Here is a 57,671-nt window from a genome sequence, read left to right as displayed (position 1 = left end):
TAATGCTTCCCGCATTACACCGCCTGTAGTCCCAGAAGGAACGCGTTCGCGCGCGTCACAATATTAATGTCACAGTCGAAATTGATGCGGGTTTGCCAATTTCTGAAGTGCGTTCTCCTTCACATCAGTTAAAACTTGAACATTCAGGTCAAATTGTGCGGATTCAATTAGCCCCAGAAGATACAATCCCCAACAAAGATTTAATTCTCCGCTATCAAGTTTCTGGTAAAGAAACTCAATCTACAGTATTAACCCAAGCCGACGATCGCGGCGGACATTTTGCAATTTATTTGATTCCAGCTTTAGAATATTCCACTGATGAAATTATCCCTAAAGATGTTGTATTTTTGGTAGATACTTCCGGTTCCCAATCTGGCGATCCTTTATGGAAGTGTCAGGAATTGATGCGACGATTTATTAATGGGTTGAATCCCAACGATACTTTCACAATTATCGATTTTTCCTATAGAGTCAGACAGTTATCACCAAAACCTCTGCCGAATACACCAGAAAATCGTACCCAAGCGCTCGCTTATATTAACAATTTATAATCTGCTGGCAGTACAGAAATGCTCAGTGGCATTCGTACAGCTATAAATTTCCCTACACCCGTTGGAAGATTGCGGAGTCTTGTACTTCTAACCGATGGCTACATCGGCAACGAAAATGAGATTTTGGCGGAGGTACAACAGCACCTACAACCAGGAAATCGCCTTTACAGTTTTGGTGTTGGTAGTTCAGTTAACCGTTTTTTACTGAATCGCATCGCCGAAATTGGCCGGGGAATATCCAGAATTATTCGTCATGATGAATCCATAGAAGAAGTTGCCGAAAAATTTTACAGACAAATTAACAATCCTGTACTCACAAATATTCAAATCTCTTGGCAAGGTGACACACAATCGCCCGTCATTTACCCAGCAATAGCGCCTGATTTATTCAGCGAACAACCATTAGTTTTGTTTGGTCGAAAACACGATGGAGTTAGCGGTAATCTGCAAATCTCCGGCATCGCTGCGGGTGGTAAGCACTACGAAAAAACGTATAACCTCAAATTTGAGGAAACAGAAAATCTTGCTGTAGCGCAGTTATGGGGACGCGCCTACATCAAAGATTTGATGAATCAAATGGTAAGTTTTGAAACCAAAGCTGGTGTCGAGGCAGTTACACAAACAGCCTTAACTTATCAACTGCTTTCTCAATACACCGCTTTTGTTGCTGTCAGCGATGACGTGCGGGTTGAACCAGGAAGCGAATATATATCTATGCAAGTGCCAGTGCAAATGCCTGAAGCGGTTAGTTACCAAGGAGTGTTTGGCAGTCTTCCTGGTGGTTTTGCGCGTAAAAGTCCAAGGCGAGCGGCATTAGCATCAGATTTTCTCCGGCAAAGGCGATCGCCACCCTCAGCAGAAGCTCCAGATTTTCTCCGGCAAAGGCGATCGCCACAATCCCCAGTAGCGAAAGAAGCCGATATCCCTTTTAAGAGCTTTGATTCCCAGAGGATGGAACAAGGTGAAATATCAGATGCAGCCATCAACCATCAGTTAGAAGTAATCAGCGTCACTGGCTTAGATGAAACAGGAATTGCTGACCTAACCCAACACCTTCAAAAACTAAGCTTTCCTTCAGGCTTCAGTGGTGAAATTGTCTTTGAGTTCACCGTCAACAAAGGTCGCGTAGGACAGGTAGTGTTGGATGAAAAAGCGTCAACCCTAAAAAATGCAGTTGTAGTGGAGAAAATTAAGCGATCGCTCCTACTTTGGAGAGTTTCCCCATCTACAACTGGCAAAGTTATCTTAACCTTGCATATTCACGTTTAATCTATAGATATCGTAAATTTACGTTCTCTATCAATTATTAGGTGTTTTAACCTGACGTGCCATTTCTAGGTAAGCACTCATATTGGCTCCTGGACGCCGACGACTATTAGAGCTAGTCGTCGAAGGAGCGAGATATTTAGGCGCAAAGGTAGTTTCTTTTGGCTCCTCTTTCAGGACTTTGGCTGCTGCGGCTTTTGCCTTTTTGCCCGGTTCAACTTTAAGACCCTCAGCAGTCTGGACAAGCGTAACATCGGCTGGTTTGGAATTTTTAGCTGATTTTTCCTTAGTTTTAGCTGCGGCGGTTTTTGTTCCGTTCAATGAATCTGGCTTGGATGCTTCTGGTGCATCAGAGGCACCTGTTGCCGTTACTTTCTTAGCATTCGATACAGTTGTCTCTGCTACTTTCTTCGCGTTCGATGCTACCTCTTTAGCAGCATCTTTGGCTTCGTCTAATTCCAAGAAGTAGCCGTTGCTTTTGTTTTTCCCTCGTAACAGTCCAGTAATGAAACCCAGAATACCCGAAATTAAATTTTTGATAAAATCCATTACAATTACTCCTGCCTTTTACCTTTTATATTTGGAACTCAACCGTAATTATTAATAATTACGACTAAATGTTACATTTTCTGCTTTGCGTCACCCCGTTCTGGTGACAACCCTTATAGGTTTGTGCTTAATTAACATTGTAGTAAAACTACAGGGCAAATGTTCTGTTGCAAGCATTTGCAACCTGGATACACCAAGAACTAATTATTAAATTTTACCGTAACGAAGAGCAAGATTCTGAAAGCAAGCTTTACAATAATTAACATTTCTTTGTTTGTTAAATATTTAATTGAAGTTAAGCAAGCATTTTACTCTCAACCAGTGGGAGGAGTGTCATAGCCTATTGGCAGATGTCAAGATTAATTTGTTAAATTTTATACAACCTGTAGTCAGAAGGATTTCAGTTTAGCAAAAATATCTCTAAAAGAATCCGAAAAGCAATAGCTTAATTTTGTAGAGCAGTATGTACCTACAAAAGTAAAATACACCCCTTAATCCAGCCAATTTTGTAAATGAACATTGAAAATCAACAATTCAATCCCGTTTTGTTAATACACGGGATTGACGATACAGAGGCAGTTTTCCATAAAATGAGGGCAAACTTAATACAACAAGGCTTGCCTGTACATACACTGAATTTAGTACCAAATAATGGTGATGTGGGTCTTGATGAATTGGCAAAGCAGATAGCCGATTATGTTACGGCTACCTTTGCATCAGAACAACGCCTAGATTTAGTAGGCTTCAGCATGGGAGGAATTGTCAGCCGTTACTACGTCCAACGACTAGGAGGAATTAACCGCGTGCAGCGGTTTATCACAATCTCTTCACCCCATCATGGAACTGTAGTTGCTTATGGTTCTCGGCGTCCTGGTTGCTTACAAATGCGCCCCGACAGCATTTTTCTCAAAGATTTAAATTCTGATGCTGTAACATTGGGGCAGCTAGATTTTACGTCGATTTGGACACCTTATGATTTGATGATTGTTCCAGCCAATAGTTCACAAATGTCTGTAGGACGTGAAGTAATAGTCCCTGTCCCTCTACACCCCTGGATGCTGACAGACTCCAGGAGTTTAACAGTAGTCACAGCAGCTTTAAAAGAGCCTATTAAGCTACCCTTGCTGAAGAAAAAATCCAGTCAGTAGCTAGGATGCTTACCACGCTGAATTTATTTATCTTTAATTACGAATTACGTTAGCGTAGCGGTAGCGATGTAGGAGCGTCATTACGAATTACAAATTACTTAAGTCCTATCCCCAATTTGTGTATGTTCGTAACTTCCAAAAATCGCCTCTGGGTGACGATAATACTTAAATTCCATGAGGTTATAAAAGGGATCTTCTAAAAAGAAAGTCCGATGTTCAAGAGGAGAACCAACAAAGCGATTTTTGCTTTCCTCACGAAAAAGTAACTGTTGTTGTTGTGCCCTTTCTAGTAAATCTTGCCAATCACGTTCTTGGGTAAAAATTAGCCCAAAGTGTCGGGTATAGATGGTAGCTTGCGCTATCAAGGCTTCTCTGGTAACGTGAGCCACTAGTTGATGACCGTAGAGATTGAGAATCAAAGCGTGACGGTTTTCACGACCAGGAATGCAGCCCAAGCCATCCACGTAATATGCTTTTGTTTGGGCAATGTCAGCCACAGGGAAAGCCAGATGGAATAAAGTTTGACTCATAGGTTGTGTCAAAAAGATTAGTAGTTGCTCGATCTACAATTTATGCTGTTAGGTTTTGATTGTGGTCAAGTTGAATACAGTTTTAATTAACATTAACTTATATCCTTTATGCTTATAACTCAGATCGGGGACTAAGTAATACTTTCTTTAGCCATATATCTATAGCTATGACTTCGCCCTGTCTTTATTATATAATTTATACTTAATTATTGAGAGAGCTGCTTTGTCTTGTGCAGCTATAGTAATTTAGGTTTATGTTGGCACACATTTAATAACCTAGATTTAATCACTTACAACTTATGGTGTTTTAGTAACTGAACACACTCAATAAAAGTTCTTTGGGTGTTTACGTACTCAAAGAGTCTACCCGACTAAACAGAAGTTTTGCATTTTGTTTGATCCGCGTTATTTAGTCAATATTGCAGTGTATATCTAAGATATTGTTTCAAGTTATATACGCTTGGCTTTGTGAAAAATAGTAGGTTGGGTTAAGCATAGCGAAACCGAACAAATAGTTGATAATGTAGGGTTTCGTTCCTCAAGTCAACCTAAACCACTTTTAGTTTTTACCTTTAACCCAAGCGTATTGGTTTATAGTTTTACACTCTGCTTTCAAAGCGATAGCTATGCTATTTAGTTAATATACAAACATATTACTTTAGCAGCAGAGGTTTTAGAAATTAAGCATTAAGCATGACAATTCGCTATTCTGTTGATATTCAAACAAAATTACTCATGACTTTAATTAATTCTGTAAATCCCTGGCTAATAGCAGTAGTATTAAATACAATCTTATTGGGTTTAGCTTGGATTGCCCCGAAAAAACTACTTACCCCTGCTGGATTATTCCATGCGTGGTTTTTGGCCATCTTAATTTGGGTAACTCTTGATTGGAAAGGATATGCAGTAGTAATGTTCTATTTTCTGGTTGGTTCTGGCGTTACTCGTATCGGTATGGCGCAGAAGGAGGCAGAAGGAATTGCCGAAAAACGCTCTGGCGCGAGAGGCCCAGAAAATGTTTGGGGTTCCGCTTTGACTGGGGCGCTGTGTGCCTTGGGAGTAGGGATGATTAATTCGGGATTTTTCGTACCTAGTCCCCAATCCCTAGTTCCCAATCCTCAGTCTCTATTATTGTTAGGCTATGTAGCGAGTTTCAGTACCAAGCTGGCTGACACCACCGCCAGCGAAGTCGGTAAAGCTTATGGTAAAAACACCTTTCTCATTACCACACTCCAACCAGTGCCACGGGGTACAGAAGGGGCGGTAAGCTTGGAGGGGACTTTAGCTGGTATTGTGGCTTCTGTAGCGATCGCATTTGTTGGTTGGGGAGTTGGTTTAATTGATCTATTGGGAGTCGCTTGGTGTGTGCTGGCAGCATTTATTGCTACCAACTTAGAAAGTGTGATTGGCGCGACACTGCAATCTAAGTATACTTGGCTGACCAATGAAGTAGTAAATATTTTTAATACATTAATCGGTGCGATCGCAGCTGTGCTAATTGCTTGGGCATGGATAAGTTTCATTAAGTAAATCGCTGAAAATAAACAATTACTCGTTTATGTGGGGCATTGGTAGAAAATAAATAATTTGCCTTACTATTGCGCTAAAGCTAATATTTTAAATCCTGTTTTGTCCCCGCGAGACTGTAAAAGAGATTATGGAAAATTAGATGATTTCTTAGCCATATAATTTTTTGGCGATCTAGGCATAATTAGTTCATGGAATCTTTATCATTTTTGACAGTTAATCACTAGATGATTTCTATATGATTTAATTTAAAAGTCCTATAATTGTTTCACAATTTTCACATAATTAGTTCATGGAATCTTTATCATTTTTGACAATTGATGACCAAATAATTTCTATTGAGGAAGCAGTAAAGTACCTGCAAGCCTCGGGGAAATTGGGACAGTTCATCGGGGATATCCTCCGCCAGTACGTAATTGAGGAAGAAATCCGAACCCGAGACGATATTGAAATTGGCACAGCAATAACTGAACAGGCAATTATTGACTTTAGGCTGAAAAATCAACTGACTGACCCCCAAAGTTTTCAAGAATGGTTAAAGGCTAATAATACAGATTACGCTACCTTTCACACATCGGTTACTTTCGGTTACAAGTTAGAAAAACTGAAAGCTGTAGTCACGGAATCAAAACTCCAAGAATATTTTATTGAACGCAAAATTTTTTTGGATCGGATAGTGCTTTCTCGGATCGTTGTTGATAATCGAGAATTGGCAGACGAACTACACACCCAAATTGAAGAAGGAGGTAGTTTTGAACAACTAGCTAAAGAGTATTCACTTTCAGATGACCGAATTATGAACGGCATGATGGGAATTATCAGCCGAGGCAGTATGCCGGATATATTACGGGCAGCTATTGATGTGGCCAGTCCTGGACAATTGGTAGGACCAATAGAAATCGTTGGCAAAGACTCTCCGCAAGGAGAAGGACCTTATGGTTTGTTTCGAGTAGAACAATTTCTGCCAGCGTCTTTAGAAGATACTCAACTACAGCAAGCACTACAAAATGAGTTGTTTGAGAAATGGCTAGCAGAGAAAATTCAAAAACTGACAGTCAAGTTACAAGTGAGTTAAAAATTCTGGATAATGAATCTTTACGATTAAAAGTGCTAGCTTCTTTGCCTTGGAATCAGCCACCACTATACTGGCTGACTCCCGAACAACAATCCCAATTAGAAAATGAGTCCCAAACCCGCCAGTATCGTCTGGGAGAAAAAATCTGGTCAAACGATGTCGGCGGTTATCAATTCTTAATTGTGGCTGGGAAAGTCCGCTTGCGAGAAGAGGGAGTTAGCAAACCAATAGCCGCTCTAGATGCGGGGGATTGGTTTGGCGACTTGCAAAAGTTGTCTGCGGATTTCAAAGCTGTAGCCGCTAGTAAAGAAGTAGTAGTAGTTTGTTGGCATACTGCGCTGTGGAATGAATTTTCTAACCCACAAATTCAGGAGTTCTGGCAAGTGTTGCCAGTGGAAATGGACGGAGAAAGAGAAACATTTTCCTTCTCTTCCAATCCTTCACTAATATCAGCCTCGGATGGAACTTCCAGCCCCCATAGTCTCCAACCTCAAAGAGGACTTCCAGCCGCCAATCTAATTATCTCAAATTACCCCTTTGTTGCTAGCTGGAACACTGCTGCTGCTTGTTTAACAATGGTGGCGCAACAGTTAGAAAATTCTGTGCAACTGGAATGGGTACAACGCCAACTCAGAGGACAACGCCCAAAACAAGTTGTAGAAGCAGGGGAAAAGTTAGGGTTAGTGTTGCGGCGGTTACAAGTGAATTGGGGTGAGTTGCGACAGCTGTCATTTCCAGCTTTACTACTGTGGAATTCTGACTCACCCCAGAGTCCATCCTGGGTGGTAGCTTATGGAGTTAAAGGCGATCGCTTAATTATCGCTAACCCTCTAAATCCCGAACGAACTTGTGAAAGTTTGCCGCAGTCAATAGTTGAAGCGTCTTGGGATGGACGATTTTGGCAAGTAGAACTCATATCCCAGCAAGAAAAATTTAACCTTAGTTGGTTCACCCCAGCGGTTTGGAAGTATAAGGGATTGCTAATAGAAGTATTGTTAGCATCTTTTACCTTGCAGCTTTTAGGGTTAACAACACCGCTAATTACGCAAGTTGTCATTGATAAAGTGATGGTGCAAGGGAGTTTGCCGACTCTCGATGTGATGGCGATCGCACTTTTGTCCGTAGCCATATTTGAGTCCATACTAGGCATTCTGCGCTTATTCATCTTTACCCATACAGCTCGTCGTCTGGATTTGAGTTTATCAGCACAGCTATTTCGGCATCTGATGCGTCTGCCATTAGCTTATTTTGAGTCGCGGCGCGTCGGAGACACAGTAGCACGAGTCCAGGAACTCGAACAAATTCGTCAGTTTCTCACAGGTACAGCATTAACTGTCATTTTAGATAGCATCTTTGCTGTGGTGTACCTGGCATTGATGTTTTACTATAACGTCCCACTTACCTTTGTCGCCTTAGCAGTACTGCCACTGTTTGCCACATTAACGATAGTTGCAACACCAATTCTGCGTAACTGGCTCAACGAAACTTTTAACCGGAGTGCCGATAGTCAATCGTTTCTAGTAGAGACAATCACCGGAATTCACTCCGTTAAAGCCCATGCAGCCGAACCAGTAGCCCGCGATCGCTGGGAAGGCTTATTTGCTCGCTTCATTCGCACAGGTTTTAAAGCCTCTACTACCTCCAATATCAGCAGCAACATTGGTGACTTTCTCACCAATTTTTCCACCATGCTGATTCTCTGGTTTGGTGCCAAGTTAGTCATCGAACAAAAGCTCACAGTCGGACAGCTAGTTGCATTTCAAATGCTGTCTGGTAGAGTCACAGGCCCACTTTTGCGTTTAGTACAGTTGTGGCAAAACCTTCAACAAGTGCTACTTTCTGTAGATCGTATTGGTGATATTCTTAACGTCTCCCCAGAAGCAGAACTGGGAACTGGTCTAGTTTTACCACCCTTAAAAGGACAAGTCACCTTCGAGCAAGTATTTTTCCGCTACCGGCCGAACTTTGAAGCAATTCTGCGGGGAATCTCTTTCAATGCTGAACCAGGGCAATTTGTTGGTATTGTCGGACGCAGCGGTTCTGGTAAAAGTACCCTGTCTAAGCTATTGCAACGCCTCTATCAAATTGAATCAGGACGCATCCTGATTGATGGTTTTGATATTAAAAGTGCCGATTTAGCATCACTGCGGCAACAAGTTAGTGTAGTTCTCCAAGAAGACTTTTTATTCAACGGTTCCATTTTGGAAAATATCACTCTCGGTACTCCTGACATTACCGCAGAGCAAGTAGTAGAAGCGGCAAGATTAGCAGTAGCTCATGACTTCATCAGTCAATTACCCTACGGTTACGAAACCAATGTGGGTGAACGTGGTACCGCCTTGTCTGGTGGACAGAGACAACGTATTGCCCTAGCAAGGTTATTTCTTTCCCAAGCGCCAATTTTAGTTTTGGATGAAGCTACCAGCGCTTTGGATAGTGAAACTGAACAGCAAGTACTGCAAAACCTACAAAAAGTTTCTGCAAACCGTACCGTGTTCTTGATTGCTCACCGCTTTGCCCCCCTCAAACGTGCTGATTTGATTTTGGTATTGGAGCAAGGCATGATTGCCGAACGTGGTACTCATTCACAGTTGTTGCAACAAAAGGGTTTGTATTGGTCATTATATCAACGGCAGCAAGCAAACATTTAGTAGATTTAACCAGTAGTATTTCAAGCTAGTTTTGAGAGTTTGTAGTCAGGACTTTATTTAAAGCTTAGAAAATAAGGGCTAAAGTCCTGACTGCGAACTTGCTTACTCATCAATTTAAATTTGACAGACTGCTAGCTCAAAGCTTGTGGCTATATAAAAAAAGCTCAAAGCTTGTCAAGCGGCTAGAGGAGACTTTTTGGTAAATGGAGCATAACTTCATTCGCCATTTAAATTTGCTTCTAAACTTGTCATGTAACAGGATGAGAAATATTGCGATCGCAAATATCAGTCATACAAGTCAAGGATTGACATACTCCTCGGCGTAAACGCACGAGGATTTTAATTCATGGGTAATTTTACTTAAGTATTAATTAAATTAGGGGTACAACAATTGTTGTACCCCTAAAGATTAACTATATTCAATCCGATCAAAAACCAATACAGAATAATAATCAACCTCGGAACTACCGGATTATAAGCAATTCTTCACATTTAATACATCTAGATTAGTGGTTTGCCAATGCAAATACTTTTTTGCTTGCCTGCGTGGGATAAGTGACGCTAGTGTTAAAAGAAATCGTGCAAAGCAAAACCCTCATCCCAGAAGTCCAATAGGAAGCTATAATAGCAATTCCAAATAAAGAAGTAAAATCTAATACTGATATTTTAAATAAGAGACGCACCCAAACTCGTATCCAGGTTCGCATTCCTAAAGACTTGCATGAGGAACCAGTCATTTCACGACTGGTTTCTCACTATGGCATTACAGTCATTATTGCTGATGCTCAGGTAAGCGCAAACGTGCCACAACATAGCTGCTTCGATTTGGAACTGCAAGGTACTGTTTCCCAAATTGAAAGCGCCCTAACTTACCTGGATGAGCTGGATTTAGAAGTTTTGCACCAATCCAGCCCTGAAAAAGATGGGTGGTAAATCTTAGTTAGGAGTTAGGAGTTAGAAGTTAAAAAATTCATAATTCATAACTCCTAACTTTTAACTCTTAACTTTGTTTAAGCCATTTGATTTTCAATCGCCCACCGCGCTAGTTCAGTGCGGTTGTGGAGATTGGTTTTGCCCAACATATTGGACACATGGCTTTCAACCGTGCGCTGACTAACATTTAGTTCTTCAGCAATTTCCCGGTTAGCTAGACCCCTGGCGACGAACTGGACTACTTTCAGTTCGGTTGGGGTTAATTGCACATCGAAGGGAACCTGGATACGGGAACCGTTTTCGCCTCCTTTAGCTTGGTGTTCTTTCCAACGGATAGTTTGTTTCAGCGAGGATTCAACTTGCGCTACGAGTTCTTCTGGTTCAAAGGGTTTGACCATATAAACATCAGCACCTTTATTCAGACCCTTAACTCGGTCTGCACTTTGTCCTTTAGCTGAAAGGAAAAGAACCGGAATCCAACTGGTGCGTTCGTTTTGCCGGACTTGCTCTACAAAAGTATATCCGTCCATTTCCGGCATCATCACATCGCAGATGATCATGTCTGGAACATCTTGCTCTAAAATTTCCAGAGCTTCACGTCCATTTTCGGCGGTGATGACTTCATATCCCCGGAATTCTAAGTAATCCTTCACCAGCAAGATGAGGTTAGGGTCATCATCAATCAATAGAAGTCGTTTGTGATCTTTCATGCTGGGCTCTTTCATAGCAGTGGCACTTGTCGCGCTTCGGTCCATCAAAGTCTTGAATATTTATCCTCTATGGTGGGTTATTCGAGATGTTGTCCTTTTTCCTACTTAACTTGCCTTTGCTGTCTCGAAGTCTCAAAAATGCCGAGCACTTTCAATAGACTAGTAGCTCGATAGCAAAAGTCCAGCAAGGATACGTATAGCAGTAGTATCTATAATGCGCTATTATATATCGCATTGAAAGGGGCGGGGTAAAAAACACTGATAAAACAATAATCCTTCTGACTCACAAGTAAGTATTGGCTTAAAGATGACCCTACCTCAAAACCAACCCGCACTTTCTTTAAGCTTACTGCTATACCATATCCTTTGGTTGTTAAGCCTCTATAAGGTGTTCACAAGAAACTAGGGAAGTTTCTGGCAAAGGATGGGTTAAAAACGCATATTTTTCTACCACCTTATTGCCTATTAAGTGTTCTCGGTCAGTCCGCAGGGTAACTTCCGGGTTTTCTTGGCGACACCAGACACCATCAGGGTAAACCACCATTATGGGTCTAGAACAAGAAACACGCAAGCAGTTGGCTTCAGTTCTAAAAACGCAAATGGGATGACTCTGTTGCGGTTCATCAAGTTTTAACTCTTTAAATCGCTTTTTTAAGTATTCCCAGGATTCCAGACTAGCTCGTTTTGAGCCACAATTGGCAATTGCCTGGTCAGCGCCAATAAAAATGTGGCGCTGAATTTTTGCAAGTCCTAAACTTTCTACACAATTGCTCAGGGCTTTATGTTTTAGAGACTTAGTGGTTTTGGGGATTTGATGGCTGGCCTGGATCACGCTATTGTTACTCATTGAGCGGCTTCCTGATTACAGTTCTATAACAATTTCCCACCTTTGAAAATAGAAAAGGAATGGGGACGAATTCTCATAACTCCTAACTTTCTAGTACAGAGACGATTAATCGCATCTCTCCCTACTCTCTTCGTAGCTTACGGAACAGAACCCGCAAGGTAGAAATAATTAAGCATTTGTACTTAAGTACATCTATTACCCTGTAGTTCGGGAACCCGTACTAAAGGAATTCTTGCCATTGGATGCAATTTTTCGGTAGATTAGCACTCAGGAGTTGAGAGTGCTAATCTCTAAAGGAAAGAAATAATATGGCAGCTTTATCTCTAAGCGTTTCTACAGTTAAACCTTTAGGCGATCGCGTTTTCGTAAAAGTGAACGCCTCTGAGGAAAAGACCGCAGGTGGTCTATATTTGCCCGATACCGCCAAGGAAAAGCCCCAGGTAGGGGAAGTAGTGGCTCTTGGCCCTGGCAAGCGTAATGACGACGGAAACCGTCAGGAATTGGAAATCAAAGTCGGCGATAAGGTGCTGTACTCGAAGTACGCTGGCACTGACATCAAACTCGGCACCGAAGAATATGTACTGCTTTCTGAAAAAGATATTTTAGCAGTCGTTATCTAGTGGGGAGTGGGGAATGGGGAATAGGAAAGAGTTTTCCCGATGCCCAATGCCCAATACCCAATGCCTAATTCAACAAAAAATAGACTTACTCCCGGAATTTAGACACCTATGGCAAAGCGCATTATCTACAACGAAAACGCCCGTCGCGCCTTGGAACGAGGCATTGACATCCTGGCTGAGGCTGTAGCTGTTACCCTTGGCCCCAAAGGTCGTAACGTAGTCCTAGAAAAGAAATTTGGCGCACCGCAAATTGTTAATGACGGTGTAACGATCGCCAAAGAAATCGAATTAGAAGACCACATTGAAAACACTGGTGTAGCTCTGATTCGTCAAGCTGCTTCTAAGACCAATGATGCTGCGGGCGATGGCACCACCACTGCTACCGTTTTAGCTCATGCGATCGTCAAAGAAGGCTTGCGGAACGTTGCAGCTGGTGCTAACGCAATTTCGCTGAAGCGCGGTATTGACAAAGCTACTGGCTTCCTCGTAGAGAAAATTGCTGAACACGCCCGTCCAGTGGAAGATTCCAAAGCCATTGCCCAAGTTGGTGCGATCTCGGCTGGTAATGACGAAGAAGTTGGTCAGATGATTGCCCAAGCAATGGACAAGGTGGGCAAGGAAGGCGTAATTTCCCTAGAAGAAGGGAAATCTATGTTCACCGAGTTGGAAATCACTGAAGGGATGCGCTTTGACAAAGGCTACATCTCTCCTTATTTCGCTACCGACCCTGAGCGGATGGAAGCGGTTTTTGATGAGCCTTTCATACTGCTGACCGATAAGAAAATCGCTTTGGTACAAGACCTTGTACCAGTGTTAGAGCAAGTAGCTCGTGCTGGTCGTCCTTTGGTGATTATCGCCGAAGATATTGAAAAAGAAGCTTTGGCAACTTTGGTTGTAAACCGTTTGCGTGGTGTACTCAACGTAGCTGCTGTTAAGGCTCCTGGCTTTGGCGATCGCCGCAAAGCACTACTAGAAGACATTGCTGTTTTAACTGGTGGTCAACTAATTACCGAAGATGCTGGTTTGAAGCTGGATAACACCAAGCTGGATAGCCTGGGTAAAGCTCGCCGGATCACCATCACTAAGGACAGCACCACAATTGTTGCCGAAGGTAACGAAGCTGCTGTTAAGGCTCGTGTAGAACAGATTCGTCGTCAAATCGATGAAACCGAATCTTCTTACGATAAAGAGAAATTACAAGAGCGTCTTGCTAAACTCTCTGGTGGTGTCGCTGTCGTGAAAGTGGGTGCAGCGACCGAAACCGAAATGAAAGACAAGAAGTTGCGCCTAGAAGACGCTATCAACGCCACCAAAGCTGCTGTGGAAGAAGGTATTGTTCCTGGCGGTGGTACAACTCTGGCTCACCTTGCTCCTGAATTGGAAGTTTGGGCAAAGAGCAATCTTAAGGATGAAGAGTTGATTGGTGCTTTGATTGTCGTTCGCGCCTTACCTGCACCTCTGAAGCGGATTGCTGAAAACGCTGGTCAGAATGGTGCTGTGATCGCTGAACGCGTGAAAGAGAAAGACTTCAACGTTGGCTACAACGCTGCGACAAACGAATTCGTCGATTTGTTAGCTGCTGGTATTGTTGACCCTGCTAAAGTGACTCGTTCTGCTCTGCAAAACGCTGCTTCCATCGCTGGTATGGTGTTGACAACCGAATGTATTATAGTTGACAAGCCTGAGCCTAAAGATAGCGCTCCTGCTGGCGCTGGCGCTGGTGGCGGCGACTTCGATTACTAATACTTTGTAGTTACATAATTTGTAAAACAGCTGCTTCCTTTATGGAGGTGGCTGTTTTTTTGTTTGAACTGTCTTTGATGAAGCTGTTGCGGAGGCTAGGATACAAAGGGCGCAAAAATAGTAGTACAAATATTCTGCTAATGAATGAACACTATAAAAATAACAGTAATTCTTATCGTATTGCTTTTCTAAACTACAGTGCTCGCACGATTTTCTACTTTTCCCTAAAAACCCATGAGCCAAATTAATCCTGAAAGAACTCCGTTACATACCTTAAACCCACTCAACCGATTTTCTGACAGAGCAGAAGATTATGTAAAATATCGACCAAGTTATCCCGCAGATGCAATTAATATTATCTTGGAAGGATTAGGTGAAAATTCACAACTCGTAGCAGCAGATATTGGTGCAGGTACAGGAATTGCCTCAAGATTGTTAGCTGAACGGGGGGTTAATGTCATAGCCATAGAACCAAACGCGGCGATGCGAGAAGCTGCTCAAGCACATCCTTTGATAGAGTTTCGTGATGGAACAGCAGAATTTACCCAACTACCTGATAATTCAGTTGATTTAGTTACTTGTTTTCAAGCTTTCCACTGGTTCAATCCCGAACCAAGTTTATTGGAATTTCACCGCATTTTAAAACCATCGGCACGCTTGGGTGTGGTGTGGAATAACCGCGATCAAGAAGATACGTTAACTACAGAATATAGCCGAATAGTCCGCGAAGCATCTGATAATCATCCAGCAGAATCTCGAATGCAGTCGGTAGAGCCACTGTTAGTTACTCCCTATTTTATTAACATCCGTGAATATACTTTTACTTATAGGCAACAGTTAGATTTAACTGGACTTATTGGCCGAGCAATGAGCGTTTCTTATCTCCCGCGTGAAGGCTTGGGATATAAACAGCTTATTGATAGGTTTCAAGAATTATATCAGCGCTTTTGTGATAAAAGTGGTTTTGTCTATATGGTCTATCGCACTAGCGTATACCTTTGCGATAAACAATAATAAATTGCAAGTAAAGTAGCAGAAAATGCATTAAATAAATATAAGGTATCTGAACTTTAATCTTGAATTTATAAATGACCTGCAATCCCCAAATAGCAGAAGGTTGGCATGGCAAACTTAATTTAGTCTATGCCGATCGCAAAGGCACAACCCAATTAATTTACAATCACCAACAAGCGCCCCTGAAGGTACAACGTCCATTTTATCCAGAAGGGGAAAAAGTTTGTCATAGCGTAATTTTACACACGGCTGGGGGAATGGTAGGAGGCGATCGCTTATCCTCTAACATCCACCTCCAACCCCAAACCCAAGCCTTAATCACTACAGCTGCTGCAAGCAAAATATACCGCAGCAATGGCTTACAAGCTAGACAAACCATCCAGATGCAAGTTGATGCTGGTGCTTGTTTGGAGTGGTTGCCGCAAGAAACAATTTTATTTAATGACGCAATTTATCGGCAAGATTTACGGGTAGAATTAGCAACCGGGGCTAGTTGGTTAGGCTGGGAAATTACCCGATTTGGTCGCAGTGCTAGGGGAGAAAAATTCTTACAAGGGGAATGGCGATCGCACACCGAAATTTGGCAACAAGATGTTCCATTGTGGATTGATCGGCAATGGGTACGGGGTAGCGAAGAAACTTTTCACAGTCTCCACGCATTGGCTGGAAAACCAATTGTAGGTAGTCTAGTTTGGGTTGGTGGTGCAGTTTCAGGAGAAATTGTTGAAAAAACACGAAATTTATGGGATGGGGAAGGAGAAGCGGGTGTTAGTCGCTTACAACATGGATTATTGTGTCGATATCGCGGTGCTTCTACATCTGAGGTGAGAAACTGGTTTATTGATGTTTGGCAAATGCTGCGAGTTTCTTTTTTAAATCGTGGTAATTGTATACCAAGAGTGTGGCAGGTTTAAACGAACCGCAGAGGCGCAGAGAACACAGAGGAGGTAAGAATGCAACTTACGCCGCAGGAAAAAGATAAGCTACTAATTTTTACTGCTGCTTTATTAGCAGAAAGACGGAAAGGAAGGGGTTTAAAACTGAATTATCCCGAAGCGATCGCTTATATTTCTGCTGCCATTTTAGAAGGTGCAAGGGATGGGCAAACTGTAGCTGAATTGATGAGTTACGGTACAACTCTATTGACGCGAGATGATGTCATGGAAGGAATAGCAGAAATGGTGCATGAAGTGCAGGTAGAAGCTACTTTTCCTGATGGTACAAAGTTAGTAACAGTACATAATCCAATTCGTTAATTTTTGAATTTATTATGATTCCTGGGGAAATTATCACACCAGCAGGTGAAATTGAACTAAATGTTGGTCGTCCAACTATAAAATTGCAAGTGTCAAATACAGGCGATCGCCCCATACAAGTCGGTTCCCATTATCACTTTTATGAAGTCAACACCGCCTTAAACTTTGACAGAGAACAAGGGCGAGGAATGCGCCTCGATATCCCAGCAGGAACCGCAGTCCGCTTTGAACCAGGGGATGAAAAAGAAATAACTCTAATCCCCCTCGTTGGTACTCGCCAAGTCTACGGCTTCAACGCCAAAATTAACGGAAACCTCTAAAAACCCTCTGCGTACCTCTGCGCTTCCCTCCGCGTCCCTTTGCGTTAAAAAGAAGGATTTTATATGCCTTACAGAATGGATCGCCGCGCCTACGCCGAAACTTATGGCCCCACAGTAGGCGATCGCATCCGACTTGCAGACACTGAATTATTTATTGAAGTTGAACAAGATTTCACCACTTACGGCGACGAAGTGAAATTTGGCGGTGGTAAAGTCATCCGCGATGGGATGGGACAATCCCCCATTTCTAACGCCGATGGTGCTGTTGATTTAGTAATTACTAATGCCTTAATTCTCGATTGGTGGGGTATTGTCAAAGCGGATATTGGCATTAAAGATGGCAAGATTTTCAAAATTGGTAAAGCCGGAAATCCTTATATTCAAAATAATGTAGGTATTATTATTGGCCCCGGTACTGAAGCCTTAGCTGGTGAAGGAATGATTCTCACTGCTGGCGGTATTGATGCCCATATTCATTTTATTTGTCCCCAACAAATTGAAGTTGCGATCGCTTCCGGTATTACCACCATGATCGGCGGTGGTACTGGCCCAGCTACAGGTACAAATGCCACTACCTGTACCCCCGGCCCTTGGAATATTTACCGAATGTTGCAAGCTGCTGATGCTTTTCCCGTCAACTTAGGATTTTTGGGCAAAGGTAACGCCAGTCAACCTCAAGGACTTGTAGAACAAGTAGCTGCCGGTGCAATGGGGTTAAAACTTCATGAAGACTGGGGAACCACACCCGCAGCAATTGATACCTGCCTCAGCGTTGCTGATGAATATGATGTGCAAGTAGCGATTCATACTGATACCCTAAACGAAGCCGGATTTGTCGAAGATACGATCACCGCTTTCAAGAATCGTACCATCCACACCTACCACACCGAAGGCGCAGGTGGAGGACACGCACCAGATATCATCAAAGTTTGCAGCCAAGCCAATGTTTTACCATCTTCTACCAATCCCACACGTCCTTACACCCTCAACACCTTAGACGAACACCTGGATATGTTGATGGTATGCCATCACCTCGACCCAGCGATCGCTGAAGATGTCGCTTTTGCCGAATCTCGCATCCGTCGGGAAACCATTGCTGCTGAAGACATTTTGCACGACTTAGGCGCATTTAGCATGATTTCTTCCGATTCTCAGGCTATGGGAAGAGTAGGCGAAGTGATAATTCGCACCTGGCAGACATCCCACAAAATGAAAGTGCAACGGGGAACTCTTAACCCACAAGGGACAGAGCAAAAAGCAGACAACTTTAGGGCAAAAAGATATGTTGCTAAGTATACTATTAACCCAGCGATCGCTCACGGAATTGCTGAATATGTGGGTTCAGTGGAAGAAGGAAAATTAGCAGATTTATGTTTATGGCGTCCGGCATTTTTTGGCGTGAAACCAGAGATAGTGATTAAAGGTGGAATGATTGCATGGTCGCAAATGGGCGATGCTAACGCCAGTATTCCCACACCGCAACCAGTGTATATGCGGCCGATGTTTGGCAGTTTTGCAGGGGCGCGTCATGCCACATCATTAACTTTTGTTTCCCAAGCAGCTTTAGAGAACGAAATTCCCAGCCAGCTAGGTTTACAAAAAGCAGCAGTTGCAGTTTCTGGGACACGCCAATTAAGTAAGCAGGATATGAAGCTGAATGATGTACTACCCCACATAGAAGTAGATCCAGAAACATATCAAGTCAGGGCGGATGGCGAGTCGCTGATTTGTGAACCTGCGACAGTTTTACCAATGGCACAGAGGTACTTTTTGTTTTAGAGTTACGATCAAATAGTTAAACGTTGCATCTGATGTAGAAAATCATGCTACCTTTTAAGAAAAAAATAGTGACTGATGAAGCGATGCGTCCGGTAGCGGTGTTGATTGATTATCAGGACTGGCAGCAAATTGAGAAGATATTAGAAGCTCATCAATCACAAAAAAAACAAGAGTTTAATTTAAACCAGTATGCTGGTGTAATTCAACTAACTCAAGACCCATTAGAATATCAGCAGCAAATTAGGGATGAGTGGTGTTGACACAACCTTTAATTTTGTTAGATACAAACATAGTCTTGTATTTTTTTGGTGGTCGCTTGCTAAATCCACTACCATCAGGACAATATTTTATTTCAGTGATTACTGAGATTGAATTGCTCTCTTATCCAAGTCTCAGTTTAGAAGAAGAAACACAAATTATTGATTTTTTAAATAAAATTACAATTATTGGTATTGATAGTAATATTAAAAATTTAACAATTACATTTCGTAAACAATACAAACTCAAGCTTCCTGACGCAATAATTGCAGCAACTGCAAAATCTATAAATGCAATATTGTTTACGAATGATGTAAGATTAGCTAATTTAACAGAAATTAACACTCAGGCAGTGCAAATTGTGTAATGTGAGCGATCGCTTGTTCTGTGGCGAGGTGCGATCGCTATTCCTTCCACGGCAGAATTCCAGCAAGTTCTGGATAACCTCACCTCTGGGAAATGAGCGATCGCTTGTTTTGAGGTGAGAATTCAAAGCTTGCCGGCAGTGATTTTATCCTTGGTAATTTCTTCATTGCTTGATATCTTTATCCTTAACCTGTTTAAACATAAATCCGCTTTCAAAAGGTGCGCCGGGATTTCTTTCTACTTTGACAAGAACAGGTTCTTGTTGGCGATCGCCTTTATTATCAAAATAGAGTGGATAACCTGAAGTTTCCTTCGATGAAAGATTAACAGATTTGAGGTTTTTCAACACAGTCTGACGAGTGGGATTGTTAGACATAGAAATAGCTTTAATAAAAGCCTGAGTCGCATCATAAGTAGTAGCCGTGCGCCAGCTAATCTGCCCTCCCCATCTTTTTTTAGCTTCATCTGCAAATGGTCTTGAGGTGTCTTCCTCTGCAAACCAGGGTACAACTAGAACCAAACCTTCAACGGCTTCTCCACCTGACCTCAAAATTTCTGGATTGTATAAAGCATCTGCTCCTAGCATAGGTAGTTTTTTGCTTCCTTTATTTACCAAAATTTTTTGAGCGCGGGTAATTTCAATCACTACAGAAATTAACTCTGTGTTCGGAAACAAAATAACTGCATCCGCTTGATCTTGAAAAACGCTAAGTAAAAGTTCGGCAGGGGCATTCAGTGTAGGAAGAGCTAAATTAATACTTCGTAGAACTTTTCCCTTTTTAAATGATTTTTGAAACTCTGTATATAGGCTCTGACTATAAATATTATCAGGATTATAGAAGATAACAATTTTTTTGTAACCCTGACTTGCAGCATATTCCGCTAATTTTTTAGCACTTTCTATGTCAGAAGGTACTGTTCTAAAGAAGACTTTATTTTTTAATTGTTCTGGATCATCCTGAGATTGCCAGTTTTCGATAATATGTGATCGCACCAATTCCTCTACTCCCGTGACCTCCGTACCATTTGCAACGAGATTACAAAGCTTTTGGGTGAGAAATGGTTGCCCACCAGTCCAATTTAAAATCTCTTGCAGTATTGCTTGGGGATTACTAACTTTCCCTTCTAAACCTTTAGCTAATAGCTTCGCTTCTTGGAATTGAAACCCATTTAATTCAATCGCTCGACCAATATTAAATGGTGTGCGCCTTTTATCTTGAATCAAATATGATGGAGTCGCCACACCCAATAGACAAAATGTCAGGCGTTTATATACTGGTTTATCAACTCGCTGATTATAGCAGAACCGGATCAAAGCAAAAAAATCGTCTGTGGAAAAATTCTTCAGGCTCAGAACACTATCGATTTCATCGACAAAAATCACAATCTTACCGGAAATATGCTTGAGTAAAATTTCCTCAAGAAATTTGCTCAAACGCTGCACTCGTGACAATAATTGCGGGCGATTCCACCAACTAGCTAAATCAAAATGTTCATATAAGTTCAGACTGCTAATTAGACTATTTATTACCCCTCTGTACCATTGCCCTTGGGTAATATCTGTACCAATCTCGTTCAAGTCGATGGCTGCACAAATAATTCCGTCTGCCTGCAACCGTTCCATAATTCTTACACGCAGGCTCGATTTGCCCATTTGTCGTGAATTTAGGACATAACAAAATTCCCCCGCTATCAACCCTTTGTACAAGTCTTCATCTGCCTGTCGCTTCACATAGGTGGGGGCATCAGGTGGTAGACTACCCCCGACTTTGTATTCGTAGTTTGGCAGAGGTGCTGGATTCATTAGTGATATCTAATACAGTTGCAGGAGTTAAAGTTTTGCGAATTTTACCTGATCACTGCACCCGTAGGCGATCGCGAAAATACAGGCGATACAAATCACACAAGGGCAGAACATCATTGCCTGTGTACTTCACCAGTCCCATATTTCGTAATCTAGATGCTTTTCCTGCGTCTATTCTAACTGGGTCATTGACAGTAACTACTTGCCTCATGACTTTCAGTAGTTCTGGATTATCCTGCAAAATTGACCAATGGCGCAGCAGGTGGTCGCCATATAAACCTTCTTCGGTAGGTGCAATTTTCAATAATTCTGTCAACGTCAGATTGGGCTTGTGTTATTTTATACAATGCTTTTTTCACCAGCCAAGGATGCCCACCCACCATCGCCATCAGTTGGGCGACTTGCTCTCTATTCCAATAAAGTTTGAGGTGTTGCGCCAATTTCAGTATCTGCACCTCATTTAATTCTCGTATTTCAATGAGCTTCCCCACATTAAACGGCGATTTATTGGTATCTATGGGAATGAAATCTTCTTTAGAATAGGCAATCACCAATCGTAGTTTTTGCCAAATAAGTTTAGTCTTAGCCTTCTCATACCAAGCTCGCAGCAAGGGAAGAAAGTCACAAGCAATTTTTTGATGGGAGAAAATCACATCAACGTTATCCAATCCCAAAATTAAGGGACTGCTGATTACTGGTAGGAGATATCTTTCAAAATAGTTTGTACAATTGCTATTGGCACCTAGTGCATCTCGCCAGTTTTCAGCTAGGTTATTCGGTAGATGCAATTCCTCAGTTATACTGCCACAAAACCACTGCAAGAAGCGTTCTAAAGTCTTGAAAACTTCTTTTTCTGGCTCCTGAAAGTCCACTCGCACTGTTTGATAGCTTTCTTGAGTTCCATAATCGAGAATCTGGTTCATTAAGTAGGTTTTGCCCCATTGCAAAGGAGCCTTTATCCGAATTAATGCTCCTGACTTATTATTAATCTCTTTAAAACAATCAAAATAAAAAGCTTGATCAAAAAACAGAAGTTCGTGTTCTGAAAATGTTTCTGGATGCAGCAAACTTTCCAAGCCAGCCCAATTTTCTTGAACTGTGGTTAATGGTACAGCTAATCCTCCTTGGGTATTGTCATAAGCGGCAATCATCCCAACTACCGCTTGCAATTGAATATCAAACACAGGGGAACCACTATAGCCACCGATGATCTGTTGTGCATCTGCCATTACCCGCAACCGTAACATTGATAAGTTACTAAAATCGGAATGGCGGTTAGCATCAGTTATACTGCCTTCAATCGTCCCACCTTCAGGGAAGTCAGAACGCCCATAGCCAATAGAGCGAAATTGATTTCCTGGCGCAAAAGTTAGCGATAAGAGTACAGCTTGACCTTGATAACCAGATAATTGCAATATTGCGAAATCATCACGGGTGCGATCGCCTAGATAAACCAACTCAACCCCTTGCCCATTTACTCGGACATTTTCCCAACCTCCTGCTGAATCAACTACATGGGCGCAGGTGAGTAAATGTCCATTGGGTGAGATAAAAAAGCCCGTGCCTTGGATGTAACCTTCTGGGGTAGCGATCGCTACGGTACAAGCTTTAACTAATTCCCAGTTCATGAAAATTTATTACTTGTTTTCTTCGGATGCCAGTTTCCAAGTTATTTTCACCTTCAGTGATGCCTGCCCAGTGGATTCGACTACATAGACTGAGCCTTTGGCGGTAAAATTCACGCCAAACTCAACTTCTCCGCTTACGGGTTGTGATTCTTGCTGCAAGGTACGAAACGCCTTTGTAATTGGGCGACACCCGCGAACAATCAATTCCTTAACTGCATCGAAGTTAGCCTCTACTTTTTCTATAGGTAATTCACCAGTAGGCGATACACGACCTACTGATGCATCTGGTAGCTCAACTGCTACCAAAATCGTGCCCCCATCCTCTGTATTCAGTTCTAGAAGCTTACGAGCCATAATTTAATTAGCTTGTGGCTATATCTAAAAAAGGTAAGTAAAGTTGTTTTGAAAGCCAATTTATATAAATTTTTAGATAAACAATTTTTTTTGGAGAAAGTATATCTAAGGATAATATCTAGTAAAACTATACCAATAAACCAGTTTCCCTAAAAATTTACTTTTACCTCGTACCTTGCATCTATATGACTTCACAATCTTCTCGCTCTGACAAAATTCTGGTTGTTGATGACTCTCCTGATAACGTGTTTTTGATCAAAACTATTTTGGAGGAAGAAGGTTACACCATTAGCACCGCAGAAAATGGAATTTCGGCCTTGGCAGAATTGAAAGCTTCTCCTTGTGACTTGGTTCTGCTGGATCTGATGATGCCAGATATGGACGGGTACGAAGTTACCAAGCACATTCGCGGAGATATGAAATTGCCACAATATATCCCCATACTGCTGATAACTGCCCACGATGCGCCCAACGTCGCCCACGGACTAGACTTAGGTGCTGATGATTTTATCCGCAAACCTGTAACAGTAGATGAATTGCTGGCACGAGTGCGATCGCTCCTGCGTTTGAAGCATAGTATGGATGAACGTGATGAAATTGCCCGTCAGCGAGAAGATTTTGTCTCCCGCCTTACCCACGATTTACGCACTCCCTTAGTAGCCGCCGATCGCATGTTGATGCTATTTCAACAAGGGGCGTTGGGGACATTATCACCGCAAATGCAGGAAGTAATCGCCATCATGGCGCGTAGCAATGTAAACTTGCTTTCTATGGTCAATACCTTATTAGAAGTTTATCGCTTTGAAGCAGGCCGCAAAAGTTTGGCGTTTCAACCAGTTAATCTGGGCCAACTGCTAGATGAAGTGACTGGAGAATTGTCACCCTTAGCTCAAGATAAAACACTGTCCCTAAATTTGGACATTACTGGAGAGTCAAACACAAACACAGTCATGGGCGATCGCTTGGAGTTGCATCGTCTATTTACCAATCTCATAGGGAATGCCATCAAATTTACCGAAGCTGGATCTATTACTATTCGTTTTACTTCTCAACGCCAGTTCGATAAAAGCAATCAATCTCAGTTCTCTGAAAAATCCAATTCCGTTGACTACATTAGAATTGAAATAGCGGATACTGGCCCAGGTATTCCCCCTGAAGAACAAGCCACCATCTTTGAACGATTTCGCCAAGGCAGCCATAAGAGTTCTGGTAGTGGTTTAGGATTGTACCTTGCTCGTCGAATTGTCGAGGCACATCAAGGTATTATTCTGCTTAATTCTGAGTTGGGCAAAGGTAGTGTATTTATTGTGCTTCTACCCACCAAGGCATGAAAAAAGTAGTAATCATAAATTATGAATTGTAGAGTTTTTTATCCTGGCAATTCATGATTTATAACTTTACTACTATCTACCAATAATTTAAATTAAAAATCTAAATTAGATAATTAAACGCTAAATATTTACGAACCAAATATGCTGAGATCATAGTATTGGTATTAAACAGTTTTTGATAGGACAAAACAATGATTACCACTGAATTATCTAACATTGGCAATATTATCCAGACTCAGCGATATTTTTTTCAAACGGGCAAAACTAAAGATGTAAACTTTCGCATTGAACAACTGAAAAATCTTAAGCAAGCAATTATCGAGCATGAACAGTCAATAGTCGAGGCATTAAAAGCGGATTTACATAAACCAGAAGTAGAAACTTACCTTACAGAAATTAGCGTAATTAAGGATATTGATTACGCCATCAAACATCTTCAAAACTGGAGTAAGCCAAAAAAAGCAGCAGTTTCCTGGGATTTTTTTTCGTACTCAGCAAAAATTTATCCAGAACCATTAGGAGTTGTCTTAATTATCGGCCCTTGGAACTATCCATTTCAATTAATTATCTCACCGTTAGTAGGTGCGATCGCAGCTGGGAATTGTGCAATTATCAAACCTTCAGAAATTGCTTCTCATACCTCTGATGTCATTGCTAAGATTATTGCCAAACATTTTGACCCTGCTTATCTTGCGGTGGTTGAAGGAGGCGTGGAAGCAAGTCAAAAACTACTGGCAGAAAAGTTTGACCATATCTTTTTTACTGGTGGCACAGCTGTCGGTAAAATTATCATGGCAGCAGCAGCAAAATATCTCACACCAGTTACTTTAGAATTGGGTGGTAAAAGTCCTTGTATCGTAGATACTGACATTAATCTTGAACACACTGTTAAACGAATTACTTGGGGCAAATTTATTAATGCTGGACAAACTTGTATCGCCCCCGACTATCTTTTAGTTAATAAAACAATCAAAAAAGATTTAATAGATGGTCTGGAAAAATCTTTAAAAGAATTTTATGGTGATAATCCTGCAAACAGTCCTGATTATGCCCGAATTATCAGTGAAAAACACTTTGAGAGATTAGTTACTTTTCTCAAAGACGGTGAAGTTGTCATCGGTGGAGAAAATCAACCTTCAGAGCGTTATATTGCCCCAACACTGATTGATAATGTCTCCCTAGAAGATTCTGTAATGCAGGAAGAAATCTTTGGGCCCATTTTACCGATCATTGAATATACTGACATTGCAGAAGCGATCGCCTTGATTAACTCTAGACCTAAACCCTTGGCGTTATACTTATTTTCCCAAAACAAAAGCCTACAAAATCGAGTTTTGCAGGAAACTTCATCTGGTGGAGTTTGTATTAACGACACAGTGATGCAGGTTGGTGTATCGTCTTTGCCATTTGGTGGGGTGGGAGATAGTGGTATTGGCAATTATCACGGCAAAGCTAGTTTTGACACCTTTTCCCATCACAAAAGTGTGTTGCAAAACTCTTTCTGGCTCGATTTAAAATGGCGATACGCTCCATATCAGGGCAAATTGCCGCTAATCAAGAAACTTCTGGGATAAAAAGATGAAAGGGTACAGGTGATAGAGTATAGTTTTTCTTTACTGTAACCTGTTCCCTTCTTCACTATTAAAATCCAAAAGCGTTGCTGTAACGCTCCTCAGCCCAAGGTTCACCACGGCGATGGTAGCCATTGCGCTCCCAAAAACCAAGTTCTTCAGCAGCTAAAAATTCCAAACCATTAATCCACTTTGCACTTTTCCAAGCGTACAGATGGGGTACAACTAGGCGCATCGGCCCACCATGTTCAGATGGAAGGTCTTCACCAAAGACTTTAAAAGCAAAGAAGTTTTCTTCGCGCAGAAAATCTTCTACAGAAATATTGGTAGTGTAGCCCCCATAGCAGTGTTCCATAACGTGGGCTACTTTGGGGTCTAGTTCAATCAGACCCATGAAATCTGTGACTTTAATGCCAGTCCATTTGACATCAAGCTTAGACCAGCGCGTTACACAGTGGAAGTCTGCTGTAAATTCGTGTTGAGGTAGCGCCATAAAGTCTGACCAGCTAAAAGTAGCAGGTTTTGCCAAACCCCAAACTCGAAACTCCCATTCCTCAATGTTGACTTGGGGAGTTTCACCGTAAGTTAATACGGGGAAACCTTTAGCTAAGTGTTGCCCAGGAGGGACGCGATCGCTCTCTTCCTTCCCTGGTTTTTGAAAAAATTTTCCTAGCATAGTTAGAGAAAAATAAGTTTTCTCAAGATGTTTACAAGCTTTTTTACTGAGTTGCCAACAGCACTAAATGTTTGACTCTTTATTATGATTACGCGATCATTACTTATGAATGATAGGTAATGGGTAATGGATATTCCCAATTACTCACTACCAATTTTATCGATCTAATGAGCTTGTGTAGAGTCTCTATGATTCATAATGCAATCAGGAAAGCTAAGAAAAAGCATTTATCCAGTGTTAAGAAGTTTGATTGGTGAATTATAGCAATCATATCTATCGGTGCTGTTCACGCTTTTCCTGACTGGGAAATTATGATTCTTCTTCCTCTTCTTCAGCAGCTGGATATACAAATGTAGAACGTCCAGTCAAAATTGATTTGCCCAGAGACAGGGCTTTCTGAGCTTCGACGACGGCTTTGTGCCTCCAGGTAGCTCGACGTTTATCTCGTTTTGATTTTGAAGTTTTCTTCTTAGGAACAGCCATGTCAGCAGATATCGCAATTCTTGACAACCTTACTATTCTAGGCCATCCACTGACGCGAAGAGCAACAGTAAAGGCAATTAATGAATTGCCCCTACTGAAAATCAGAGTTCGGCTATGGTTTACCTAAGTTTTGGTTATTGTCAAAGAAAAGTAGTGATCGCGCAGTTTTGAAGTAAGTTGCCCAATTTTGAGCATCGGGACGCGATCGCCATTGGGGACGACTGACATCTAATGTCAAGACTGGTGCGATCGCCCCATAATTTTGTACGGATACAATTATTGAAACATCTGTCACCAAGATATCTTGGTCGAAGCTCCTTTGAGCAGCTGCCCTAGCCGCCGCTTCCGCTCTTGTGAGAACGGTTTCATAGTTTTCTTCCGGCAGACGGTCAATAGCTAGATCGACTCTAGCGGTGTAAGCTCGCACAACCTGCGGTGCGATCGCTTCCATCAAAAACCACGCAGGAACAGTAGATATGAGCAAAACTACTAAAGGAATTATCCGGATTCTTCTGGCAATTTGGCTAATAACTGAAAAGGGAGTGATCGATGATGGTAGGTGAGCAGAAATCTTGCTCATGACCTTCTATCTCCTTAGTGATAATCTTTATATTGAAATTAGGTAAAAGGTATTTTCCGGTCTACAAGCGTAATAAAAATTACATCCTAGCTTAAGATTCGAATAGAATCACCTAGACTATAAGACATAGGTTAGCTTTGTTTTTTTAGCAAAGCCAACCGCAATTTTAAGACCAGCAAACAATAACTGACAAATAGCGGGATGGCAAATTACTGGGCGATTGCGATTGGCATCAATCAATATCAGTTATTTCAACCTTTAAGTTTTGCCCAAGCAGATGCTGAGGCACTAGAAGATTTTTTGGTGACAGAGGCAGGTTTTATTCCCAACCACTGTCTAGTCATGACAGATACTTCGCCGCCGATTGGGAATAGGTCAACTTACCCGACAAAGGAGAATATTTTGCTGCTACTTGAGGATTTAGCAGCAACAAGTTGGCAACCGGAAGACTATCTGTGGTTATTCTTTAGCGGTTATGGAGTCAACTACAAGGGCAAAGATTACTTAATGCCAGTAGAGGGCAACCCCGAACTAGTACAAGAGACTGGCATAAAATTGCGATCGCTAATGCAAAGTCTGCAACTTGCTGACTTAAATGTATTGTTACTACTCGATATCAACCGCGCTTTTGGCACTCAAGCGGATGCTCCGGTTGGTGAAGAAACAATAGAATTAGCCCAAGAACTACAACTTGCGACAATTCTTTCTTGTCAACCAGAGCAATTTTCCCATGAAAGTAGCGAATTAGGTCACGGATTCTTTACAGCAGCTTTGTTAGAAGCTTTACGCTCTGGTAATGGCAGCAACTTGGCAGATTTAGAAAGCTACCTAAGCCTGATCGTGCCAAAATTATGTCACCATCACTGGCGTCCTGTCCAAAACCCTGCCACGATCATCCCATCAAGGCAGCAAGTAATTTTGCCAAAATTGGCAATCGAAAGTGATTTTCAATCAGAAGCGGTGATTTATCCCGAAGAATCTTTTGCTGTTGCCCTTGCAGCTCCTCCCCTCGACGATTACCCTAAAACTTCAGCAGAACGGGGTAAATGGGGAGAGGCTAGTGTAAACTCCTCCCAACAGGTGAAAGGCAAAAAAGTCCAGGAGTCAGGAGGCGGCTTAATCTCGCAGCCAATGGCGGAAACTTCTTTGGGAGCGAATACCAGAGGAAGATTTATCCCCAATTCCTCCAAAGGTTACGTCTCTCGATTGCCATCGAATCAGCCAAGCCTCCCTTTTTGGAAACAATTTATTTTGTGGGGCGGAGGCAGCTTGCTAGTAGCAGGTTTAATCGCTGTAGTTTTTCTGCGTAATCAAGAAACTTTTAGAATTAAGCAAATATCAAGTACATCACCTAATGCTACTGTTAGCGATCGCCAGGTTGTGGAGAATTTACCAAGCGATGTCTACGACGGGCTACGCCTACGCACTCCACCAGTTAGACTCAAAAACCAATCTAGCGCCCAAATAGTCTCTAGTTCCGAGTCGAAAAAACGCAATCAAGCAGTATTAGACTTGGCAAAAATGTCGCTCAGACAAACTCAGGCTAGCGATTTAAGCATGGCGATCGCTACAGCCCGGAAAATTCGACCCGGTGAACCACTGTACGAACAAGCTCAGGAGAATATTAAGATTTGGAGCCAGATGATTTTAGATTTAGCAGAAGGTCGTGCTAAACAAAGACAGTATGCTAGCGCTATTGCTGCCGCTCGATTAATCACCAAAAATGAAGCCCCTTATGCCAAAGCACAAGCAGCAATTAACCTGTGGCGGCTAGAGGGCAAGCAGTATGTGAGTAACAAAACTCTTTTAGATGCAGCTAATGCCCTAATTAAGCCTGAACAGGCATCTACCTACAATCGGGCAATCGAAGTTGCTAAGAAAGTACCAGCAGGTCAACCAGGCTTCGATACTGCCCAAAAATCGATCAATAAATGGAGTGAGAAAATTTTAGACATGGCAAAGCGTCGCGCCGCCCAGGGAGAACGTAATGCCGGAATTGCCACCGCAGCTTTAGTGCCAGAGGAGACAACAGCTTACGAAGATGCTCAGGATGCAATTCAAAAATGGCAAAAGAAATAGTAAAAAAATAGTAAAAGAATAGCTAGGAGTTAGGAGTTAGGAGTTATATTATTGATCCCCAAGCCTATTACTCCTTACTCATAACTTTCCTTTCAGCACTGGCTTAATGCTGCGCTAACGGCATTAGCAGTACTGCGATACATCTTCGCCACATTCGTCGGCTAAATAGCACAACGCTCGAAAACGTAAACCAACCACTTCTTCATATAAGGGGTTGAGCTTGCACATCGGTGGGATGTGAAATAAAGTCTTGCCAAATAATTTGACATCGCGCTCAAAGGGGCACTGAGATGGAATCAGTTTGCACAAGCGGTGAGCTAGTTGGCGATCGCGGACTTGAATGTTTTCTACCCGTTGCCGTAGGGGTTGGAGAATATCCCAATAAGGCTTGGAAATAGAACGGTTTAGCTGGGTTGCTTTATGGTCACTTGTCTCTGCTTGATTGATTGATACCCAGCTAGCCAGAAAAATCTTTTTTGTGGTATTGTCGAATACCTTCATGGTTAACCCTCTGTGTTATTGAGGCTATTCACCTTTTTGATGAATATATACAACGTGGCAACGAACTTTCCCGGAAAAATCGCGTTCTGACTGCGATATAATGTAATACCTGATTAGCCACTTAAGTCAGAACCTAATTTATTACTACGTCAAGTTAATCGCAAATTTCTGGGGATCGGTAGTGTAATATTACGATCTTGTTCATAACTTGACACAGTTTAAATTTTAATAAAGACATCCATCATTGGATAGGTTTTAGTGTAACATTTACAGAACTTAATATAAGGTCTTTCTAAAAGTATTTTTGCTAAGTATAAACATCGGTAATATCCTAGAAGGCATTTTTCCTCTCCGTGTTCCCACTTTCTCACGTAAGTGTGTCTTGTTCATCGCTGGCTGAATACCGTAGAAATAGTGATTTTTGTTCGAGTAGAATCGATTGCGTTTCACAAAACTTAGGTTGGCAGTGGCGATTTGAGGTGATATAGTTTGAAGCGTTAAAATCAGATGAACTTCTTGCTTATGGGTGTTTCTGTACTCTACAGCGCAATTCCTCCTGGCAGTACGCTGCACGCACGCCTTCAGAGTCAAAAGGCACTCAGCGTCCTTGTAGTTTCTCTTTTCCCTATGGTTGCGGCATTTTCCGCTTTTTTGAAATTGAGGCTGAAGAGATTAATGAAATCCTTGAAGATGTTATCGAAACACACCAAGAGACTTTTGGATCTGAGCTAGAAGCAGATCGGGTAATCGCCCAATTGCGATCTGAGTTAAGGCTTACTCGTCAAGCCTATCCAGGGATTGAAGATAGAAGAGCATCACTAGAAAAAACATCTGTTGAGATCGAGAAACGTTTGTCGCAGGAGCTATCGAGAAGAAAGGTTGTGAATGCCGATGAGATTGTTGAAAAGCTCATGTTCGGAGATCAAACTCTTGCTCCACTTCTGTTATCAACAGAAGAGTCATTGGGACTTATATCTCGTGAGCTAGTCAGTGAAGGAGCCAGCATTTTTCGACAGATCGATCCTGAAACACTGTTTGCAAGAGATGAATCGTGTTTTGACGACTTCGAGGGGTGGAGAGATTTGTATCTTTTAGCAGCCGAGAAAAATGAGGAGATACTGGTTGGAGTTGCTTGAGGCGACAGCAACCTAATAAGTTAGATCCCTATGCCGTGTTGAATATTGCAAAATTTAGGCGATCGCCTCCAATAACTATAGATAATTTTTATACCCATTACAAAAGAAAGCGCAAAGACGTTCAGAAAAATTCTGTGTCTTTGCACCAATCGAAGTTTGAGCGTTGAAAGCCACTGCTCAAAGTTATCTCTGTATGAGATTTTTATCTTAAATTCTCTATGATGCTACCTGAGCAGCAGTCCGAGTCCGCCGTCTTCTCCCATCAGCAACTTTTACAGGTGGCTCATCAGGGATTTGCATCAACAAAGTCACAGATGGCTGACATTGCAATTCCCGACGAATGGAACGTTGCAATTCTCGTTCTAAAGTTCCTTGCAATCCACCCCAGTCTATATCTGCTGCTTCACCTTCACTAGGAGCAAATTCTGTCCAGCGCACAGTGAGGATTTCTTCAATGCGTTGTTTTACCCAGGTTTGTAAAAGCGATCGCTCTACACTTGTTACTACACCCCGTAGGTGAGTTTCTGGTTTTGCCAACAGTTTACCATTCCAATCAATGGCAGCTGCGATCGTGATAATCCCTTCTGAAGCCATGCGTTGCCGTTCTTGCAGGACTTTGGCACTTACCATCCCCGAACTAGTAGTATCCACTAATTCGATACCAGATGGCACTTTACCAGCGACACGAATGGCATCTTCAGTCAGTTCGACAATATCACCATTCTGAATAATGATCATGTTTTCTGCGGGAATGCCCATACCCTGAGCCGTTTCTGCGTGCTTCACTAGCATCCGATGTTCGCCGTGAAATGGCACAAAGAACTTGGGTCGAGTTAAAGCAATCATCAGCTTCTGTTCTTCCTGACAGCCGTGACCGGAGACGTGAATTCCTTTATCTCGACCATAGACCACTTTTGCACCTTGAATCATCAATTTATCAATGGTGTTGACTACTGCGATCGTATTTCCGGGAATTGGGTTAGCAGAGAATACTACTGTATCTCCTTCGCGGATTTTAATGTGAGGATGTTCTTTGTTAGCAATGCGAGTCATTGCTGCCATCGTTTCACCCTGAGAACCTGTAGTTAAAATCAGTACTCTTTCATCAGGCAGATTGCGGACTGCGTGCAATGGTTGCAGTAGATTATCTTCACATTTGATGTAACCTAAATTGCGGGCATGAGCAATCAAGTTCAGCATTGAACGCCCGACAATCGTCACTACACGATTTTGTTTCTTGGCGATATCCAAAATCATGTTGATGCGATGGACGCTGGAAGCAAAGGTAGTGACAAATAATCGCCCAGTGGCTTGACTAAATACTCTCTCCAGATTGGGATAAACTGAACGTTCTGAAGGTGTAAAGCCTGGTGTCTCTGCATTAGTAGAATCACTTAGCAGGCAAAGAACGCCTTTTTCACCATGTTCTGCTAAACGTTGCAAATCAAATTTTTCACCATCCACTGGGGTATGGTCAATTTTAAAATCCCCTGTGTGAATCACTACACCAAGGGGAGTATGAATGGCAACAGTGAAACTATCAGCAATGGAGTGGGTGTTGCGGATATATTCAACTAAAAAGTTTTTGCCAATCCGCACTACATCCCGTGGTAGAACTGTTCTAATTTCTGTGCGATCGCGGACTCCTGCTTCTTCTAATTTACCCTCTAGCATTGCCATTGCTAGTCTGGGCCCATAAATCACCGGGATATCAAATTGCTTGAGATGAAAGGCAATCCCACCAATATGATCTTCATGACCATGAGTAACAATCATCCCTTTAATTTTGTGGCGATTTTCCCGCAGATAGGTCGTATCTGGTAGAACAATATTTACCCCATGCATCGCCTCTGTGGGAAAAGCCAATCCTGCATCTAACAGGATAATTTCATCGTCATACTCAAAAAGACAGGTATTTTTCCCAATTTCGTGCAAACCGCCCAAAGGAATAATTTTCAAGGCGGAATTATTAGCTTCGTTTTTAGCCATTTTCTCCTTAGATTGTTACTTGTGGTTAATTTAGTTGATAGTTAACGAACATGTATTTAAGACAACATCATTTGTCTCTTAATTCAGTCCCAAAGCAATCAAGTTTTAATTGAAATCTTCAATTTTTTATTCAATAAAATCGACTGTACACTGAAGAATTTATAGTATGTCTATCAGTCCTAGCACAGATTTTTAAATTGCAACTTATGAACAATTATGGTCATTGTTTATATGTATCTTTAGAAAGCAGAAGCAGCAGATTACCAGCGCTTAACCAGATTGTGGTTAGATTAAGCTAAGTTCTTTCAGAACCGCTTCTAACTTTTGACTTACTTCTAAGTCAGCTTCACATAGGGGCGGACGAGTTGAACCAACCTCCCAACCTTGAAGTTTCAGTGCTTTTTTCACTGGGATGGGATTTGAAGTGAGAAATAAAGCTTTGAACAACGGGAACAGTTGGAGATGAATGTCGCTGGCTACCTCAATTTTCCCCGCCCTAAAAGCTTGAATCATCTGCTGTAGTTGGTTTCCTACCAGATGAGAAGCCACGCTTACCACGCCCTTTGCCCCGATCGCTAACAAGGGCAAAGTCATGTAATCATCACCAGAATAGATGTAGAATTCTTTTGGTGTCAAGCGACGAATTTCGCTTGCCTGATCTATATTACCAGTGGATTCTTTAATCCCGACAATATTACTAACCTCAGCTAACCGGGCAACTGTTTCTGGCTGAAGGTTTTGTCCGGTACGACCAGGGACATTATATAACAACAATGGTAAGTCGGGACAGGCTTGTGCTATTGCCTTAAAGTGCGCTTCCAATCCCGCTTGTGGCGGTTTGTTGTAATAAGGAACAACTTGTAAGGAACCATGTACTCCTATTTTAGACGCTTTTTGGGTGGCTGCGATCGCTTCTTTTGTGGAATTTGATCCACAACCTGCGATTACCTTGGCTTTTCCGGCAACAGACTGCAATACCTCGACAAACAACTGGTATTCCTCATCCCAACTGAGTGTTGGAGATTCTCCTGTTGTGCCGCACATCACCAATGTATCTGTACCGTTATTAGCTAGATGCGCCGCCAGTTCACCCGCTACATCATAGTTGACACTACCATCTGCTTTAAACGGCGTAATCATAGCGGTTAAAACATTGCCAAAATCTGCCACCCTTTTTTCACTCCTGATTACCCATATTTTTGTATCTTGGTGGTTTTCTATTGTAATAACCTGATTTGCAAATTGCTTTCAAGTGTCATTAGTCATTTGTTATTTATCCTTTGTTACTTAACCAATGACTAATGACTAATAGCTAATGGTTTGAGTAGATTTTTCTCTACTAATAACTCGGCGATTTGTACTGCATTCAATGCTGCGCCTTTGCGGATTTGGTCGCCACATAACCATAATTCCAAGCCACAGGGATGAGAAATATCCTGACGAATTCTTCCCACTAAAACTTCATCTTGCCCTGTTGCTTCAATTGGCATCGGAAAATGATTCGTTCCCCAATCTTCTACCAATTTTACTCCAGGGGAGGAATTTAAAATTTCTTTGGCTTCCTTTGCACTAAAGGGAGTCTCAAATTCTAAATTAATGGCTTCTGAGTGGGCCCGCAATACGGGAACCCGTATACAGGTCGCAGTGATTCTGATTTGCTGCGTGCCAAATATTTTTCGGGTTTCGTTGACCATTTTCATTTCTTCCTCACAATAACCCAAATCATTTAATGGGGAGTTATGCGGGAATAAATTAAATGCCAATGGGTAAGGCAATATTTCGGCAATCGCTGGCTGTCCTTGTAGTATAGCGCTTGTTTGGGTTTTGACTTCTGCCATTGCCCTAGCCCCTGCACCACTAGCAGATTGGTAGGTTGCAGCGACGATGCGTTGTACTGGTTTAACTTTATGCAATGGCCAAACTGCCACAGCCATTAAAATTGTTGTGCAGTTGGGGTTAGCAATAATCCCTTGATGATTGGCTGCGGCTTGTGGATTCACCTCTGGTACTACTAAGGGAACTTCCGGGTTCATCCGAAAGGCACTGGAGTTGTCAATTACCACTGCGCCCTTATCGACGGCTATTGCTGCCCAAGCTTTGGATGTGGAACCACCTGCACTAGCCAGTACTATATCGACATTTTCAAAAGCGCGATCGCTCACTGGCTCTACTGGTATATTTTCACCCTTAAACCGTAGCGATCGCCCAACACTCCGCTCTGATGCCAATAGTTTTAAGTCAGCAACCGGAAAATTACGGCTTTCTAATAATTCTAGCAACTCTGTACCAACTGCACCAGTAGCTCCCAAAATAGCTAAACGATAGGATCTCGACAAATTTGCTTCCTCCTTTAAGATACTTATCTGCAATTTCTTGGAACAATTGACAATTTAGTTATATATAAATGCGATCGCAGTCTTTAAATAGATTTTGAATAGGTTTAGATTTTTCTCTAATTTAATTTATCTTTATATATTTAATACATTTATTTTTTTGGTTTTTTAATAAGTTAAGTGATGTTGCATTTTTCAACAATGACCATCTGATTTTTCATCGATTTTAAATTATATATTATTATACAACAAACCGCCATTTAGTAGAAAAATGGAGATATCTGCACTTAGACGTTTAACAGGCATCCTACCTGTAAGGCAACAAACGTCTTGGCTACAAAGTTGCTTACCAAGATGATGAATATACTAAAACCGTAATGCATAAAACCAGCACAGCATAAAACTCAGCTATGCGGTTAAGTCAGAGATGCGCTATCGTACCACAACTTAAATAATAGCTAGACTCAATACTATAACTTTAACTTGGTGGTACTAACAACTCGTTGAGAACCAGGATATCACAGCGTTAGCCCACTGAATAATTAATTCCTAACTTTTAGGGAAAGTTGGGAGATGAAGGAAGAAAAAATAAGTATGCCCAATGCCCCATTAAGCAAATTGTTATGAAGGTAAAATGTCAAGTCCTTGGTCATTGGCAGTAAACTGGATCTTTGCCCCAGGACAAACATCCATCCTTGGATGTCATCAGACCTTTTGGCAAACTCCCATTGCCCCTAAGAGACATCAAGCTATAAACGCAAACAATTATTTTATTGCGTCTTGTGTGTACTCGGAGTATAAAATACCAGAAAACTAGAGACGAAGCATGAAAGTCACCCAGGAAAAACTTCCCGCCAGCCAAATTGGCCTGGAAATAGAGATTACGCCGGAAATTACCAAGCAAACTTACGAACAGGTCATTAAGAACTTAGCGAGTACTGCCAATATTCCTGGGTTTCGTAAAGGCAAGGTGCCTCGGCCGATATTACTACAACGGCTGGGTACAACTCGAATCAAGGCAGCAGCGCTGGAAGAACTAATTCAAGATGGCATTGAGCAAGCAGTCAAACAAGAAGCCATCCCAGCAATCGGTCAGCCGCAATTGCGCTCTTCTTTTGAGGATTTAATTAAGAATTATGAACCGGGAAAACCCCTGACAATTTCGGCGGCTGTCGATGTAGAACCAGAAGTAAATTTAGTTCAGTACACCGATTTACAAGCTAAAGCTGAAGAAGTTAAGTACGATCCAGAACGAGTAGAGGCTAGCCTTGACAAGGAACGTCAAGAATTGGCGACATTGATTCCTGTGGAAGGACGTGCAGCTCAAATCGGCGATATCGCCGTAGTCGATTTTAAAGGTTCATTTGCTAGAGTTGAGGGCGAAGACGAAACAGCTGAACTAGAAGCGATTCCCGGAGCCGAAGCAACTGATTTTCAAGTTGAGTTGCAGGAAGATAAGTTTATTCCAGGCTTTATTTCGGGAATAGTGGGGATGAATCCTGAAGAAACGAAAGAAATTGCGGCGCAGTTTCCAGTTCCTTATGCTAATGAAGAATTAGCTGGAAAAGCGGCAACTTTCACAGTGACGCTCAAAGAACTGAAGGAAAAGGAACTACCAGAAGTAAATGACGATTTCGCTCAAGAAATCAGCGATTTTGAAACATTAGAGGAGTTACGCGCTTCTTTGGTAGAGCAATATCAAAAAGAGGCAGACGACAAAACAAAAACAAATAAGCAGGAAGCGTTGTTAACGGAACTGCTCAACCATGTAGAAGTTGACTTACCAGCAACCTTGATTGAGAAAGAAGTGGATGCAATGCTAACGCAAACAGCAATGCGGCTGTCTCAGCAGGGATTGGATGTGAGGAAGTTGTTTACTCAAGATATTATTCCTCAATTGCGGGAGCGATCGCGTACTGAGGCCATTGAACGTATCAAACGCTCCTTGTCCTTGCGGGAGGTCAGTAAACGCGAATCTATCGAGGTAACACCAGGAGAAATCGCAGCCAGAGTCGCAGAACTTTTAGAACAGTACCCGGAGGAACAAGACGTTGATGAAGATAGACTGCGCTCAATCGTGGAAAACGAACTATTAACCGAAAAAACCATTGATTGGCTATTAGAACATTCCTCAGTTGAACTTGTACCCGAAGGTTCCTTGAGTCCCGCAGAGGAAACGGAAGACGTAGAATCAGATGCTGATACTGATGAACCTCAGACTGAGGAAGAAAACAGCGAAACTTCTACAATAGAAGTCACAGAAGGATAATAAAAAATCCCACAGTCATGAGTTCACCAGTTCTGAGTTAAAGTACTGGTGAAGTGGGTAACGTAAGGGAGATGAGGAAGCAGGGGGAGAAATAACCAATGCCCAATGCCCAATGACCCAGGGATTAAGTCAGAATAATTAAAGAATTAATGAATTTTCGGCAAATAGTGACACCTGTTATCGCCTGAGCTTGATACTGTGTTACACGAGAGGAAATTATATGAGGCATAATGGTTAACACGTAGCTTATAAAAATTCCATTCTTGAAAAGGCAGCATCGGCTGCTGAAACATTTGTCCTAAATTATCGTCAAAGAAAGCTTGTATGCTTGAATCGCAGTCGGGAAATTCCCCAATCAGCAACTTAAGTCGAATAAACATTAACTCCCAGTTGAGCAGTCCTAGCAACATCGTACCGATGGTGATAGAACAATCTGGTATGGGAGAAAGGGCTTTCGACATCTACTCCCGCCTGCTGCGAGAGCGGATTATCTTTTTGGGAACGCCAATAGATGATACCGTAGCCAACTCAATTGTGGCTCAGTTGTTATTCCTAGACGCTGAAGACTCAGAAAAAGACATTCAACTGTATGTTAATTCTCCTGGCGGCTCGGTCTACGCAGGGATGGCAATCTATGATACAATACAACAAATTCGCCCTGATGTTGTTACCATCTGTTTTGGATTAGCCGCGAGCATGGGGGCATTTTTGTTGACAGCAGGAGCTGCCGGTAAGCGAATGTCTCTGCCCGACTCGCGGATTATGATTCACCAACCGCTTGGTGGCGCTCAAGGTCAAGCCATTGACATTGAAATTCAAGCCAGAGAAATTCTTTACGTTAAGGCTAAGTTGAATCAGTTAATGGCTCACCATACTGGTCAACCCTTAGAAAGAATTGAAGCAGATACTGAGCGCGACTTTTTTATGTCGGCTGAAGAGGCAAAAAACTACGGTTTGATTGATCAGGTCATTTCCAGACAAAATCTTCCCGTAGCAGGGGAAAACGTCACCATTCTGAAATAAGAGGCTGGTATGTCTAAGTACGACTCCCATTTAAAATGTTCATTTTGTGGCAAGTCTCAAGAGCAGGTGCGTAAATTAATCGCGGGGCCGGGAGTCTACATCTGCGATGAATGCGTTGACTTGTGTAATGAAATACTAGACGAGGAGTTACTCGATACCAATGGTGCGGCAGCACAACCAGCACCAAGAGCAGAGCCGCCTCAAAAACGGCGTACCCACTCTTCTAGTATTTCATTTAATCAAATACCCAAGCCAAGAGAAATTAAAAAGTATCTAGACGAACACGTCATTGGGCAAGACGAAGCGAAGAAAGTGCTGTCAGTTGCTGTTTACAACCACTACAAGCGGCTGGCAGTTATTCAGTCTAAAGCCAGTGGCAAACCTGGCACAGATGATGCCATAGAACTGCAAAAGTCCAACATCTTGTTAATTGGCCCGACAGGTTGCGGCAAGACTCTCCTAGCGCAAACCCTAGCGAAAATTCTTGATGTACCCTTTGCCGTAGCCGATGCGACGACGCTAACGGAAGCAGGCTATGTGGGAGAAGATGTAGAAAATATCTTGCTGCGACTGTTGCAGGTGGCCGATTTGGATATAGAAGAAGCGCAACGGGGAATTATTTACATTGACGAAATTGACAAAATTGCTCGTAAGAGCGAAAACACGTCAATTACCCGCGATGTTTCTGGCGAAGGCGTGCAGCAGGCTTTGCTAAAAATGCTAGAGGGAACGATCGCTAATGTACCACCCCAAGGAGGGCGCAAGCATCCTTATCAAGACTGCATCCAGATTGATACAAGTAATATTTTGTTTGTCTGTGGTGGCGCCTTTGGGGGCTTAGAGAAAATTGTAGATCAGAGAGTTGGCAAAAAAGCAATCGGTTTTGTGCAACCAGGAGAAGGGCAATCTAAGGAGAAACGAGCAGCAGATACTCTTCGCCATCTAGAACCGGATGATTTAGTAAAATTTGGCCTGATTCCAGAATTTATTGGGCGGATGCCAATGGTAGCAGTAGTAGATCCGCTAGATGAAGAAGCGCTGATGGCGATTCTTACCCAACCACGCAGTGCCTTAGTGAAGCAGTACCAAAAGCTGCTGAAGATGGATAATGTCCAGCTAGATTTTAAAGCAGATGCTTTGCGAGCGATCGCTCAAGAAGCCTACCGCCGTAAAACTGGTGCTAGAGCCTTACGTGGTATTGTCGAAGAATTGATGTTGGATGTAATGTATGAGTTACCATCCCGTAAGGATGTGACACGCTGTACAGTTACAAGAGAAATGGTCGAGAAGCGATCGACTGCTGAACTGATAATACATCCGTCTTCACTACCGAAGCCAGAATCAGCTTAATAGTCATTAGTCACTTGTACTCAGCGTAGTCGTTAGCGCAGGCTCTCCAAGACTTGTATTAGTCATTAGTCATTGGTGAAAAAATAAGGAATAATAACCATATACCAGGGACTAATGACAACTGACAAAGGACAAATGACTAATGCCTTATATTAATGTTCGTGGCGTTGAGCATTACTACGAATGGGTGAAAAAACCATCCAGTTCTTTGGTAAAACCAGTGATGGTTTTCATTCACGGTTGGGCTGGTTCTGCTAGATATTGGCAAAATACTGCTGATGCTTTATCAGAGCAATTTGATTGTTTACTCTACGATATGCGGGGATTTGGCCGTTCTGGTGGGAAGCCAACCATAGCCCAAGCAAGTGAAGCTGTTGCCGAGTCTGAGTCTCCTCAAGAAGAATCACAGGCAATCAGAGAGTTGACCTATGAATTAGAGGAATACGCTGATGATTTAGCAGCTTTGTTAGATGGGTTGCATCTTCAGGGTGTTTATATCAATGCTCACTCAATGGGCGCTTCTGTAGCCACTTTATTTTTTAACCGCTATCCCAAACGAGTAGAACGAGGAATTTTAACTTGTAGCGGCATTTTCGAGTACGACGAAAAATCATTTAGTGCTTTTCATAAATTCGGTGGCTATGTAGTGAAATTCCGTCCCAAGTGGTTAAGCAAAATTCCATTTGTTGACCGGATGTTTATGGCCAGATTTTTATATAGTTCTATAGCACATTCTGAACGGCAAGCTTTTTTGCAAGATTTTCTCGAAGCAGATTATGATGCAGCTATAGGGACAATTTTTACTTCAGTCAGTAAGGCTCAAGCTGAAGTGATGCCGCAAGAGTTTGCCAAGCTGACAGTACCGACTCTACTCGTGGCGGGGGAGTATGACAAGATTATTCCAGCCGAGATGGGGCGTCAAGCGGCGGCACTGAGTGACAAAGTAGAATTTGTAATGATTCCCAACACAGCGCATTTCCCAATGTTGGAAGATGTACCAACTTATCTACAACGGGTACAAGAGTTTTTGCAAATTAACACCGCAAAACCACAGGTGGGATAAATGATAGCGGTTTTTTAAACAGTTAAATGCACCTGGGTGATACCTTGACGCATTTCATATTGTCGTTTTAACCAAGACTTTTTAATTGTTTTACGGAGTAAGGGAGCAAGTTGAATCAATAGCGAACGCAGCAGTGCATTTTTTCGTAGTAGTTCGCCTTGTTTAGCTTCTTCTAATTGGAGTTGCTGGGCGCGGATAATTTCTGGCTCACGTTCCGCTTGGATGTGCGATAGTGCCATGTCAATATCTTGGTGTCCAGTTTCTTTTTGCAACAGTGGCACAAGATGATTAGCAGCGACAATCACATCACGGAATGCTAGATTAATTCCTTGGGCACGGACAGGAGACATTGGGTGTGCAGCGTCTCCTAGGAGCAGTACCCCTGGTGCGTGCCATTGTGTACAATAACCAACCACAACAGAAAGCCGAATGGGGGATTCGATGGTGTCTGCATGATTACGGAAATGCTCTGCTAGCCATGAGGGTGATAATGAGGCAAAAATCTCTCCCCAGTTGGCTTGTTTGGAGTCAGTGTTTTCGGTCGCGGACATCACCCAAGCCAGATGCAGTTTTCCTGATTCTGCTCCGTGAAAGATGGTAAATACGCGATCGCCATTTACAATAGTACGAAACACATTGTCGGCTGCAAACTCAGGGCTGGCGGCAAGTTTAAACCAGAGAATATCAATATTTTTGGGCTGGCGTACCAATTCTAATGCTATACGTTGTCGCACAAGGGAATTTCTACCATCTGCCCCAATCACTAGGTCAGCAGCAAATTCTCTCCCATCGCTCAGTACTACACCTGCAACACGTTGGTTACTCCACAGTAAATCCTTGACAGGAAGACCCTGAATAAATTCAAACCTATCATTGGTTTGAGCTTCCGAAATCAGTGCTTTGAGTAGCGGTGGTTGTGAAACCAGTGTACAGGGTTGGGTTGCTCCCATTGGTTCATCAACTCGAAACAACTGCTTGTCCCCTATAATGAATTCCCACCCGTCGAGTTGCCGATGGGGAATATGTTCCAACAACGCCGATAGACCCATTTGCTCTAAAGCTTCTAAGCCACTGGGCATTAATCCTTCACCGCGAAATATACGATGAAAGTCTTTTGCTGCTTCAATTAACGTTACAGCAATACCACGTTTTACAAGGAGCAGGGCAAGGGTTACACCTGTTGGACCTGCGCCCACAATCACAATCTGCACTATCCCATTCCTCCTGTATCAGTTGCTCTCAAAGATGTTGGTCGGATTATCTTGAGATTAACTCAAACCCAGTTCTCGTTTTAGCAAGTTAATCGAGTTAGCGCCGATATAATTTTCAACCTTAATCAGCTTTGGTGGACGAATAATATCTTCATCAGATGCTTGCACGGCTGCTTGCACTGCCGCAAAACTAGCTTGGTCGCTTATGATTACCTCAGCCCGTTTAACCATTGCCTGAAGCTTGTAAGCATCTTTTGGTTGCGAAGTCATCACCAGTAGTTCATCACCCCGCAAACCGTGGAGGATGACTTCTGCTGCTCGTGCAATCCCGGAACTGAGGCTAACTATGCCTACACAGTTTTCTTTTGGTAGGGTTTTTAAGAGGCTGAGTTCTTTGCTGTAGTCGTAGATATCGAGAGGAATCACCCGTGCAGCTTTTGGAGCTGCGATCGCTTCCACATTACTGATAAAATACCGACTTGTGACTACTGTCGCAGAGGTAGTTTTATCTAGCACAGCTGTTAATTCTTCCATTGCTACCAACTGGACTGGAATTTTTAGCGATCGTTCTAATTCATACACCATCAACTCACCAGCACCCATATCATAAGATGGCACTGCAACCAGTACCCGCGCACTACAACGCAAGCGCCAGTCAATTTCCGCTAAAAATAGTTCTCTAGCTTGATTCAGCGAACACCCTTGGGAGAGCAGCTCGTCAAGTGCTTGCTGGACAACTTGATATGCATCAGAATTTTGTTTGAGAATTGGTGATTGTAACCTGCTACCGCCCTCATGACCTTGGGCGCGAACATAAATACCCGAACCAGCCATACTTTCAACAAATCCGTCTTCCTCCAGTTGACGGTAAACCTTACTTATAGTATTACGATGTAATCCAGTTTGCATTGCCAGCGCCCGTGTGCTTGGTAACTTGTAAGCAGGGGGATATTGCCGAGAAGCGATCGCAAATCGGATTTGATTAAACAGCTGGGTTGATGCTGGAATTTCGCTGTCTGGCTGAATACGGAATTGAATCATCACCAAACCTCCTTAATACTAAGTGCTGAATTTTAAGTGCTGAGGCTTGAGTATTAAGTGTTGCTTGCCTACTCAGCACTTTTAACTCAGCACCCCTATCCTTAAAATTGTCTTTGCTACATATTGAATGTGGTATTTACATATAAATTTTTTCTAAAAGAAATTTCTAATGCTCTCACTATTAGTAATTGATAATTTAATGAGAAAAAACCTGGTCATACTGGCATAGTTATATCAAATAAACACACGGCTAATCACACAGCACTGGTAAAAATTATTATGACAGAGCAAGCAACAATTACCACAACGGTTAATCTTTTGCAAGATAATATTCAAGTGTCTGCTTATCTGGCAGAGCCAAAAGAATCTGGTTCTTACCCAGGAGTGGTGGTATTGCAAGAGATTTTTGGTGTCAACGTTCACATTCGGGAAGTTACAGAACGGATTGCCAAACTTGGGTATGTAGCGATTGCACCCGCACTTTTTCAACGGATTGCCCCTGGCTTTGAAACCGGATACACACCCGAAGATATTGAAACGGGCAGAAGTTACGCCATGCAAACTCAAGCCTCAGAGTTATTGAGCGATATTCAACTAGCAATTGACTACCTCAAAAATCTGCCTCAAGTGAAAAAAGATGGTTTTGGCTGTATTGGCTTCTGCTTTGGGGGTCATGTCGCATATCTTGCAGCCACCCTGCCAGATATTAAAGCTACGGCTTCCTTCTACGGTGCTGGAATTACCACTCGCACACCGGGAGGTGGCGCTCCTACTGTCACCCGCACCGGAGAAATAACAGGTACTCTCTATACCTTTTTTGGTGCAGAAGATGCTAGCATCCCAAGCGAACAAGTAGATGAGATTGAAGCAGAGTTAGAAAAATATAAAATTCTTCATCATGTGTTTCGCTACGATGGAGCTGATCACGGATTTTTCTGTAACCACCGTGCCAGTTATAATCCTAAAGCTGCGGCTGATGCTTGGGAGCAAGTGAAACAACTCTTTGGTCAACTAAACTGAAGCATACGCAGCCAAGTTAGTCATTGGTTATTGGTCATTGGTGAATAACAAATGACAAATGACAAATGACAATTTAAACTTCAGTTGCACCATATCAAATAACAATTAATCTTCAAAAGTCATGAATTCCGAATCGAAACTTTCTCAAACAGCCAATTCGTCCTTTACAATGGACGATTTTGCCAAAGCATTAGAAAAACACGACTACCAATTTCAAAAGGGACAGCTTGTACATGGTAAAGTGTTCCAACTTGACCATGATGGGGCTTATGTGGATATTGGTGGCAAGTCGTCAGCTTTTCTGCCGCGCGATGAGGCTTCTTTGAGAGCAGTTACCGATTTATCGGAAGTGCTGCCATTGCAAGAGGAAATGCAGTTTTTGATTATCCGAGATCAGGATGCAGAAGGGCAAGTCACCCTTTCTCGAAAGCAGTTGGAAATTCAGCACATCTGGGAACGACTGACTGAAATGCAAGAAAATGCTCAGACTGTGCAAGTACGGGTTATGGGTGTGAATAAAGGTGGTGTCACTGTCGATATTCTTTCTTTGCGGGGATTTATCCCGCGATCGCACCTGGCAGAGCGTGATAATTTAGAAGCACTCAAAGGTCAAAATCTGACTGTGGGCTTTTTGGAAATTAATCGCAACACCAATAAACTCATTCTTTCCCAACGTTTAGCAACTCGTTCTAGCAACTTCAGCTTATTAGAACTAGGTCAACTAGTAGAAGGCAAAGTTACTGGCATCAAACCTTTTGGTGTGTTTGTCGATTTAAGTGGAATGAGCGCCTTGCTTCATATCAAGCAGGTAAGCCAAAAATTTATTGATTCTCTCGAAAAAGTATTTCAAGTTGGCCAGCCAATTAAAGCTGTAATTATTGACTTGGATGAGGGTAAAGGGCGGGTTGCTCTTTCTACCAGAGTTTTGGAAAACTTTCCTGGCGAAGTGCTAGAGAATATGGATGAAGTCATGGCTTCAGCTGAGGCGCGTGCTAATAGAGCTAATAACAAAGCATCTGAATAGCTTTAAAGTGGGCTGCTTGCACAAAGCATAAATAGTGCAATCGCACCTGCGGTAGATAGAATTAATCGGTGAATATTGCCCAAAAATTAATCAATAATCCAAATAGTGGGTTATTTTGTCCCCCTGCATCTACAAAGATGTAGGGGGATTATAAATTGAGAAAACTTTTCACAGACTCTTTTCTTTCATCTGATTAGAAATGCGGGTAAAAAATAATTTCAGCCAGCTTCAGACTGAGAGTCTCAAAATAAATTCTGTGGCAGATTTGTGGGCAATGCCAAAATTATCCAATAGGTCTTCCAATAGGTCTATTGTAAAAATTATTATGTAGTATTAAACTTTTACATATTGTGATATTGAATCATCCAATTTTCAAACGCTACGATCTACCGCAAAACTTTACTCAGCTAAATTCTCTACGCGACAATTATTTATGAATGTTAATACCGATCAGACACTGATTCATCAGAAAATATATGCAAAAGAATTACGTTCCCTAATGCCACCTGAAGCATTTATCCCTGATCCAAGTAAGTTAATTATTTTGTTCATTAATCTGGCAATTTTGATTTTAGGCTGGATGATAGCAGCGCGGTTAGATTGTTGGCCGCCATACCTTTTATGGCTTTATCTACCTTTAAGCATAATTATGGGCAATAGCGTGCTTGTCTTACTATTGAGTTCTCACGAGATGATGCATGGTAGTGTAATTAAAAACGCCCGGTTAACTTATATCATTAGCTTTCTAGGGCTAACAATTGGGTGGATGCCACCAACGTTGTGGAAAGCAGTTCATAATCGAGTACATCATAATCACACTAATGATTTAAGCGACCCAGATCGTAATTACTTGTATGAACAATCTTCAACCTGGGGAAAATGGATTCAGGACTTATTTGTGCCTTCTACTGAAGTCAATCCTATATTGTTGACAGTAGGAATGACTACTGCTTGGGGAGTACATACTTTTCGCAATCTGACATCTGTGCTATTTTTCAATCATGAATCCGTCGATTATGTTCCTGCTGCATTTACAGTCAGTGCTAAAGATCGTCGAGCGATCGCAGGGGAATTATTGATGATGATTGTGATTCATTTCAGTATCCTAATCTATCTTCAATTTGACCCCATAAAACTCATACTTGGTTACTTTTTACCGATTGCAATTGGTTATGCTGGAGTAATTTTTTATATTTATACAAATCATTTACTTTGTCCGATGACCAACGTTAATGATCCACTAATTAATAGTATGTCTCTCCGGGTTTATAAAATATTTGACCTGTTGCATTTAAATTTTTCTCACCACACTGAACATCATATTTTCCCAGGAATGAACTCTGACTATTATGTTATGGTTAGGGATTTATTAGAAACTCAGTATTCTGAAAGGTTTAATTTATTTGATGCTGGGGAGGCTTGGTATTTGCTGCTGCAAACTCCTCGGCATTATAAAGATGAAATTACTCTTACAGATTGGTCAGGAGAAAAGTCTGTTCCCTGTCCTACAAGCGACAATTAGGGTGTTTTAGGCTCTTCCCCGTTGAAAGTTCGTTTGTGGACTCTTCAAGAATCCCCCGGCTTGTAGCCCGTGATGTCAACCAGTAAAACGAATCCCATTATCTTAATCCCCTGCATCTACAAACGATATGGGGGATAATTTTTAGAGTATTAAAATGAATAAGGTGTGACTTATTGAGATGAGAATATCTTGAGCATAGTAACAAAGTATAAAAATATTCTCATATCTCTGTTTAAGTATTGCTCAACGGGTTTTGAGCATATATCGGGCATTTTGACAAATGTAAACGCTGAAAGTATTCAATTTAGGTATTTATATGTTTCTGGTAACTGGAGCAACAGGAGGAATTGGTCGCAGAGTTATCCGACTCCTACGCCAAAGAGAACAGTCTGTGCGTGCGTTTGTTCGCCTTACCTCGCGCCATAGCGAGTTAGAACACCGGGGTGCAGAAATCTTTATCGGTGACTTGCTAGAGGAAAAAGATATCGAGAAAGCTAGTCGGGGCGTGCGGTATATTATCAGCGCCCACGGTTCTAATAGCGATGCCCTATCTTTAGATTACCGCGCTAATATTGAACTCATTGATCAGGCAAAAGCCAATGGCGTAGAACATTTCGTCTTCATTTCCGTACTCGGAGCCGATCGCGGATATGAAGACGCTCCCGTTTTCAAAGCTAAACGAGCAGTAGAGCGATATTTGTCAGCTAGTGGCTTAAATTACACTATTTTACGCCTATCTGGATTAGCATCTAACTTGCTGCCATTAGTAGAACAATTTCGGGAAACGGGATTGTATTTGCTCATTGGCGATCGCAAAAACCGTACCTCAATTGTCAGTACTGATGATTTAGCAAGGATAGTAGTGGATTCTGTGACAGTTGAAGGCGCTCGCAACCAGATTTTACCTGTCGGAGGGCCGGAGATTTTATTACGAGAAGATATTCCCCGAATTTTTGGTCGGATCTTCAACAAACAGCCAGTAATAATTAACTCACCACTATTTGCAATTGATGGGTTACAGAGTGCATTAGGTCTAATTAATCCCCAAATCCAAAAAGCTTTGGGAACTTATCGCACATTGCTAGCAAATGAATTTTTCTGTACAAAAGATGAAATTGCCAATTTAGAAGCGATTTATAACTTTCGGTTGGAGACATTAGAAAACTTTTTGCGGCGCTATTTAGCTGTTTGAATTAAATACAAGTCATAAGTCATTAGTCATTTGTCATTAGTGAATAACAAAAGACAAATGACTAATGACAAAGCGCAAAGTCTGAGCGGAAGTTTCCTCCGAACAGAACTTTGTAAGAGAGGACAAAGGACAAAGGACAAAAATATATGGTAAATGCTGCTCAAGCACGTCAGACTAAAGAGCGATTCGCCCAACCAGAGGAACAACTCACCTATGAATTGGGTAAAGCAGTACAGGAATTGCCACCTCTGTACACGAGATTATTAGCGGGAACGATGAGCGTCATCGTATTTGGAACGATCGCCTGGGCGTATTTCTCGCAAATAGATGAAGTAGCAACAGCACCAGGGGAATTAATTGCTTCCACACAGGTAAGACCGGTGACATCCTTGGGTGGGGGGTCAATTGTTGCTGTTAAAGTTAAAGAAGGCGATCGCGTTACTAAAGGTCAAATTCTAATTCAAAAAGATCCAGACTTGCAAAAAACCGATGTTTCCCGCCTAGCCAAATCTAGCAGATTGATTCAGGACGATTTGCAACGTTTGAATGCAGAACGTATTGGAGGCACAAGTACTGGGACAAAATTGCAAGATGAGCTTTTAAGCTCACGCCTGCAAGACTTCCAAGCACGTCAAGCAGGGGCGGAAGCAGAAGCAAATCGCCAGATAGCACTCATAGATCAAGCCAAAGTCCGCTTGAGTCGCTTACAAGACAATTTAGTTAATGCCAAAAGCAGTTTTGCAAATGCTCAAAGCAACCTAGCCAATGCAGATAGCATCCGAATTAAAATTGAAAGTAATTTGGCACTTGCAGAAGAAAGGGAAAAAAGCCTACGCACCCTAATTACTCCTGGCGCTGTTCCTCGTGTTGATTACTTGGATGCCCAAGAAAGACTAACTCGTGCAAAGACAGAAATCACCAGAGCGCAAGATGAAGTTATCAACGCCCAGAACAGAATAACAGAGGCTCAAGATAAAGTCACATCATTAGAAAAAGATATTGCTTCCCAAGTCCAGGAAATTCAGCAAGCAGAACAAGCTTACAACGCTGCACGCAGTCAGGGCCAGCGTGTATCATCAGAACGCCAAAGTGAAATTTTGACGCTGTTTAACAAGCGTAAAGAAGAACTGACAACTGTTCAAGGTCAATTAGAGCAGGCGATAAAGCAGCAAGCTTTGGAAACCATTGAAGCTCCTGTTGCTGGTACGATTTACAGGGTCAAAGCCACCAGGGGCCCAGTCCAATCTGGTGAAGAATTGGTGTCAATTTTACCAGAAGGAGAAGAAATGCTCCTAGAGGTGAAAGTTCTTAACCGCGACATTGGGTTTATTCGTCAAGGAATGAAGGCAAAAGTGAAAATGGCGACTTTCCCATTCCAAGAATTTGGTGTTGTGGATGGCGAAGTCATACAAGTCAGTCCGAATGCAATTGTTGATAAAGAATTGGGCTTAGTTTTTCCTACAAGAATTAAGCTAAATAAACACTCCGTCAACGTGCGGGGGCAAGAAGTAGAATTTACACCAGGGATGACTGCTACAGGTGAAATCGTTACTCGTAAAAAGTCAATTTTGACATTCATCACTGAGCCTGTGACACGGCGATTCAACGAGGCATTTTCTGTTAGATAGGTTGGTAGCCTCTTTTATTTTCATAACCACCTCAAAAGCGATGTCTGAGTTGGGCTACGCTTATGTACCGCATAATGCACACCTAAAACTTAAGGGTTTAGCAATACTAAACCCTTAAATTCATTCACAATATATGAGCGGGTTGGTTGATTTGATTAATCGACCAGTATAGAAATAAACTGCAAATTGCTATAATTTTTAAGCCATACCCAAGAATTATTCGTACTGAGCTATTGGTTTTTGGATTCTCTGTAGTAGTTTACCAAAACCAAGATTATTCTCATTATCATTACTACTCAAATTAATGCTGCCCAAAATATTCTCATAGTTTGGGAATTGCGACCATAATTCTGGATTGGCTAATATGTTATTATCTTTGGCTGGTGTGAGATATTTTGCGGTTTGTGCGATTGTTTGACCGATTAGAGAATTAAAACCAGAATTATTCAAATTCGCCATAGTCTCTGGTGTCAAATATTTTACAGTTTGTGCGATTGTTTGACCAATTAGAGAACTAAAACCAGAATTATTCAAACTTGCGAAATTTTCTGGTGTCAAATATGTTGCTGTTTGTGTGATTGTTTGTGCGATCGCTTGATCGATTAGCGAACTAAAATTATAACTATTAAAACTAGAAATTGTCTGTGAAGTGAGATAATTTTCGGTCTGTGTATAGACATTTAGCAGATTATCGTCAGACATTGCCTGACTTGCCAGAGAACTGGTATTAAAACTATAACTTGTAGTTGATGTGTTATTTTTTGCTGTTTCTGCAATTACCTGACTCGCTAGAGAACTGACATTAGAAACATTAAAACTAGAGCTTGTTGTTGTAGTTTGTGTATTATTTCCTGCTGTTTCTGTAACAATCTGACGTACTTGGGCATCAGTTAGGTTGGGGTTAGCACTAAGCATCAGAGCAACTACACCAGCAACGTGGGGAGTAGCCATAGAAGTGCCGCTATAAGTAGCATATTGATTATTTGGAACTGATGAGTAGACTTTAACTCCTGGGGCTGTGACATAAGAGATTTCATTACTTCCAGAGCGGTTAGAGAAATTGGGCATATTATTATCTCTATCTACTGCCCCAACTGCAATTCCCGACTTGTATGCATAGCGAGCGGGATAGTCTGGTGATGAGTCACCATCATTACCTGCTGCCATGACAACAATCACTCCTTTGCTGCTGGCATACTTAATGGCTGACTCTAGAGTACGATTGGCAGATCCGCCACCTAGACTGAGGTTGATCACATTAGCTCCATTATCCACAGCGTAGCGAATACCTTTAGAGATGGAACTATAGGAACCAGAGCCAGACTCATTCAAAACTTTGACGGGCATAATCTTGGCATTGTATGCAATACCAGTAACACCGTAGTTATTATTTTCCCCTGTGATCGTGCCAGAAACATGAGTGCCATGACCGTTGTTATCTAGGGTGTTGTTGTTTTTATCAGAGAAGTTCCAACCGTAATTATCATCAATATAGCCATTGCCATCATCATCTATACCGTTACCTGCAATTTCATTGGCATTTGTCCAGATATTATTTCTTAAATCCTCGTGGTTATAATCAACCCCAGTATCTACAACAGCAACAACAACGCCTTTACCTGTGTACCCCTGTGCCCAAACTTCCGGTGCTTTAACGAGGTCTGCTCCCCAATTATTGCCACCCAAATCAGGAACATCAGCAAAGGTATTTTGACCAGTAGCTCTGGCCACTGCTGCTGCCCCATTAATCAAGCCATAGCCATTAATGGAGTTGTAACTTTCAGTAGTAAAAGTATTAACGTTACTGCTATTTTCTGAGTCACTGTTATTTAACAACTGCACATCAGCATCTGCTGATTTATAGCTACTACGTCCCCTGAGTTGGAGACTATAGTCATTCTTCGTATTAAAGCTATCTAATAAGGAAATTGAAGTGACATTGAGCCGTTTATTTGACAACACATTGTTACTAACATCATTATTTAGCATAAGTATTTTTTCTCAAAGATAACAATCGTTTTTTAACAGATTGAAGCGTTAAAACCTTTACAAAAGAAGATTCCAAGGTTGAAATAATAAACTCCCTTGTCAATAATTACTATGTAGTCTAATAAAAAAATGCTAATCCCACTACTAAATCACACAAACACGCCAACTGTTTGAAGAAATGCTTGACTAGTTAAGTTAAGACAGCGTTTGTGATCTAATACCATTTAACTAAATAGCTGATACAAATATATGGGTAGGAGCGTGTAGAGTTATCTAGCACACTTATTTGGTAATTATTACCATACTTCAATTTTAGACTGTATTACAAATCAAGATATATTGAGTGAACAATGCTCTTTTACAAGGTTTAAAATTAAGGATGGAAATTTATTTAGTCCTAGTTATATACAGGACTGGTATAATATTTATATTGTGAAGACTTGTCCTTCGTGTGTTGTAGCTCATGATGAGGTATCAGGTTCACGAAAATATATTTTTGAAGCTTTTGTCAAATGGTCTATTAAACTTGATGATCCCCAAAGAAGAGAATTAATTTCTCTTTTAGGCAATGGTGAGGAATATCGGGATTTCAGATTAGTAATAATGAGTGAATCTAGTGCAGCCGTAACAAAATATTGGGAAGTACGCAAAGAACTTGAGGAGGAGGAACAGGAAGGGCGTAGATAAGAATTACTTGGTAATTAGGTAGTGTTTAAAACATGGGTGTAGTAATATTATGTTGGGTTAACGTAAGGAAACCCAATACCAATAAATTTAGTTTTTCTCAAAAATACCTGATACCCTTTCTTTAAGGCTGCCATGTATGACAATATCTGTAAATTCATTGTTGGAAACTTCAAAGATGATTTGGCAACATGGTTACTAGGTTCACCGATTAAATTAATAGAACTTAGCCCTACTGAATTATCAAGCGAACCAATTCGCGCCGATTCATTAATCTTATTGCAATCTGATGATTTAGTTCTACATACCGAATTTCAAACTGATGCTGATGAAGATATCCCTTTTCGGATGTTAGATTATCGAGTTAGGGTTTATCGCCGCTTTCCTAATAAAGAAATGCGTCAAATAGATTACTATTTGAGAAAAACAAATTCAGAATTAGTCAATGAAAATAGTTTTAGATTAAATAACACTTACCATCAGTTTGAGGTAATACGCCTGTGGGAACAATCGACAGACAGGTTTATGAGCATTCAAGGTCTATTACCCTTTGCCGTGCTAAGTCAGACAAACGATCCTACAATGGTATTAACCCAAGTAGCCAAAGCAGTTGAAGCAATTAGTGATCGCCAGCTACAAAGAAATATAGCTGCTGCCAGTGGCATCTTAGCAGGTTTAGTATTAAATAAAAATGTAATTAGCAAGATATTAAGGAGTGAGATTATGCGCGAATCAGTCATTTATCAACAAATCCTAGAAGAAGGCGAAGCCAAAGGTAAAGCAGAAGGTGAAGCCAAAGGCAAAGCAGAAACAACAAGAAAATTGGCTTTAAATTTGTTGCGAATTGGAATGAGTTTAGAGCAAATTGCTCAAGTTACTGAATTATCTATTGAGCAAATTCAAGTTTTACAAGAGGAAATTTAAAATCCTTAATTTTAATTAATCGCTTTAGAAAATACGTGCCTATACAAGCAAAACCCGCATCCGCGGGTTTTGGAGTTTTTATGAGTCAGCGCAGACAGACTTGGTTTTTGTAGACGCGATTTTTAATCGCCTTATTTATTTAATCAAACTAAAACTCAGCACTTTGTGGTGTACGCGGGAACGGAATCACATCACGAATATTTCCCATACCAGTCATAAATTGCACGAGTCGTTCAAAACCTAGTCCAAAACCCGCATGTGGAACAGTACCATAACGACGCAAATCCAGATACCACCACAAATCTTCTGGTTTTAATCCTTGCGCTAACACGCGGCGTTCTAATACTTCTAAACGTTCTTCGCGCTGAGAACCACCGACAATCTCGCCAATTTTGGGTGCGAGAATATCCATTGCACGGACGGTCTTTTCATCGTCGTTCAAGCGCATATAAAAAGCTTTGATTTGCGCTGGATAATCTGTAACGATCGCAGGCTTTTTAAATAATTGTTCAGCTAGGTAACGTTCGTGTTCTGATTGTAAATCTAAACCCCAACTTACAGGATATTCAAATTTAACATCAGCTTTTTCTAAAAGTTTGATGGCTTCTGTGTAAGTTAACCGTTCAAACTGATTATTAATAATATTTTCGGCTGTTGCCAACACAGATTTATCAATGCGTTCATTGAAAAATTCCATATCTTCTGGGCAAGTTTCCAACACATATTTAAAAATGTGTTTGAGGAACGCCTCAGCTAAATCCATATCGCCTTCTAAGTCACAAAAAGCCATTTCTGGCTCAACCATCCAAAATTCTGCTAGGTGGCGGGAGGTGTTGGAATTTTCTGCACGGAAGGTAGGGCCAAAGGTGTAGACGTTGCTAAACGCCATCGCCATCACTTCCGCTTCCAACTGGCCGCTAACTGTTAAATATGTGGGTTTAGCGAAAAAGTCTTGGCTGTAATCTACTGCTTGGTTTTCTGTGCGCGGAATATTCTTTAAATCTAAACTAGTAACGCTAAACAGTTCACCTGCGCCTTCGCAATCGCTAGCGGTAATAATGGGTGTGTGTACCCACAAAAAGCCTCTTTCTTGGAAGAATTGGTGAATTGCTGTCGAACAAGCATTTCTGACGCGGAAAACTGCACCAAATGAATTAGTACGCGATCGCAAATGTCCAATGGTTCGCAGAAACTCAAAGGAATGGCGTTTCTTTTGCAGGGGATATGTATCGGGATCAGCTTCACCGTAGACTTTCACTGTCTCGGCTTTCAACTCAATTCGCTGTCCTTTACCAAGAGAAGCCACTAGTACCCCTGTAGCCTCAACAGCAGCACCTGTATTCAGTTTTTTCAATATAGCTTCGTAATCTGGCAAATCCTGATTGATGACGACTTGCAAATTAGCTAGTGATGAGCCGTCATTGACTTCAATAAAAGCAAACCCTTTGGACTCGCGTTTTGTCCGCACCCAGCCTTGCACTTGGAGGGAATCATCAGGTTGACCACTTCGCAATATTTCTGCAATCCGTCGATTTGCCATATTTTACAACTTGTATTTCGTCAACGTAAGGAATACAGATATTAAAGAATCTTAACTCTTTAACCCAATCCAAAATCCAAAATCTAAAATCCAAAATTGGATTTATCCAGCATAAGACTTTAATATCCAGCCTATGATAACGCCCATTCCACCAAAGCGGACGACTTGCCAGAAAGGTTTTTTGAGGCTACGCCAAGAAAATAACTGGCTTTCTAAGTTCACTTCTAGCCTTTCCAACTGCTGTTGAATCTGCCGTAACTCTGCTTTGATATCTGGTGTCTGAGATTTATTGTGCTTTAGTTGATCGCGGCGCTGTTGCCATTGTGCCTGTTGTTGGCGATCGCGTTGCACTTGATCGTAACGTTCTTTTAAGGATAGGAGCGATCGCTCTACTTCCTCTAGTTCTTGTTCAAAATCTGGTTCGGGATTTTCTGCTGATGGCTGTGATTGTTTAGGCGGCTTCATTTACAAGTAGTAAAGTAGAAGTAAATGCAAATGTGCCAATAGTTATGTCCCAATCTACCCAGCTGCCGAAAACCAGTCAACTGAATGAACTTAGTACTCTAGAACTTGCTCAAGCCCTCATGGAAAGACTGAGCATTTCCCCTAACGATTGGCATCGCCTCAAGTCTAACCGCAATTCCCGCGCTAATGAACAAGTGGCAGCAGCTATTGTGTATCTTTTAAAGAATCAGCCACAAGAAGCTCAAGCTAGATTAGAACAGGCAATTGGTTGGTTAGATCGCTCTATTTCTGCCCCTCCCTGTCCGACTCACGGAAAGTAGGAGCTAGGAGTTAGGAGTTAAGAATTTAAAACTTCTAACTCTCACTCCTCATTAACTTACCGCCGCAGAGATAATCCCCGCCGAGCTTCCATTTGTTTACAAAGCCTCAATTCTGTGCCTTTGCGGTTCCACTCTACCTGATCAAAAATTTGGTGCAGAAGACATAAACCACGACCACTTTCTGACTCATCTGGCGGGAGATAGTCTGTTGGTTCTTCTTCATTAGTAGATGAAGGAGTAAAGCCGTTACCTTGGTCTGAGATTATCCACCAATATTGATTATCTATTAAGGAAAAACGGACTACAACTGTTTTACTAGGATCAAGATTATTGCCATGTTTAGCTGCATTGACTAGGGCTTCTTGAAGTCCTAGACGCAGTTCTGCTTGTAATTTTGCTGGAATTTCTGCCAACAATAAATCTAATATCGGACAAAGGTAGAGGGTTGAGGCAAAACTAATAGTGCCCCAATAACGTCCAACTGGACGGAGTGAAATAGTAATCACAAGAGAAACCCCATAGCTTTCAGTTAGCTAGACATCAGTTTGCTATTACAGTCACCCTGATAAAACTTGAGGTGGTCATGCTGCCTTCAAACTTGCGTCTTTAAAACTAAATTTTGAAAATGCTAGGGAGCATTGGCTTTATAAGCATGAGTTGGGATTGTTTAAACATATATCGGCTGGAATAAGTTTGATAATGATGTCAGCAAATTAAAAATATGCTGGTAATTTGAGAGAGTATTCGCATTCTCTAGTTAGTTGCCGATTTATAATTCACCCAATCTACTTCATATTTTTAATAACCTATGCAACTTGAATTTATTTAAACAAAAGAGATTTTTATTTTTGGCTTAATTCAATTTTAGCATCTTTAGTATGCACTAAACTAAAAATTTCAAATTTCAGTTTTTGTAAAGGAATTACTATCCTTGTCCAAATGTGATAGCACAAGAAAGGCAGCAGCTTCAACATGAGCAGTTTGAGGGAAAAAATCAGCAGGTTGTACCCGTGTAATGGTATATTGCCCATCTTGACAAAGCAATTTCAGGTCACGGGCTAGGGTAGCTACTTTACAGCTGACGTAAACAATCCGAGATGGTTTCAATTGCCGTAAAGTGTCGATGACTGCGCGATCGCACCCCTTTCGTGGCGGATCGAGTATTACTACTTCTGGTATTGTGCCCATTTTGGGAAGCAATTTCTCTACTGCTCCGACAAGGAAAGTCACATTATCAATTCCGTTCCGGTGGGCATTCAAAATAGCTTCTTCCACTGCTGCTGGTTGCACTTCTAATCCTGTAGCAATCCGTACTTTTTTGGCAAGGGGTAAAGTTAAAGTCCCAATACCACAGTAGGCATCAACTAGCAACTCATGCCCTTGAAGATTGAGTTCTGATTGAATTACCTGCAATAGTGCCTCTGCTGTTTCTGTATACACTTGGAAAAATGTATCTGGGCGCATTTGAAATTCCAGTCCAGCAAAATTTTCACGCAGGTGTGGGACTCCAGCGATGCAACGAGTTTCTGATCCAAAGATAGCATTTGTGCGATCGCTATTGCGGTTGAGCGACACTCCCACTAACTGCGGATAACGCTTTAACCATTCCTGTGCTTGAGTTTCAATTCCTGATAAATTCCAGTCCTTTACCACCAAAGTCAGCAACATTTCTCCAGTGTGTCGACCAATGCGTAAACCAAGATGGCGAATTTGTCCAAGATGGCGCTGTTCGTCATAGATTCGCCAACCCCGTTGTTGGATATCCTGCTTAACTTCGGCAAGTAAGGGATTTAATCGT

The 57,671-nt window shown here is 41.7% G+C and carries 54 protein-coding genes and 1 pseudogene (2 of these 55 cut by a window edge); 33 read left to right on the top strand and 22 right to left on the bottom strand.

The window, feature by feature from the left end:
• The 3 genes and pseudogenes from H6G97_RS55310 to H6G97_RS55300 form a co-directional block, all read left to right on the top strand.
• Positions 1 to 67, top strand: partial view of a VIT domain-containing protein gene (locus H6G97_RS55310; RefSeq protein WP_338421561.1) — the 3' portion only. It extends 530 nt beyond the left edge of the window; 67 of the gene's 597 nt are visible here — the last part of the coding sequence; the start codon falls outside the window, past its left edge; it ends in the stop codon at positions 65 to 67.
• Positions 68 to 107: 40 nt separating this feature from the next.
• Positions 108 to 734: pseudogene (locus H6G97_RS55305) on the top strand (VWA domain-containing protein); the annotation flags it as partial.
• Between the two features lie 384 nt (positions 735 to 1,118).
• Positions 1,119 to 1,820 (top strand): after-VIT domain-containing protein, encoded by a 702-nt coding sequence (locus H6G97_RS55300; protein WP_338421563.1) that lies wholly within the window; start codon positions 1,119 to 1,121, stop codon positions 1,818 to 1,820.
• A 30-nt stretch (positions 1,821 to 1,850) separates the two neighbouring features.
• Here H6G97_RS55300 and H6G97_RS02585 read toward each other — a convergent pair whose 3' ends face one another.
• On the bottom strand, positions 1,851 to 2,366 hold the full coding sequence (locus tag H6G97_RS02585) for a hypothetical protein (protein WP_190939161.1): 516 nt from the start codon (positions 2,364 to 2,366) through the stop codon (positions 1,851 to 1,853).
• A gap of 512 nt (positions 2,367 to 2,878) precedes the next feature.
• Between H6G97_RS02585 and H6G97_RS02580 the strand changes: the two genes are divergently transcribed.
• Complete coding sequence (locus H6G97_RS02580) at positions 2,879 to 3,514, top strand: esterase/lipase family protein (protein WP_190939160.1); 636 nt, start codon at positions 2,879 to 2,881, stop codon at positions 3,512 to 3,514.
• Between the two features lie 98 nt (positions 3,515 to 3,612).
• Here H6G97_RS02580 and H6G97_RS02575 read toward each other — a convergent pair whose 3' ends face one another.
• A complete protein-coding gene (locus H6G97_RS02575) occupies positions 3,613 to 4,044 on the bottom strand; it encodes a VOC family protein (protein ID WP_190939159.1) in 432 nt (143 codons plus the stop codon).
• Positions 4,045 to 4,737: 693 nt separating this feature from the next.
• Here H6G97_RS02575 and H6G97_RS02570 point away from each other — a divergent pair.
• The 4 genes from H6G97_RS02570 to H6G97_RS02555 all read left to right on the top strand — a co-directional run bounded on the left by H6G97_RS02570 (position 4,738) and on the right by H6G97_RS02555 (position 10,230).
• Positions 4,738 to 5,574: a TIGR00297 family protein gene (locus H6G97_RS02570; RefSeq protein WP_190939158.1), complete on the top strand. Its 837-nt coding sequence runs from the start codon at positions 4,738 to 4,740 to the stop codon at positions 5,572 to 5,574.
• Positions 5,575 to 5,863: 289 nt separating this feature from the next.
• Positions 5,864 to 6,646, top strand: a complete 783-nt coding sequence (locus tag H6G97_RS02565; RefSeq protein ID WP_190939157.1) for a peptidylprolyl isomerase — start codon at positions 5,864 to 5,866, stop codon at positions 6,644 to 6,646.
• The gene (locus H6G97_RS02560; RefSeq protein WP_190939156.1) at positions 6,595 to 9,297 is read left to right on the top strand and encodes a type I secretion system permease/ATPase; all 2,703 of its coding nucleotides are present in this window, start codon (positions 6,595 to 6,597) and stop codon (positions 9,295 to 9,297) included. The genes H6G97_RS02565 and H6G97_RS02560 overlap by 52 nt, the downstream gene beginning before the upstream one ends.
• A 624-nt stretch (positions 9,298 to 9,921) precedes the next feature.
• Positions 9,922 to 10,230, top strand: a complete 309-nt coding sequence (locus H6G97_RS02555; protein WP_190939222.1) for an NIL domain-containing protein — start codon at positions 9,922 to 9,924, stop codon at positions 10,228 to 10,230.
• 77 nt (positions 10,231 to 10,307) lie between these two features.
• Here H6G97_RS02555 and H6G97_RS02550 read toward each other — a convergent pair whose 3' ends face one another.
• A complete protein-coding gene (locus H6G97_RS02550) occupies positions 10,308 to 10,985 on the bottom strand; it encodes a response regulator transcription factor (protein ID WP_012407592.1) in 678 nt (225 codons plus the stop codon).
• A gap of 328 nt (positions 10,986 to 11,313) precedes the next feature.
• Positions 11,314 to 11,787 carry a (2Fe-2S) ferredoxin domain-containing protein gene (locus H6G97_RS02545; RefSeq protein ID WP_242054788.1) on the bottom strand — a complete coding sequence of 158 codons (474 nt, stop codon included), beginning with the start codon at positions 11,785 to 11,787 and terminating at the stop codon, positions 11,314 to 11,316.
• 308 nt (positions 11,788 to 12,095) lie between these two features.
• On the opposite strand from H6G97_RS02545, the gene groES reads away from it, so the two are divergent.
• The 9 genes from groES to H6G97_RS02500 all read left to right on the top strand — a co-directional run bounded on the left by groES (position 12,096) and on the right by H6G97_RS02500 (position 19,144).
• Positions 12,096 to 12,407, top strand: a complete 312-nt coding sequence (gene groES / locus H6G97_RS02540; protein ID WP_100898362.1) for a co-chaperone GroES — start codon at positions 12,096 to 12,098, stop codon at positions 12,405 to 12,407.
• Positions 12,408 to 12,515: 108 nt separating this feature from the next.
• On the top strand, positions 12,516 to 14,150 hold the full coding sequence (gene groL, locus H6G97_RS02535; RefSeq protein WP_190939155.1) for a chaperonin GroEL: 1,635 nt from the start codon (positions 12,516 to 12,518) through the stop codon (positions 14,148 to 14,150).
• Between the two features lie 234 nt (positions 14,151 to 14,384).
• The gene (locus H6G97_RS02530) at positions 14,385 to 15,164 is read left to right on the top strand and encodes a class I SAM-dependent methyltransferase (RefSeq protein WP_190939154.1); all 780 of its coding nucleotides are present in this window, start codon (positions 14,385 to 14,387) and stop codon (positions 15,162 to 15,164) included.
• 74 nt (positions 15,165 to 15,238) lie between these two features.
• Entirely contained in the window at positions 15,239 to 16,078 is an 840-nt protein-coding gene (locus tag H6G97_RS02525; RefSeq protein WP_190939153.1) for an urease accessory protein UreD, read from the top strand.
• Positions 16,079 to 16,117: 39 nt separating this feature from the next.
• The gene (gene ureA, locus H6G97_RS02520) at positions 16,118 to 16,420 is read left to right on the top strand and encodes an urease subunit gamma (protein WP_190939152.1); all 303 of its coding nucleotides are present in this window, start codon (positions 16,118 to 16,120) and stop codon (positions 16,418 to 16,420) included.
• 14 nt (positions 16,421 to 16,434) lie between these two features.
• The gene (locus tag H6G97_RS02515) at positions 16,435 to 16,740 is read left to right on the top strand and encodes an urease subunit beta (protein ID WP_190939151.1); all 306 of its coding nucleotides are present in this window, start codon (positions 16,435 to 16,437) and stop codon (positions 16,738 to 16,740) included.
• Positions 16,741 to 16,803: 63 nt separating this feature from the next.
• Entirely contained in the window at positions 16,804 to 18,519 is a 1,716-nt protein-coding gene (gene ureC / locus H6G97_RS02510; RefSeq protein WP_190939150.1) for an urease subunit alpha, read from the top strand.
• Between the two features lie 44 nt (positions 18,520 to 18,563).
• On the top strand, positions 18,564 to 18,779 hold the full coding sequence (locus H6G97_RS02505) for a hypothetical protein (protein ID WP_190939149.1): 216 nt from the start codon (positions 18,564 to 18,566) through the stop codon (positions 18,777 to 18,779).
• Entirely contained in the window at positions 18,773 to 19,144 is a 372-nt protein-coding gene (locus H6G97_RS02500) for a type II toxin-antitoxin system VapC family toxin (RefSeq protein WP_338421560.1), read from the top strand. The genes H6G97_RS02505 and H6G97_RS02500 overlap by 7 nt, the downstream gene beginning before the upstream one ends.
• A gap of 162 nt (positions 19,145 to 19,306) precedes the next feature.
• Here the strand turns inward: H6G97_RS02500 and H6G97_RS54655 are convergent, their stop codons facing one another.
• The 4 genes from H6G97_RS54655 to H6G97_RS02485 are packed head-to-tail and all read right to left on the bottom strand — an operon-like array spanning position 19,307 to position 22,929.
• The gene (locus H6G97_RS54655; RefSeq protein WP_190939147.1) at positions 19,307 to 20,947 is read right to left on the bottom strand and encodes an AAA-like domain-containing protein; all 1,641 of its coding nucleotides are present in this window, start codon (positions 20,945 to 20,947) and stop codon (positions 19,307 to 19,309) included.
• A gap of 52 nt (positions 20,948 to 20,999) precedes the next feature.
• Positions 21,000 to 21,251 (bottom strand): AAA-like domain-containing protein, encoded by a 252-nt coding sequence (locus H6G97_RS52160; protein ID WP_242054787.1) that lies wholly within the window; start codon positions 21,249 to 21,251, stop codon positions 21,000 to 21,002.
• The gene (locus H6G97_RS02490; protein ID WP_242054786.1) at positions 21,178 to 22,575 is read right to left on the bottom strand and encodes an AAA-like domain-containing protein; all 1,398 of its coding nucleotides are present in this window, start codon (positions 22,573 to 22,575) and stop codon (positions 21,178 to 21,180) included. Before H6G97_RS02490 ends, H6G97_RS52160 begins: the two co-directional genes overlap by 74 nt.
• 9 nt (positions 22,576 to 22,584) lie before the next feature.
• Positions 22,585 to 22,929, bottom strand: coding sequence for a CU044_2847 family protein (locus H6G97_RS02485; RefSeq protein WP_190939146.1), 345 nt, complete (start codon positions 22,927 to 22,929; stop codon positions 22,585 to 22,587).
• Positions 22,930 to 23,114: 185 nt separating this feature from the next.
• Between H6G97_RS02485 and H6G97_RS02480 the strand changes: the two genes are divergently transcribed.
• Together H6G97_RS02480 and H6G97_RS02475 are read left to right on the top strand one after the other, a co-directional pair.
• Positions 23,115 to 24,260, top strand: a complete 1,146-nt coding sequence (locus tag H6G97_RS02480) for an ATP-binding response regulator (protein WP_190939145.1) — start codon at positions 23,115 to 23,117, stop codon at positions 24,258 to 24,260.
• 191 nt (positions 24,261 to 24,451) lie between these two features.
• A complete protein-coding gene (locus tag H6G97_RS02475) occupies positions 24,452 to 25,834 on the top strand; it encodes an aldehyde dehydrogenase (RefSeq protein WP_190939144.1) in 1,383 nt (460 codons plus the stop codon).
• A gap of 67 nt (positions 25,835 to 25,901) precedes the next feature.
• Here H6G97_RS02475 and H6G97_RS02470 read toward each other — a convergent pair whose 3' ends face one another.
• From H6G97_RS02470 to H6G97_RS02460, 3 genes are all read right to left on the bottom strand, one after another.
• The gene (locus tag H6G97_RS02470) at positions 25,902 to 26,507 is read right to left on the bottom strand and encodes a sulfite oxidase-like oxidoreductase (protein ID WP_190939143.1); all 606 of its coding nucleotides are present in this window, start codon (positions 26,505 to 26,507) and stop codon (positions 25,902 to 25,904) included.
• Positions 26,508 to 26,816: 309 nt separating this feature from the next.
• Complete coding sequence (rpmF, locus tag H6G97_RS02465) at positions 26,817 to 26,990, bottom strand: 50S ribosomal protein L32 (protein WP_094328804.1); 174 nt, start codon at positions 26,988 to 26,990, stop codon at positions 26,817 to 26,819.
• Between the two features lie 112 nt (positions 26,991 to 27,102).
• Positions 27,103 to 27,570: a hypothetical protein gene (locus H6G97_RS02460; protein ID WP_190939142.1), complete on the bottom strand. Its 468-nt coding sequence runs from the start codon at positions 27,568 to 27,570 to the stop codon at positions 27,103 to 27,105.
• A gap of 201 nt (positions 27,571 to 27,771) precedes the next feature.
• On the opposite strand from H6G97_RS02460, the gene H6G97_RS02455 reads away from it, so the two are divergent.
• A complete protein-coding gene (locus H6G97_RS02455; protein WP_190939141.1) occupies positions 27,772 to 29,649 on the top strand; it encodes a caspase family protein in 1,878 nt (625 codons plus the stop codon).
• A 123-nt stretch (positions 29,650 to 29,772) separates the two neighbouring features.
• On the opposite strand, the gene H6G97_RS02450 is transcribed toward H6G97_RS02455, so the two are convergent.
• The gene (locus tag H6G97_RS02450) at positions 29,773 to 30,150 is read right to left on the bottom strand and encodes a Mo-dependent nitrogenase C-terminal domain-containing protein (RefSeq protein ID WP_190939140.1); all 378 of its coding nucleotides are present in this window, start codon (positions 30,148 to 30,150) and stop codon (positions 29,773 to 29,775) included.
• A 755-nt stretch (positions 30,151 to 30,905) separates the two neighbouring features.
• Between H6G97_RS02450 and H6G97_RS02445 the strand changes: the two genes are divergently transcribed.
• Positions 30,906 to 31,286 (top strand): hypothetical protein, encoded by a 381-nt coding sequence (locus H6G97_RS02445; RefSeq protein ID WP_190939139.1) that lies wholly within the window; start codon positions 30,906 to 30,908, stop codon positions 31,284 to 31,286.
• A gap of 216 nt (positions 31,287 to 31,502) precedes the next feature.
• Here the strand turns inward: H6G97_RS02445 and H6G97_RS02440 are convergent, their stop codons facing one another.
• The 3 genes from H6G97_RS02440 to H6G97_RS02430 all read right to left on the bottom strand — a co-directional run bounded on the left by H6G97_RS02440 (position 31,503) and on the right by H6G97_RS02430 (position 35,611).
• Positions 31,503 to 33,275: a ribonuclease J gene (locus tag H6G97_RS02440; protein ID WP_190939138.1), complete on the bottom strand. Its 1,773-nt coding sequence runs from the start codon at positions 33,273 to 33,275 to the stop codon at positions 31,503 to 31,505.
• A gap of 285 nt (positions 33,276 to 33,560) precedes the next feature.
• On the bottom strand, positions 33,561 to 34,445 hold the full coding sequence (gene dapA, locus H6G97_RS02435; RefSeq protein WP_190939137.1) for a 4-hydroxy-tetrahydrodipicolinate synthase: 885 nt from the start codon (positions 34,443 to 34,445) through the stop codon (positions 33,561 to 33,563).
• 128 nt (positions 34,446 to 34,573) lie between these two features.
• The gene (locus H6G97_RS02430) at positions 34,574 to 35,611 is read right to left on the bottom strand and encodes an aspartate-semialdehyde dehydrogenase (RefSeq protein WP_190939136.1); all 1,038 of its coding nucleotides are present in this window, start codon (positions 35,609 to 35,611) and stop codon (positions 34,574 to 34,576) included.
• An 823-nt stretch (positions 35,612 to 36,434) separates the two neighbouring features.
• On the opposite strand from H6G97_RS02430, the gene tig reads away from it, so the two are divergent.
• The 4 genes from tig (at position 36,435) to H6G97_RS02410 (ending at position 41,313) form a co-directional block, all read left to right on the top strand.
• Positions 36,435 to 37,877 carry a trigger factor gene (gene tig, locus H6G97_RS02425; RefSeq protein ID WP_190939135.1) on the top strand — a complete coding sequence of 481 codons (1,443 nt, stop codon included), beginning with the start codon at positions 36,435 to 36,437 and terminating at the stop codon, positions 37,875 to 37,877.
• A gap of 324 nt (positions 37,878 to 38,201) precedes the next feature.
• Positions 38,202 to 38,900 (top strand): ATP-dependent Clp endopeptidase proteolytic subunit ClpP, encoded by a 699-nt coding sequence (gene clpP / locus H6G97_RS02420; RefSeq protein ID WP_190939134.1) that lies wholly within the window; start codon positions 38,202 to 38,204, stop codon positions 38,898 to 38,900.
• Positions 38,901 to 38,909: 9 nt separating this feature from the next.
• A complete protein-coding gene (gene clpX / locus H6G97_RS02415; protein ID WP_190939133.1) occupies positions 38,910 to 40,250 on the top strand; it encodes an ATP-dependent protease ATP-binding subunit ClpX in 1,341 nt (446 codons plus the stop codon).
• 142 nt (positions 40,251 to 40,392) lie between these two features.
• The gene (locus H6G97_RS02410; protein ID WP_190939132.1) at positions 40,393 to 41,313 is read left to right on the top strand and encodes an alpha/beta fold hydrolase; all 921 of its coding nucleotides are present in this window, start codon (positions 40,393 to 40,395) and stop codon (positions 41,311 to 41,313) included.
• A gap of 14 nt (positions 41,314 to 41,327) precedes the next feature.
• Here the strand turns inward: H6G97_RS02410 and H6G97_RS02405 are convergent, their stop codons facing one another.
• Both H6G97_RS02405 and H6G97_RS02400 read right to left on the bottom strand, forming a co-directional pair.
• A complete protein-coding gene (locus tag H6G97_RS02405) occupies positions 41,328 to 42,527 on the bottom strand; it encodes an FAD-dependent monooxygenase (protein WP_190939220.1) in 1,200 nt (399 codons plus the stop codon).
• A 54-nt stretch (positions 42,528 to 42,581) separates the two neighbouring features.
• A complete protein-coding gene (locus tag H6G97_RS02400) occupies positions 42,582 to 43,565 on the bottom strand; it encodes a GntR family transcriptional regulator (RefSeq protein WP_190939131.1) in 984 nt (327 codons plus the stop codon).
• A 279-nt stretch (positions 43,566 to 43,844) separates the two neighbouring features.
• Between H6G97_RS02400 and H6G97_RS02395 the strand changes: the two genes are divergently transcribed.
• From H6G97_RS02395 to H6G97_RS02375, 5 genes are all read left to right on the top strand, one after another.
• Complete coding sequence (locus tag H6G97_RS02395) at positions 43,845 to 44,585, top strand: dienelactone hydrolase family protein (protein ID WP_190939130.1); 741 nt, start codon at positions 43,845 to 43,847, stop codon at positions 44,583 to 44,585.
• A 121-nt stretch (positions 44,586 to 44,706) separates the two neighbouring features.
• Positions 44,707 to 45,609, top strand: coding sequence for a S1 RNA-binding domain-containing protein (locus H6G97_RS02390; RefSeq protein ID WP_190939129.1), 903 nt, complete (start codon positions 44,707 to 44,709; stop codon positions 45,607 to 45,609).
• A 433-nt stretch (positions 45,610 to 46,042) separates the two neighbouring features.
• Complete coding sequence (locus H6G97_RS02385) at positions 46,043 to 47,131, top strand: fatty acid desaturase family protein (RefSeq protein WP_190939128.1); 1,089 nt, start codon at positions 46,043 to 46,045, stop codon at positions 47,129 to 47,131.
• A gap of 316 nt (positions 47,132 to 47,447) precedes the next feature.
• Positions 47,448 to 48,323 (top strand): SDR family oxidoreductase, encoded by an 876-nt coding sequence (locus tag H6G97_RS02380; protein WP_190939127.1) that lies wholly within the window; start codon positions 47,448 to 47,450, stop codon positions 48,321 to 48,323.
• A 146-nt stretch (positions 48,324 to 48,469) separates the two neighbouring features.
• Positions 48,470 to 49,951: a beta-barrel domain-containing protein gene (locus tag H6G97_RS02375; RefSeq protein ID WP_190939126.1), complete on the top strand. Its 1,482-nt coding sequence runs from the start codon at positions 48,470 to 48,472 to the stop codon at positions 49,949 to 49,951.
• A 216-nt stretch (positions 49,952 to 50,167) separates the two neighbouring features.
• Here H6G97_RS02375 and H6G97_RS02370 read toward each other — a convergent pair whose 3' ends face one another.
• A complete protein-coding gene (locus H6G97_RS02370) occupies positions 50,168 to 51,940 on the bottom strand; it encodes a S8 family peptidase (protein WP_190939125.1) in 1,773 nt (590 codons plus the stop codon).
• 339 nt (positions 51,941 to 52,279) lie between these two features.
• Between H6G97_RS02370 and H6G97_RS02365 the strand changes: the two genes are divergently transcribed.
• Both H6G97_RS02365 and H6G97_RS02360 read left to right on the top strand, forming a co-directional pair.
• A complete protein-coding gene (locus H6G97_RS02365) occupies positions 52,280 to 52,627 on the top strand; it encodes a hypothetical protein (protein ID WP_190939124.1) in 348 nt (115 codons plus the stop codon).
• A gap of 132 nt (positions 52,628 to 52,759) precedes the next feature.
• Entirely contained in the window at positions 52,760 to 53,548 is a 789-nt protein-coding gene (locus H6G97_RS02360; protein ID WP_190939123.1) for an Rpn family recombination-promoting nuclease/putative transposase, read from the top strand.
• A 148-nt stretch (positions 53,549 to 53,696) separates the two neighbouring features.
• Here the strand turns inward: H6G97_RS02360 and asnS are convergent, their stop codons facing one another.
• Positions 53,697 to 55,088 carry an asparagine--tRNA ligase gene (gene asnS / locus H6G97_RS02355; RefSeq protein WP_190939122.1) on the bottom strand — a complete coding sequence of 464 codons (1,392 nt, stop codon included), beginning with the start codon at positions 55,086 to 55,088 and terminating at the stop codon, positions 53,697 to 53,699.
• Positions 55,089 to 55,190: 102 nt separating this feature from the next.
• On the bottom strand, positions 55,191 to 55,553 hold the full coding sequence (locus tag H6G97_RS02350; RefSeq protein ID WP_190939121.1) for a sll0565 family protein: 363 nt from the start codon (positions 55,551 to 55,553) through the stop codon (positions 55,191 to 55,193).
• A gap of 44 nt (positions 55,554 to 55,597) precedes the next feature.
• Between H6G97_RS02350 and H6G97_RS02345 the strand changes: the two genes are divergently transcribed.
• Positions 55,598 to 55,873 (top strand): DUF6439 family protein, encoded by a 276-nt coding sequence (locus H6G97_RS02345; RefSeq protein WP_041565907.1) that lies wholly within the window; start codon positions 55,598 to 55,600, stop codon positions 55,871 to 55,873.
• Between the two features lie 56 nt (positions 55,874 to 55,929).
• Here the strand turns inward: H6G97_RS02345 and H6G97_RS02340 are convergent, their stop codons facing one another.
• Both H6G97_RS02340 and rlmD read right to left on the bottom strand, forming a co-directional pair.
• Entirely contained in the window at positions 55,930 to 56,379 is a 450-nt protein-coding gene (locus H6G97_RS02340; RefSeq protein WP_190939120.1) for an ATP-binding protein, read from the bottom strand.
• 391 nt (positions 56,380 to 56,770) lie between these two features.
• A protein-coding gene (gene rlmD, locus H6G97_RS02335; protein ID WP_190939119.1) for a 23S rRNA (uracil(1939)-C(5))-methyltransferase RlmD crosses the window boundary here: on the bottom strand, positions 56,771 to 57,671 show its 3' portion. 506 nt of this gene lie beyond the right edge of the window; 901 of the gene's 1,407 nt are visible here — the last part of the coding sequence; its start codon lies off the right edge, out of view; the stop codon is at positions 56,771 to 56,773.

The sequence above is a fragment of the Nostoc flagelliforme FACHB-838 genome (assembly GCF_014698065.1).
In the GTDB taxonomy this organism is placed as follows: domain Bacteria; phylum Cyanobacteriota; class Cyanobacteriia; order Cyanobacteriales; family Nostocaceae; genus Nostoc; species Nostoc flagelliforme_B.
The sequence above is the reverse complement of the archived record's forward strand: the minus strand, read 5'-3'. Positions and strand labels throughout refer to the sequence as shown.

Coding starts and splice junctions, on each gene's coding strand:
- H6G97_RS55300 (WP_338421563.1), top strand. CDS start 1,119: ATGAATCAAATGGTAAGTTTTGAAACCAAAGCTGGTGTCGAGGCAGTT.
- H6G97_RS02585 (WP_190939161.1), bottom strand. CDS start 2,366: ATGGATTTTATCAAAAATTTAATTTCGGGTATTCTGGGTTTCATTACT.
- H6G97_RS02580 (WP_190939160.1), top strand. CDS start 2,879: ATGAACATTGAAAATCAACAATTCAATCCCGTTTTGTTAATACACGGG.
- H6G97_RS02575 (WP_190939159.1), bottom strand. CDS start 4,044: ATGAGTCAAACTTTATTCCATCTGGCTTTCCCTGTGGCTGACATTGCC.
- H6G97_RS02570 (WP_190939158.1), top strand. CDS start 4,738: ATGACAATTCGCTATTCTGTTGATATTCAAACAAAATTACTCATGACT.
- H6G97_RS02565 (WP_190939157.1), top strand. CDS start 5,864: ATGGAATCTTTATCATTTTTGACAATTGATGACCAAATAATTTCTATT.
- H6G97_RS02560 (WP_190939156.1), top strand. CDS start 6,595: ATGGCTAGCAGAGAAAATTCAAAAACTGACAGTCAAGTTACAAGTGAG.
- H6G97_RS02550 (WP_012407592.1), bottom strand. CDS start 10,985: ATGGACCGAAGCGCGACAAGTGCCACTGCTATGAAAGAGCCCAGCATG.
- H6G97_RS02545 (WP_242054788.1), bottom strand. CDS start 11,787: ATGAGTAACAATAGCGTGATCCAGGCCAGCCATCAAATCCCCAAAACC.
- groES (WP_100898362.1), top strand. CDS start 12,096: ATGGCAGCTTTATCTCTAAGCGTTTCTACAGTTAAACCTTTAGGCGAT.
- groL (WP_190939155.1), top strand. CDS start 12,516: ATGGCAAAGCGCATTATCTACAACGAAAACGCCCGTCGCGCCTTGGAA.
- H6G97_RS02530 (WP_190939154.1), top strand. CDS start 14,385: ATGAGCCAAATTAATCCTGAAAGAACTCCGTTACATACCTTAAACCCA.
- H6G97_RS02525 (WP_190939153.1), top strand. CDS start 15,239: ATGACCTGCAATCCCCAAATAGCAGAAGGTTGGCATGGCAAACTTAAT.
- ureA (WP_190939152.1), top strand. CDS start 16,118: ATGCAACTTACGCCGCAGGAAAAAGATAAGCTACTAATTTTTACTGCT.
- H6G97_RS02515 (WP_190939151.1), top strand. CDS start 16,435: ATGATTCCTGGGGAAATTATCACACCAGCAGGTGAAATTGAACTAAAT.
- ureC (WP_190939150.1), top strand. CDS start 16,804: ATGCCTTACAGAATGGATCGCCGCGCCTACGCCGAAACTTATGGCCCC.
- H6G97_RS02505 (WP_190939149.1), top strand. CDS start 18,564: ATGCTACCTTTTAAGAAAAAAATAGTGACTGATGAAGCGATGCGTCCG.
- H6G97_RS54655 (WP_190939147.1), bottom strand. CDS start 20,947: ATGAATCCAGCACCTCTGCCAAACTACGAATACAAAGTCGGGGGTAGT.
- H6G97_RS02490 (WP_242054786.1), bottom strand. CDS start 22,575: ATGAACTGGGAATTAGTTAAAGCTTGTACCGTAGCGATCGCTACCCCA.
- H6G97_RS02485 (WP_190939146.1), bottom strand. CDS start 22,929: ATGGCTCGTAAGCTTCTAGAACTGAATACAGAGGATGGGGGCACGATT.
- H6G97_RS02480 (WP_190939145.1), top strand. CDS start 23,115: ATGACTTCACAATCTTCTCGCTCTGACAAAATTCTGGTTGTTGATGAC.
- H6G97_RS02475 (WP_190939144.1), top strand. CDS start 24,452: ATGATTACCACTGAATTATCTAACATTGGCAATATTATCCAGACTCAG.
- H6G97_RS02470 (WP_190939143.1), bottom strand. CDS start 26,507: ATGCTAGGAAAATTTTTTCAAAAACCAGGGAAGGAAGAGAGCGATCGC.
- rpmF (WP_094328804.1), bottom strand. CDS start 26,990: ATGGCTGTTCCTAAGAAGAAAACTTCAAAATCAAAACGAGATAAACGT.
- H6G97_RS02460 (WP_190939142.1), bottom strand. CDS start 27,570: ATGAGCAAGATTTCTGCTCACCTACCATCATCGATCACTCCCTTTTCA.
- H6G97_RS02455 (WP_190939141.1), top strand. CDS start 27,772: ATGGCAAATTACTGGGCGATTGCGATTGGCATCAATCAATATCAGTTA.
- H6G97_RS02450 (WP_190939140.1), bottom strand. CDS start 30,150: ATGAAGGTATTCGACAATACCACAAAAAAGATTTTTCTGGCTAGCTGG.
- H6G97_RS02440 (WP_190939138.1), bottom strand. CDS start 33,275: ATGGCTAAAAACGAAGCTAATAATTCCGCCTTGAAAATTATTCCTTTG.
- tig (WP_190939135.1), top strand. CDS start 36,435: ATGAAAGTCACCCAGGAAAAACTTCCCGCCAGCCAAATTGGCCTGGAA.
- clpP (WP_190939134.1), top strand. CDS start 38,202: ATGCTTGAATCGCAGTCGGGAAATTCCCCAATCAGCAACTTAAGTCGA.
- clpX (WP_190939133.1), top strand. CDS start 38,910: ATGTCTAAGTACGACTCCCATTTAAAATGTTCATTTTGTGGCAAGTCT.
- H6G97_RS02410 (WP_190939132.1), top strand. CDS start 40,393: ATGCCTTATATTAATGTTCGTGGCGTTGAGCATTACTACGAATGGGTG.
- H6G97_RS02400 (WP_190939131.1), bottom strand. CDS start 43,565: ATGATTCAATTCCGTATTCAGCCAGACAGCGAAATTCCAGCATCAACC.
- H6G97_RS02395 (WP_190939130.1), top strand. CDS start 43,845: ATGACAGAGCAAGCAACAATTACCACAACGGTTAATCTTTTGCAAGAT.
- H6G97_RS02390 (WP_190939129.1), top strand. CDS start 44,707: ATGAATTCCGAATCGAAACTTTCTCAAACAGCCAATTCGTCCTTTACA.
- H6G97_RS02385 (WP_190939128.1), top strand. CDS start 46,043: ATGAATGTTAATACCGATCAGACACTGATTCATCAGAAAATATATGCA.
- H6G97_RS02380 (WP_190939127.1), top strand. CDS start 47,448: ATGTTTCTGGTAACTGGAGCAACAGGAGGAATTGGTCGCAGAGTTATC.
- H6G97_RS02375 (WP_190939126.1), top strand. CDS start 48,470: ATGGTAAATGCTGCTCAAGCACGTCAGACTAAAGAGCGATTCGCCCAA.
- H6G97_RS02370 (WP_190939125.1), bottom strand. CDS start 51,940: ATGCTAAATAATGATGTTAGTAACAATGTGTTGTCAAATAAACGGCTC.
- H6G97_RS02360 (WP_190939123.1), top strand. CDS start 52,760: ATGTATGACAATATCTGTAAATTCATTGTTGGAAACTTCAAAGATGAT.
- asnS (WP_190939122.1), bottom strand. CDS start 55,088: ATGGCAAATCGACGGATTGCAGAAATATTGCGAAGTGGTCAACCTGAT.
- H6G97_RS02350 (WP_190939121.1), bottom strand. CDS start 55,553: ATGAAGCCGCCTAAACAATCACAGCCATCAGCAGAAAATCCCGAACCA.
- H6G97_RS02345 (WP_041565907.1), top strand. CDS start 55,598: ATGTCCCAATCTACCCAGCTGCCGAAAACCAGTCAACTGAATGAACTT.